The sequence below is a fragment of the Cupriavidus phytorum genome (assembly GCF_003254285.1).
GTDB classification, from domain to species: domain Bacteria; phylum Pseudomonadota; class Gammaproteobacteria; order Burkholderiales; family Burkholderiaceae; genus Cupriavidus; species Cupriavidus phytorum.
In genome coordinates this window covers 843,892-899,911 of the sequence record NZ_QKZN01000001.1, presented here as the reverse complement: position 1 = coordinate 899,911, position 56,020 = coordinate 843,892, and the positions used below count along the sequence as shown (strand labels likewise).

Below are 56,020 nucleotides of genomic sequence, written 5' to 3'. Positions count from 1 at the left end.
GCATGGGGTTATGCCGTGCATCGCGGCCTCGGCACCACCGGCGTGGTCGGCACGCTGCGCAAGGGCCGCGGCAGCAAGGCGCTGGGCATCCGCGCCGACATGGATGCGCTGCCGATCCAGGAACAGACCGGACTGGACTATGCCAGCACCATCGCGGGCAAGATGCATGCATGCGGCCATGACGGCCACACCGCGATCCTGCTGTGTGCCGCGCGCTATCTGGCCGAGTCGGTCGATTTCAACGGCACGCTGAACCTGATCTTCCAGCCGGCCGAAGAAAACGAAGGCGGCGCGCTGCGCATGCTCGAGGACGGGCTGTTCGAGCGCTTCCCGTGCGACGAGGTGTACGCGCTGCACAACTCGCCGGGAATGCCGGTGGGACAGATCGGCGTCATCACCGGCCCCGCCATGGCCTCGTTCGACCGGGCCACGGTGACGCTGCGCGGACGCGGCGCGCACGGCGCCATGCCGCACCATGGCATCGACGTGATGCAGGGCGCGGCCAGCATGGTGCTGGGGCTGCAATCGATCGTCAGCCGCGAGATCGACGCGCTCAAGTCGGCGGTCATCACCGTGGGGGCCCTGCAGGCCGGCAGCACCTACAACGTGGTGCCCGACACCGCCACCCTCAAGATCGGCGTGCGCACGCTCGACCCGCGCGTGCGCACGCTGGTCGAAGAGCGCATCCAGGCCTTCGTCACGGCCCAGGCGCAGAGCTTCCGCCTGGAGGCCGAGGTGGTCTACGAGCGCAAGTATCCGGTGCTGGTCAACCACGCCGCGCAGACCGAATTCGCGCGCCAGGCCGCGCTCCGGCTAGTAGGCGCCGACAACGTGGTCGAGCGCCCGCCGGTGATGGGCAGCGAAGACTTCGCCTACATGCTCGAGCATCGCCCCGGCGCCTATATCCGGCTGGGCAACGGCCTGGGCGAAGACGGCGGCTGCATGGTGCACAACCCGCTGTACGACTTCAACGACAAGGCCCTGCCGATCGGCGCCGCATTCTGGGCGCACCTGGCGCAAAGCTATCTGGCCTGAACAAGAAACCGAGGAGACAACCCCCATGGCTACCCTGAACCGCCGTCGCTTCCTGCAACACGCCGGCCTTGCCGCCGGCGCATCCGTACTGTCCGGCCTGCCGGCATTTGCCGCGGAGACCTTTCCCGCCAAGGCCCTGTCGCTGGTGGTGCCCTACCCCGCCGGCGGCGCCAGCGATGCGTCGGCGCGCATCTTCGGCGAATCGATCAGCAAGAGCGTGCGCCAGCAGGTGGTGGTGGAGAACTACGGCGGCGGCACCGGCCTGATCGGCGCCAACAAGGTGCTGGCCGCGCCGGCCGACGGCTACACCTTCTTCCATGGCTCGATCAACGAGGTCTTCCTGGCGCCGCTGCTGAACCCCGCGGCACGCTACAAGCCGCAGGACTTCTTGCTGGCCGCGCCGATCAGCGACGCCAATATCGTGCTGATGGTCCGCAATGGCATCGCCGCGGACAGCCTGGACAAGTTCATCGAGTTCGCGCGCCAGGGCAAGGGCAAGTCGCTGACCTACGCCACCGTCGGCATCGACTCGATCTATCACCTGATGGGCGATGCGCTGGCCGCGCGCCTGGGCGTGCCGTTCCTGCACGTGCCCTACAAGGGCGGCGCCCCGGCGCTGCAGGGTCTTGCCGGCGGCGAGGTCGACTTCGCCATCCTGCCCTACCAGTCCAGCTTCGACAGCATGCAGCAGCAGGGCCGGCTGAAGATCCTGACCAGCTTCTCGCGCGCCTTGCCGCCCGCGCTCAAGTCGGTACCGCTGATTTCGCAGAGCAAGCTGGTGCCGGACTTCGAATACACCATCGGCGGCGGCTATTTCGTCAGGCAGGGCACGCCGGCAGAGCGCGTGGCGGTGCTGCGCAAGGCCATCGGCGAAGCGCTGGCCAAGCCGGAGATCCGCGCCAAATTGGAGGCCGAGGGCCGCACCGTGCTGCAGCCGATCGACAGCCAGGAACAGGCCAACCGGATGTTCGAGCAGTACCTGGCGCGCGTCAACAAGCTGATCCAGGGCGTCGGCCGCAAGACCAACGCCGCCTGAGGCGCAGCCGGGCGCGGCGGCCAGGCATCAGGGCGTGCCGCCCGAGGCATCGATCCGGTAGACCCGCCCGCTGTTCGCTGACGTGCCCGGATCGGCCATCACATAGAGCGCCTGCGCGCCGTCCACGCCGAACGAGAACACGCTGCCCGGTACCGTGACGTTCCAGTCGACTGGCTCGCTGGCAACGCCATCGCGATACACGAAGCTCTGCAGCTTGCCCGTGCACAGATCGGAGTAGAAATAGCGTCCACGCAGCGCCGGGCTGGCACTGCCGCGATACACGTAGCCGCCGACGATGGCACAGCCGCCTGCCTCGTGGCCGTACTCGAACACCGGCATGGTCAGTCCGCTCTTGTCGCAGGTGGCGGCGCCCACGCACGCGGTGCCCTCGGTCAGGTTCCAGCCGTAGTTCAGGCCCGCGCTGGTGGACGGTGCCACGTCGACTTCCTCGCGCTGCTCCTGGCCGACATCGGCGATATACAACGACCCGGCGTCGAACGAGAACCGCCACGGGTTGCGCAGCCCGAGCGCCCAGATCTCGCCGCGGCTGCCGGACTGGCCGAGCAACGGGTTGCCGGCCGGCACGCCGTAGCCCGCCGCGCCGCTGACATCGATGCGCAGCATCTTGCCGAGCAACGTCGCCGCGTTCTGCGCGTTGCCCGCCGGATCGCCGCCACCGCCGCCGTCGCCTGTGCCGATATAGAGCATGCGGTCGGGGCCGAAGGCGAGCTGGCCGCCGTTATGGTTGGAGAAGGTGGGGTGTGGAATCGACAACAGCACCGTGCCTGTGGCGTCGGCAAGGTCCGGATTGGTGGCCGAGACCTGGTAGCGCGCGATGGTGATGGCGCCAGCGGTGTCGGTGTAATAGACGTAGAAGCGGCCGTTGCTCGCATAGTCCGGGTCGAACGCCATCGACAGCAGTCCGCGCTCGCCGTCGGTGGTGGTCAGCGCGGCGATATCGAGAAACGGCGTGGCCAGCAGCGCGCCATCGCGCACGACGCGGATACGGCCGGCGCGCTCCACCACGAACAGGCGCGCATCGCCGGCGGGCGCGGTCAGGAAAATCGGCGCGGAGAATTCGCCGGGCACCTGCGCCAAAGACAACTGCATCGATTCCGGCGCACCGTAGGCCACGCTGGCGGTCGCACCCGCGCCTGCGGCCACTGCGACCGCCTGTGAAGGCAGCTGCGGCTTGCGCAACGCATTGCCCGTCAGCACGCTGTCCGCGGTGACGGTGTAACTGCCTGGCGCCAGGTTCGATAGCGTGGTCGACTGGACCACGGCCTGGCGGAACTGGCCCGGCCCCGCTACCGTGATGGCCGCCGGGGTCCCCGACGGCAGGCCCGAGATCGCAATCGTCAGTGAGCCGTTGCCCCCCGCGCCACCGCCGCCGCCTCCTCCACCGCCGGCATCACCCGCACCGCCGCTTTCGCCTCCGCCACCACCGCCTCCGCAGGCTGCAAGGCCCACACAGCACGCGATGGTGAAGCGGCGAAGTGCATGGCGAAGTGCATGGTGAAGTGCGTCCGGCATGGCGGGCTCCTGTGACGGCCGCGGCACCGCCTGGCATGCGGGAGCCGCTTCGCGGCTGCGCATGCGTTGCGCCGGCGGGTCCGGCGGCGGGGGCGCCTTGCCCTTGTAAAATATGTCATGCGCGCGGCATCGGCCAACCACTGCGGCTCCGCTCGAAAGCGCGCATTCCGGACAACCAGCGATGCCAGCCAAGCCGCCCCCGCCTGACCAAACCCTGCGCCCCCAACCCGCCACGCTTGAATCCCTGCTGACCGAGGTCCGGGCCTGCCGCGCCTGCGCACAGCACTTGCCGCTGGGCCCGCGACCGGTGGTGCGCGCCGGCGCCGGCGCGCGCATCCTGATCGTCGGCCAGGCACCGGGTACGCGCGTGCACGAGACCGGCATTCCATGGAACGACGCCAGCGGCGAGAGGCTGCGACAGTGGCTCGGCGTCGACGACGCCACCTTCTGCGATGCCTCGCAATTCGCCATCATCCCGATGGGCTTGTGCTATCCGGGCCGCGGCAAGGGTGGCGACAACCCGCCGCGCCCCGAATGCGCGCCCCTGTGGATGGACCGCCTGCTGGCGCAACTGCCGTCGATCGCGCTGACCCTGCTGGTCGGCCAGTACGCGCAGCGGCATTTCCTCGGGTCGCGCCGCAAGCCCACACTGACCGAAACCGTCAGGGCATGGCAGGACTACGCACCTGGCTTCATACCGCTGCCGCATCCGTCGCCGCGCAACCAGCCGTGGTTCAAGCAGCATCCATGGTTCGAGGCGGAGGTGCTGCCGATGCTGCGGGAGCGGGTCGCGCGGATACTGCCGCATGGGAAGGCATCCGGCTGAACGCGCAGCGCCGTAGACAGGCTCAATGCGTACACAGCACCGCCGCCATCTCCTTCGCCGCACCCTGCAGCGTCGGCACCGCCTGCAGCAACGCTTCGAGCGAGGCCCGCGCCGTCGGCGCATGACAGGCGATCGCCGCCACCACCCGGGCCGATCCGGCGCGGTCCGGTTCGCGTACCGGCACCGCCACCGCGCACATGCCGCGCACGAATTCCTCGTGGTCGACGCCGATGCCGCGCGCGGCCAGGCGGTCCAGTTCGGCGTTGAGTACCGGCAGGTCGGACAGCGTGCGCGGCGTGTGCACGGAGAGGTCGAGGTGCCGCAGTGTCTGCTGGCGTTCGAGCCGGTTCATCGCTGACAGGAACAGCTTGCCGCTGGCGGTGCAATGCAGCGGCACATGGATGCCGGGCGACAGCTGCAGCCGCAGCGGCTCGTGGGTTTCCACGCGCTCGACGTACAGCACGCGGTCGCCGTCGAGCGCGGTCAGGTTGCAGGTTTCGCCCAGCCGCGCCACCAGCCGGGCCAGGATGCCGCGGCATTCGCGCAGCAGCGGCGGGCTGCGCAGCGTCTGCAGCGACAACGCCGCCGCGGCCGGCCCGGGCACATAGCCGCGCTCGGCCGGCATGCGCACCACGAAGCCGCTGCGCTCCATCGCCGCCAGCAGGCGCATCAGCGTCGCCTTGGGCACATGCAGGCGCTGCGACAGCTGCGACAGCGTCTGTGGCTGCTGCGCCCGCGCCAGGCTGGACAGCACCGCCAGCACGCGCAGGCTGCGGGCATCCTCCTCCGGCACCCCGTCCTCTGTTGCAGTGCGATTCTGAAACGGCATTGTCAGGTTCTGTTTCACAACCGGCGTCTCCTCGCGATTGGGCTTTCCATTCCGACATTGGAAAATAAAATCCGGAACAGAACGTTTCAGATTATAAATCCAGGCCGTGGGCTGCGCGCCCGCCGGCCAGAAAACAGGAGACAGCGACGATGTCGCAAACCGTTGACTACATCGTGGTGGGCGCGGGCTCAGCCGGGTGCGTGCTGGCCAACCGGCTCAGCGAAGACGGCCGCTATTCGGTCTGCCTGCTCGAGGCGGGCCCGCCCGACCGCTACCCGTGGATCCATATCCCGATCGGCTACGGCAAGACCATGTTCCACAAGCAGGTGAACTGGGGCTTCTATACCGATCCCGATCCCAACATGCTGAACCGCCGCATCTACTGGCCGCGCGGGCGCACGCTGGGCGGCAGCAGCGCCATCAACGGCCTGATCTACGTGCGCGGCCAGCGCGAGGACTATGACCACTGGGCCGCGCTGGGCAATCCGGGCTGGGGCTGGGACGACTGCCTGCCCTACTTCCGCAAGCTCGAGAACAATGACCTCGGCGCCGGGCCGACGCGCGGCACCGAAGGCCCCCTCAATGCCACCTCGATCGACCGGCGCCACCCGCTGGTCGATGCTTTCATCGCCGCCGGCCAGGCGCTGGGTCTGCCGCGCCAGACCGACTTCAACGGCGGCGACCAGGAGGGCGTGGGCTACTACCAGCTGACCACGCGCAACGGCTGGCGCTGTTCCACCGCGGTGGCCTACCTGCGCCCGGCGCGCGGGCGCGCCAACCTGCGCGTCGAGACCGACGCGCACACCACCGGCCTGCTGTTCGAAGGCAAGCGCGCCGTGGGCGTGCGCTACACCCGGCATGGCCAGCCCTATATCCTGCGGGCGCGGCGCGAGGTGATCCTGTGCGCCGGCGCGCTGCAGTCGCCGCAGCTGCTGCAGCTGTCCGGCATCGGCCCGGCGCCGCTGCTGCAAGAGCTGGGCGTGCCGGTGGTGCATGCGTTGCCGGGCGTCGGCGAAAACCTGCAGGACCACCTGCAGATCCGGCTGATCTACGAGGTGGCCAAACCCATCACCACCAACGACCAGCTGCGCACGCTTGCCGGCAAGGCGCGCATGGGCCTGGAATGGCTGCTGCTGCGCAAGGGCCCGCTGGCGATCGGCATCAACCAGGGCGCGATGTTCTGCCGCGCCCTGCCGCACGAAAGCGCCACGCCGGACACGCAATTCCATTTCTCGACGCTGTCGGCCGACATGGCCGGCGGCACGGTCCATCCGTTCTCGGGCTGCACCTATTCCGTGTGCCAGCTGCGCCCGGCGTCGCGCGGCACCGTGCGGATCCGCTCGACCGACCCGTTCGAGCCGCCGTCGATGCAGCCCAACTACCTGTCGGCCGAACTGGACCGGCGCTGCACCGTCGCTGCAGTGCGCTACGCCCGGCGCGTGGCGCAGACCGAGCCGATGCGCGGCCTGATGAAGCGCGAATTCCGGCCCGGCGACGCCGTGCGCAGCGACGACGAGATCCTGCACTTCTGCCGCGAGTACGGCGCCACCATCTTCCATCCGTCGGGCACGGCCAAGATGGGACCGGCCGCCGATCCGCTGGCGGTGGTCGATGCGCGCCTGCGCGTGCACGGCGTTGGCGGGCTGCGCGTGGTGGACTGCTCGGTGATGCCCACGCTGGTATCCGGCAACACCAACGTGCCGGTGGTGATGATGGCCGAGCGCGCGGCAGACCTGATTCGTGAAGACGCGCGGCGCGAGATCCACCACGCCGACGTGGTCGCACCGATGGCCGCCGCGGCCTGAAGCAACCTGAAGCGGCAAACCGGCGGGGCCGGGCATCGATAACCACCAGGCCAGGCCCCGCAGCGCATCGGCGTCCATAACCACCCTTCCAGAGGACGCCGCCCACCACCAGAGGAGACAAGCATGACTAGCCCCAACGAACAGGCGATCCGCAAGGTCGCGCTGGCGTCCGTGATCGGCGCCACCATCGAGTGGTATGACTTCTTCCTGTACGGCGTGGTCGCCGGCCTGGTCTTCAACAAGCTGTACTTCCCCGGCGATGACCCGCTGGTGGCCACCATGCTGGCCTACACCACCTTCGCCGTCGGCTTTGTCACGCGGCCGCTCGGCGGCGTCATCTTCGGGCACTTCGGCGACAAGGTCGGGCGCAAGAGCATGCTGGTGATGACGCTGATGATCATGGGCGTCTCCACCTTCCTGATCGGGCTGGTGCCGACCTACGACAGCATCGGCATCCTGGCGCCGGTGCTGTTGCTGCTGCTGCGCGTGCTCCAGGGCATCGGCCTGGGCGGCGAATGGGGCGGCGCGGTGCTGATGGCTTACGAGTACGCGCCGGCGCACCGCAAGGGCTTCTACGCGTCGCTGCCGCAGATCGGGCTGGCAATCGGGCTGTGCCTCGCGTCGGGCGTGGTGGCGCTGCTGTCGCTGACCCTGACGGACGCGCAGTTCCTGTCCTGGGGCTGGCGCGTGGCGTTCCTCATCTCGGCGGCCATGGTGTTCGTCGGCATGTATATCCGGCTCAACGTCAAGGAAACGCCGGAATTCGCCGTGATCAAGCAGCGCAATGCCGAAACGCAGATTCCCTTTGTCGACATGATGCGGCGCTATCCCGGCAATATCGTCAAGGGCATGGGCGCGCGCTATATCGACGGGGTCTTCTTCAACATCTTCGGCGTGTTCTCGATCACCTACCTGACCCAGACCGTCAATATCAGCCGCACGCAGGCGCTGGTGGGCGTGATGGCGGCGGCGATCGCGATGTGCTTCTTCATCCCGTTCTTCGGCCACCTGTCCGACCGCATCGGCCGCACGCGGGTGTATTTCTGGGGTTCGCTGATCACGGCGCTGTCGGCCTTCCCCGCGTTCTGGCTGATGCTGAACAGCGGCGGCAACACCATGCTGCTGTGGCTGTCGATCGTGGTGCCGTTCGGCATTCTCTACGCCGCGGTGTACGGGCCGGAGGCGGCGCTGTTCTGCGAGCTGTTCGATGCCCGGGTGCGCTATACCGGGATCTCCTTCGTCTACCAGTTCTCGGGCATCTTCGCTTCCGGCATCACGCCCATCATCGCCACGGCGCTGCTCAAGTCGGGTGGCGGCCAACCTTGGCAGATCTGCGCCTACGTGGCGTTCGCGGGACTGGTGTCGGCGCTGTCGGTGGCGCTGATCGGACGGGGCGCGGGCGCCGGGGCGCCGCGCGAAAGCGGCGTGCCGCTGCGCGGCCCGGCGCGCTGAGCGCAAGGGTCGAGGCCGTCGTTGCGGCAGGCCGGCAATGTCTTAGAATGGCACCACGCTAATGACAGGGACATTGCATGCAACCTTCGGACGGCACCGGCACCACCGCCGCCCCGCTCCTGCCCAAGGTGGTGCGCCAGCGGCTGCACGACACCGTGGTCGACCACCTGCGCAACTTCATCGTCGAAGGGGTGCTGGCGCCCGGCATGAAGCTGAACGAGCGCGAACTGTGCGAAACGCTGGGGATCTCGCGCACGCCGCTGCGCGAGGCGCTCAAGGTGCTTGCCGCCGAGGGGCTGATCGAGATCTCGCCCAATCGCGGCGCCAGCGTCTCGCGCATGAGCGAGGCCGAGGCGTGGGAGGCCTTCGAGCTGATGAGCGGCCTGGAGGCCTTTGCCGGCGAGCTGGCGTGCGAGCGCATCACGGCGCCGGAACTGGCCGAGATCAAGGCGCTGCATTACGCCATGCTGGCCTGCCATGCCCGCAACGACCTGCCCGGCTACTACAGCCGCAACCAGGAAATCCACGACCGCATCGCCGCGGCGGCGCGCAACCAGACCCTGCTGCAGACCTACCTGACGCTGAACCGGCGCCTCAAGGCGATGCGCTTCCGCTCCAACCACCAGACCGACAAGTGGGACCGCGCGGTGCACGACCACGAAGAAATGATCCGCGCGCTGGAAGCCCGCGACGGCAAGCGGCTGGCGTCGATCCTGCGCCAGCACCTGCTGGAGAAACGCGCCGCGGTGATGCAGATCCACCCGGATCCGGCCAGCGCGCCTGCCGTGCCCAACGCCTGAGCGCGGCGCCCCGTCAGCGCCGCGTAGCCAGGATGCGGTAGCCGCGACTGCAATGCTCCTGCGCCGCGGCGCGGGCTTCATCCGGATCGTCGAACAGGCCGGCCTGGGCAATTCCCGGCACCAGCACGGCCTCGCCGGATTCCGCGCCGAGGAAGCGCCCGTCGCGCGACTGGACGATATACAGCACGTCCGCCCCAATCTCTCCCACCGGCTGGCGCCAGCCGGCAGACTGGCCCAGGCGCCGCTGTCCGGGCATGCTGCCGCCGCCGGTTTGTTGCTGCCCGTCGTCCGTGCCGCCCGCGCGGCGCGCCACCTGCAGGTTGTTGCGCACCTCATTGACGCCCAGCACGTCTTCGGCCAGCTCTTCAATGCGGTACTTGATGCCGCGCTCGGCCACGGTGCCGGTCAGCGTGACGATGCCCGAGCCGACGTCGACGGTCACGTCCGAGACGTCGTCGTCGGCATGCGCCAGCCGTTCGCACAGGTCGTCGCGGATGCGCGTGTCGGTGCGCTGGTAGTTCTTGGGCAGCCGGCGCGATGCCGTCCGCGCCGGGATGCCGGGACGGTACTGGTCTTCCGGACCCTCGCCGTCTTCCGTGCCATAGCGCGCCTGCCCGTAGCCAAAGCCCGCGCCGCCCGGATTGCCGCTGCGCCAGTGGTGTGCCTGGCGGGTATCGCCCGGCTCGCCATAGCCGCGGTTACGCCACGTTTCCCTGATTTCCGACGGTGGATAGTCTTTCATGGATTGCCTCCGATCTGAACGCGCGTGTTGCGCCATAGCTGGCGCCGTGTCTGCTATCGATAGCATCATCCATGCCTCGCGACCGGTCACCGCGGCGCGCAGCGGCTCGCGCTCCCCGGACCGCCCCGCCGGCGCGCACCGCGCAAGCGCGGCAATGATCGAAGTTTTTACACGGTGGCGTCGTGCCCGGGCCGGTCGAGGTAGCCGCCGACGATGCGCACCAGCAGCGGCAGCTTGCCGGTAAAGAAGTGATCCGCGCCCGGCACCACCACCACCGGCAGCGCCTGGGGCCGGGCCCAGTCGAACAGCGCGGCCAGTTGCGCGCGCTCGTCGCGCTCGCCATGGACCACCAGGCAATCGGCCGGCACGGCCGGGGTGTCATAGCTGCGATGCCCTTTCACCACGCCGTAGGGGGTGCCCGTCAGCACCAGATGGCGGATCGGCACGGACTGCGCCGCGAGGGCTGCGGCCACATGGGTCATGACGAAGGCACCGAAGGAAAATCCGGCCAGTGCCAGCGGCAGGCCGGGATGCGCCGCGCGCAGGTGGGCCACCACCGCCAGCATGTCCTGCGCCTCGCCGCGGCCCTGGTCATGGGCGCCGCCGGAGCCCTCCACGCCGCGGAAATTCGGCCGCACGGTCAGGTAGCCGCGCGCCACCAGCGCCTTGGCCAGCTGGTGCGGCACCTTGTGCGTGGCCGAGCCCCCCAGCAAGGGGTGCGGGTGGCCCACCACGGCAATGCCGCGCGGATCGCCTTGCGGCCGGTCGACCAGCATTTCAATTGGCCCGGCGTCGCCGTCGAGCCTGGTCTTGTCGGTGCCTGACGCAAGCGCCATGCGTTCTCCAGAAGAGGTTGAGTGACTGGGGCAATGCGGGCCGCGCGGGCCCCGAAGCCCGTGATAGTACTGCGATGGCGGCGAGGGTGCCGGCGGCGGCCGCGCCGACGGCGCGCATAGGGATGCGTATCAATTTGTCACAGTGTGCCCGATGCGCCGCAGCATCCGGCGGTGTGGCGGATGCGCTTTTCTATAATTTCGCGAATCGCGGCTGGGCTGGTTCCGTCGGTCCTGCCGCCCGCGGCCAAGCGCTGCGATGCCCCTGCGTGGCCGCATCGCGCCTTGCCACACCATGCGCCGAGAGGATCGCCAGCGAGCAGCGGTCCCCTCGCCTGATCATCGCCGGCGTCCCGGCCGTTTCCGCATCCGACGAGATTCCGCCATGAGCAACGTTTCACGGCTCGCACTGGGCCTTGCGCTCGCAGCGCTATGCCACCTGATGCCAGCCATCCTGCCCGCCGCGATCGCGGCGCCGGCATCCGAGGCTGCCTCCGCCACCGAGGCACAGCAGCCGCCCGCCCTGACCCACGCCGAAGCCAGCGCCGAACTCAAGCGCCTGCAGACCGAGCAGGACCGCATCAAGCAGCAGGCCTCCGATCCCGACGGCACCACCAAGCTGGACGAGCTAGACCACGAACTGCACAAGCTCGATGCCGATGTCGACAAGCTGTCCGCCGCGCTGACGCCGCAGCGCGCCCAGCTGCAGGCTCAACTCGACGTGCTCGGTCCACCGCCGTCGGACGGCATCACCAAGGAGGCCCCGGCGGTGGTGCGGCAGCGCGCCGAACTGAACGCGCGGCGCCTGCAGCTCGATGCGCAGCTCAAGCAGGCGGCCGAGAGCAAGGAGAACATCGCCAACCTGAGCGGCCAGATTGCCCGGCTGCAGCGCAGCCAGATGAAAGACCAGCTGGCGCTGCGCTCGGACAGCATCCTGAACCCGCAGTTCTGGAAGCCGATGGTCAGCCCCGCCGCCGAGGACCGCGCGCGCATGGCCGCATTCCTGGACCAGGTGGTGCCGATGGTGCAGCTGGCCTGGCAGCCGTCGCAGCGCGCCGCCACCATCGCGCTGCTGCTGCTCGCGCTGGGCGTGTGGCTGCTGGGCAAGCGCCTGGCCGAACGCGCGCTGGCCTGGTTCTGCCTGAACAAGCTGCCGCCGACCCGGCTGCGGCGCAGCGCGCTGGCGCTGGCCACCACCATCGCGACGGTGGCCACCACGGGGCTGGCGGTGCAGATCGTCTATAACGCCTTCACCCGCAACTATGAACTGCCGCCGGACCTGATGACGCTGTACGGCGGGCTGGTCAAGCTGACCCTGACCAGCGCCCTGATCGCGGGCCTCGGGCGCGCGCTGCTGTGCACGCGCCACCCGTCCTGGCGCCTGCCGGCGCTGGCCGATCCCGTGGCGCGGGCGATGAAGCCATTCCCCGCGGTGCTGGCCGGGCTGTTGCTGCTGGCCGGCACGCTGGAACAGCTCAACCGCATTGCCGATACCAGCGTGCAGGTCACGCTGCTGGGGCGCGGGCTGGTCTCGCTGGTGGTGGTGCTGACCATCGGCGCGGCGCTGCTGCGCGCCAACCGCGTGCGCAACGAGCTGGCCGCCGCCGGCGAGCAGCCGGAGGCGCGCGCCACGCTGGCGGGCATGATCCACGCCGGCGTCACGCTGATCGTGATCGTGTCGATGGTGGCGCTGCTGGCGGGCTACATCAGCTTTGCGCGCTTCCTGACCTATGAGCTGGTCTGGTTCGACATCGTGCTGTGCAGCCTGTACCTGCTGACCCAGGTCACGCGCGACCTGTTCGAAAGCCTGTTCTCGACCCAGCACGCCAGCGGCCAGGTGATCAAGCAGCTGTTCGGCGTCGACGATGCGCGCCTGGAGCAGGCCGCCACCATCCTGTCCGGCATCGGCGCCAGCCTGTTGCTGCTGCTGGCGGTGGTGGCGCTGCTGACCGGCGGCTTCGGCACCACCCCCGCGGACCTGGTCAACAGCCTGGTCACCGTGCTGGGCGGCGAAAAGCTGCGCAGCCTGAACATCATGCCCGAGCGCATCCTCAATGCGCTGGTCGCGCTGGGCGTGGGCATCTGGCTGCTGCGCACGGTGCGGCGCTGGCTCGATGGAGAGTTGCTGCCGAAGCTGTGCATGGAGCCCGGGCTGCGCGCGTCGCTGATCACGCTGTTCAGCAATGTCGGCTACGTGCTGCTGGTGCTGCTGACGCTGTCGCTGCTGGGCGTGCGCTGGGACAACCTGGCGTGGATCGTCAGCGCGCTGTCGGTCGGCATCGGCTTCGGCCTGCAGGAGATCGTGAAGAACTTCGTCTCGGGACTGATCCTGCTGACCGAGCGTCCGGTCAAGGTGGGCGACATGGTCAGCATCGCCGGCGTCGAAGGCGACATCCGCCGCATCAACGTGCGCGCCACCGAGATCCAGCTGGGCGACCGCTCCACCGTGATCGTGCCCAACTCGCAGCTGATTTCGCAGAACCTGCGCAACGTCACCATGAGCAACAGCACCCAGGGGGTGGCCTCGCTGCAGCTCACCTTCCCGCTGAACACCGACCCCGAGCAGCTGCGCGACCTGCTGCTCGACGTCTACCGCGAGAACGAAAGCATCCTCGACGTGCCCGCCCCGTCGGTGATGTTCAGCCAGCTCGCGCCCAACGGCATCACGCTGTCGGTGACCGGCTATGTCGGCAGCCCCCGCATCGCCGCGAATACGCGCAGCGACCTGCTGTTCGAGATCCTCAAGCGGCTGCGCGCCGCCGGCATCTCGCTGTCGGTGCCGCAGTCGCTGCGGCTGGAAAACATGCCGCCGTTCGGGCCGGAACCGGAGCGCGCGCTGGCGGCCGGCTGATGGCTGGCGGCAGCGCCGCCCGCCCCGCATCGGGGCAACAACACGGCCGCCCTCGCGGTGGCGTTTTCCACCGCCGCGCCGCCAGCCAGCGGCGAATCAGGCGCACGCGGTGCGGCGGTGCCGCGCTGGATATTCTCATAGAAAGATTTTTCGTTTTGATATATTCTCCGAACGAGAATATCCAGGACGCCCCCTCTTGCGCCGCCGCGACCACCGATGGAACTGGCTGAACTCGAAATCTTCCGCGCCGTAGCCACCGAACAGAGCATCACCCGTGCCGCGCGGCTGCTGGACCGGGTACAGTCCAATGTCACCACGCGCGTCAAGCAACTGGAAGAAGCGCTCGGCGTGGCGCTGTTCCAGCGCGACAGCAAGCGCATGCTGCTGACGCCCGAAGGGCACCGGCTGCTCGCCTATGCCAACCAGATGCTGGCGCTGGCCGAAGAAGCGCGGCAGTCGGTGCAGGGGGCGGCGCCGTCGGGCCGACTGCGCATCGGCACCATGGAAAGCGCCGCTGCCAACCGCCTGCCGATGCCGCTGGCGCGCTTCCACGCGGCCTGGCCCGGCGTGGACATCGAGATCCGCACCGGCACCACGCGCGCGCTGGTCGATGCCGTGCTCGACCACCGGCTCGATTGCGCCGTGGTCGCGCATCCCGGCGAAGGGCCGGCGCGCGCGGCCGACCTGGACGAACTCGCCCCCGGCCTGGAAGGCACCTACCTGTTCACCGAACACCTGCAGCTGGTGCTGCCCGGCAGCCATCCCAAGGCGCGCGGGCCGCAGGACGTCGCGTTGCGCCGCCTGGCCGCCTTCCCCAAGGGCTGCACCTACCGCCAGTGCGCCGAAGCCTGGCTGGCGCAGGGCAGCGACGACATGCGCCAGCGCCTCGCCATCACAGAGATGCCGTCGTACCACGCCATGCTGGCCTGCGTCAGCGCCGGCACCGCGATGGCGATCCTGCCCCGCTCGCTGCTGGCGCTGCACCGCGACGCGGTCGACGTGCAGACCGTGCCGGTGCGCGCGGTGCACACCTATCTCGTCAAGCGTGCCGGCTATGCCACGCACGCCTGCGACGCCTTCGTGCGCGAACTGCGCGACGGCTGAACCTGCCGTTCCCCTCGCCGCACCATCGCCATCGACCCTGCCAAGGAGCGCAAATTGACCCAATCCACTTCCACCACTGATCGCCTGCCCTTGTTGCGCCGGCTCGGCATCCGCACCCCGATCATCCAGGCACCCATGGCCGGTGTCAGCACGCCCGCGCTCGCCGCGGCCGTCACCAACGCCGGCGGACTGGGCTCGCTCGGCGTGGGCGCCATGGATGCCGAGGCCGCGCGCAAGGCCATCCGCGAGACCCGCGCGCTCACCAGCGGCCCGTTCAACGTCAACGTGTTCTGCCATGCGCCGGCCGTTGCCGATGCCGCGCGCGAGCAGGCCTGGCTGGCCTACCTCGCGCCGCGCTTTGCCGAGTTCGGCGCGACTCCGCCGGCGGCGCTGCGCGAGATTTATCGCAGCTACGTCACCGACGAAGCCATGCACGCGATGCTGCTGGAAGAACGCCCCGCCGTGGTCAGCTTCCATTTCGGGCTGCCCGATGCGGGCCGGATCCGCGCGCTGCGCGACGCCGGCATCGTGCTGCTGGCCAGCGCCACCTCGCTCGACGAGGCGCGCGCGATCGAGGCGGCCGGCCTCGATGCGATCGTCGCGCAGGGCATCGAGGCCGGTGGCCATCGCGGCGTATTCGACCCGTCCGCCGTCGACGAGGGCCTGGGCACCTTCGCGCTGGTGCGCGTGCTGGCGACGCGGACCCGCCTGCCGGTGATCGCCGCGGGCGGCATCATGGACGGTGCCGGCATTGCCGCGGCGCTGGCGCTCGGCGCGCAGGCCGCGCAGCTCGGCACCGCCTTTATCGCCTGCCCCGAGACCGTGGCCGACGGCCCTTACCGCGAGGCGCTGCTGCAGGCGCACAAGCCGACCGTGCTGACGCGGGCCATTTCCGGCCGCCACGCGCGCGGCCTGGCCAACCGCTTCACCGAGCTGGGCGCCGCAGCCGACGCGCCCGCCACGCCCGACTACCCAACTGCCTACGACGCCGGCAAGGCCTTGCACGCCGCCGCCAAGGCGCGCGGCAGCGCCGACTTTGCCGCGCAGTGGGCCGGCCAGGCGGTGCCGCTGGCCCGGGCACTGCCGGCGGCGGAGCTGGTCGCGGCACTGGCCGGCGAGCTTGCCGCCAGCGCGCGCGGGCTGGCCGCGCTGGCCGAAACGCTCGGGTAAGCGGTTTCGGACACGGCCGTTTTACCGCGTCTTACACCGCATTAAAAAAGCCAGGTCTTAAAAGCTGCGGTTACAAAGCTAACAAGTCAGCCCGGGGCCGGAAACACCTTGATCGCCGCTTTGCGTCCATCATTCAGGAACACAAGCTGTGCATGACAAGGAGTCCGAAATGCGCCCCTCCACCCGCATCGTCGCCGCGGCGGTCCTGGCCGCGACCCTGGTAGCCGCCGGTTCCGCCTCCGCGCGCGGCCGGCACCATCATCATGGCGGCTCCAACGCCGGCGCGGTGCTGGCGGTCGGCGCACTGGCGGGCCTGGCGCTGGGCGCCATGCTGGCCTCGGGACCGGTGGTGGCGGCACCGGTCGCGCCGCCGCCCGTCACCTACGCCCCCGCGCCGGTCTCGTACGCGGCGCCGGCGGTGCCGCCGGGCTATTGCTACCGCGACTACGACCGCGCCTACGTGCCGTGCGGCCCGCAGCCTTCCGGCTACTACCGCGAGGCGCCGTACTACGGCTACTGAGACCTGCCGCCATGCCGGTCGACCGCGACTATTTCGCCGGCCTGTACGGCCGCAACGAGGATCCCTGGGGCATTGGCACGCGCTGGTACGAAGCGCGCAAGCGCGCCCTGCTGCTGGCCACGCTGCCGCGCGAGCGCTTCGCCCACGCATTCGAGCCGGGCTGCGGTGGCGGCCACCTGAGCGTGGCGCTGGCGCCGCGCTGCGATGCGCTGGTGGCAATGGAACTGGCCGAGAGCGCCGCCGAACAGGCGCGGCAACGGCTGGCGCCGTTCCCGCACGCACGCGTGCTGACCGGCGAACTGCCGCAGCAGTGGCCGGAGGGCAGCTTCGACCTGATGGTGTTTTCCGAACTGGGCTACTACTTTCCCAAGCCAGACTGGCACGAAGTCGCCGCCATGGCCGCAAGCGCGCTGGCTGACGACGGCGTCATCGTCGCCTGCCATTTCCGGCATCCGTTCGCGGAGCAGCAGATCACCGCGCAGGCGGTGCATGAAGCGATCGGCGCGCAGCGCGGGCTGTATCGGCATATCCGGCATGAGGAGCCGGATTTTGTGCTGGAACTTTGGACAAGGCAGCTGGAGATGCGGCTGGCGTAGATCCACCACGGAAAAGAAAAACGCCCCATGCAAGCAGCGACTTGCATGGGGCGTCGTCGTTGGAGCAATTGCCAGGCACACCGGTCCTTGATCGACCGCTTGCGTACTCCCTCTCCCGCAGGCGGGAGAGGGGAGCAAACAAGCGGTCGATTCAGATCAGCGAGCTCGTCTTACACCGGCACGTCCCTGGTCGGATCCGGCTTGCGGTCATCGAACCAGCGATACAGCGTCGGCACCATCACCAGCGTCAGCAGCGTCGACGTAATCAGCCCGCCGATCACCACCACCGCCAGCGGCCGCTGGACCTCGGAACCCGGGCCGGTCGAGAATAGGAACGGCACCAGGCCCAGCATGGCGATGGTCGCGGTCATCATCACCGGGCGGAAACGCTGGGTCGCGCCCTGCACCACCGCTTCATCGAGCGACAGGCCCGAGTCGCGCAGCGTGCGGATGTACGACACCAGCACCACCCCGTTCAGCACTGCCATGCCCCACAGCGCGATAAAGCCCACCGACGCCGGCACCGACAGGTATTCGCCGGTGACGAACAGCCCGATGATGCCGCCGATCGATGCGAACGGCAGCACCGTGATGATCAGCGTGGCGAAGCGCAGCGAGTTGAACAGCAGGAACAGCAGGAAGAAGATCGCGGCGATGGTGACCGGCACGATGATCTTCAGGTGGCCCATGGCGCGTTCCATGTTCTGGAACTGGCCGCCCCACTCGAGGTAATAGCCTTCGGGCAGCTTCACCTTGGCGCCGGCCGCCTGCTGCAGCTCGGCGACGAAGCCTCCCAGGTCGCGGTCCTTCACGTTGATCATCACCACCACGCGGCGCTTGGCCATTTCGCGGCTGATCTGCGCGGGACCGTCGTTGACGTCGATGCGGGCGACGCTCTGCAGCGGCACCTGCATGCCGTCGGGCGTGTTCACCAGCAGCTGGCGGATCGCCTGCACGTTGTTGCGGAACTCCTCCGGCAGGCGCACCGCCGCGGCAAAGCGGCGCTCGCCCTCGAAGATGTCGGTGGCGCGCTTGCCGCCGATGGCGATCTCGATCACGTCATGGATGTCCGACACGTTCAGGCCGTAGCGCGCGATCGCCTGGCGGTCGATCTCGATCGACAGGTACTGCTGGCCCGACACGCGCTCGATGCGGATATCCTGCGAGCCCTGGATGCCGCCGGCGACGCGGGCGATCTCGCCCGCCAGCTCGCGCAGCTTGTCGAGGTCATCGCCGAACACCTTCACCGCCACGTCGGAACGCACGCCGCTGACCATTTCGTCGACGCGGTCCGAGATCGGCTGCGCCATCACGATCTGCACGCCCGGAATGACCTTGAGCTTTTCGCGGATGGCGTTGGCGATATCGTCCTGGGTCCAGCCGTCGGGCCACTCGTCGCGGTCCTTCAGGCTGGCGATCGGGGTCGATTCGTTCTGGCCCTGCGGGTCGGCAGGGCTTTCGCCGCGGCCCACGCCCGACACCACCGACTTCACGCCCGGCACGCCCAGCACCAGCTTGTTGGCTTCCTTCTCCAGCTTGATCGACTCTTCCAGCGAGATGTTGGGCACGCGGTCGATCGCGGGCACGATCGAGCCTTCCTTCATCTCGGGGATGAACGAGGTGCCCAGCAGCGGCACGATCAGCAGCGTGGCGACGAAGGCGGCAACGGCGCTGAGCACGGTCTTGCGGCTGTTGCCCAGCGCCCAGTGCAGCAGGCGCAGGTAGTGGCGCTTCATGAAGGCGATCAGGAAGGTGTCATGCTCGGCACCGCCCTTGAGCAGGTACGAAGACAGCACCGGCGACAGCGTCAGCGACAGGAACAGCGAGATCGCCAGCGCAATCGAGATGGTGAACGCCAGCGGCGCGAACATCTTGCCTTCCATGCCCGACAGCGTCATCAGCGGCAGGAACACCAGGATGATGATGCCGACGCCGACGATCACCGGCGTGGCCACTTCCTGCACCGCCTTGACCAGGATCTCGGTCTTGGTCAGTCCGGGCTCCTTGTGGCCGAGCCGCTCGAACGCGTTTTCGACCACCACCACCGAGCCGTCGACCATCAGGCCGATGGCGATCGCCAGCCCCCCCAGTGACATCAGGTTGGCCGACAGCCCCGCCTCGTTCATCACCATGAAGGTCAGCAATGGCGTCAGCACCAGCGTGGCCAGCACGATGATCGACGAACGCACGTCGCCGAGGAACAGGAACAGCACGATCACCACCAGCACCACGCCTTCGAGCAGCACCTTGGTCACGGTCCACAGCGCCGCGTCGACCAGTTCGCTGCGGTCGTAGTACGGCACGATCTGCAGCTTGCCCGGCAGCATGCCGCGCTCGTTGATCTCGGCCACGCGGGCCTTGACGCGGCTGACCACTTCCTTGGCATTGCCGCCGCGCATCATCATGACGATGCCGCCGACCGCCTCGGTCTGGCCGTTCTTGACCAGCGCGCCCTGGCGCACCTCATGGCCGATGGTGACGTTGGCGACGTCGCGCAGGTAGACCGGCGTACCGTTGACTTCCTTCAGCACGATGCTGCCGAGGTCCTCGACGCCCTTGGCCAGGCCGACGCCGCGGATCAGGTACTGCTCGGCGTAGTGCGGCAGCACGCCGCCGCCCGAGTTGGCGTTGTTGCGCGCCAGCGCCTCGTAGACCTGCTGGATCGACACGCCGTAATGGCGCATGCGCTCCGGGTTGACCAGCGCCTGGTACTGGCGCACGTAGCCGCCCTGCGAGTTGATCTCGGCCACGCCGGGAATCGAGCGCAGCAGCGGACGCACCACCCAGTCCTGGGCGATGCGGCGCTCGGCCAGCTCTTCCTGGGTCAGTTCGCGGTTGCCGTCGTCGGCGCGGTCCAGCGTGTACTGGTAGACCTCGCCCAGGCCGGTCGAGACCGGCCCCAGCACGGGCGTGACGCCCTCGGGCATGCGCCCGCCCACTTCGATCAGGCGCTCCATCACCAGCTGGCGCGCGAAGTACACGTCGGTGGCATCGGTGAACACCAGCGTGATCAGCGACAGGCCCGCCTTGTTCAGCGAGCGCATCTCTTCCAGCCCGGGCAGGCCGGTCATGGCCATTTCCACCGGCACGGTGACAAAGCGCTCCACTTCCTCGGGCGAACGGCCCGCGGCTTCGGTGGCGATCTGCACCTGCACGTTGGTCACATCGGGGAACGCATCCACCGACAGCTTGGTAGCAGCGCGCAGGCCGAAGAAGAACAGCACCACGGCAAGGACGCACACCACCAGCCGCTGCTTGATGGCGGCTTCGACTAGGGATTTCATCATGGCCGGTTACCCTTGTTCGAGGCGCTTGCGCTCGTTGTCCAGGTGGAAGGCGCCTTCGACCACGATGCGGTCGCCAGCCTTCACGCCGTTCTGGACCACGCGCATGCCGTCGCTCTCGGCGCCCAGCTTGACGCGGGTCAGGCGGTACTTGTTGCCCGGCATCTCGACATAGACCAGCTCGTCGTTGCCATCACGCACCACCGCCGAGGCCGGAATCACCAGCTGGTCGACCGGCTTACCGGCAATCAGCATGCTCGCCAGCATGGCGGGCTTGAGCCGGCCCTCGCGGTTCTCCAGCTCGGTGCGGACCAGCACCGTGCGCGACTGCGGATTGACCGTGCGGCCCACGTAGATCAGCTTGCCGGTAATGGTCTGGCGCCCGGCGCCGTTAGCCAGCGACGGCACCTCGATCTCGACGCTCTGGCCTTCGGCCACCTGCGCGGCCTGCTGCTCGGGCACCTCGGCCACCACCCATACGCGCGACAGGTCGGCCACGGTGTAGAGCGCGTCGGCGGGCTGCACCACCTGGCCCTGCGCCACGTTGCGCTCGACCACGGTGCCGCTGATGCTGGAATACACCGGCGAGTGCGAGTTGATGCTGCCGCTCTTGGCCAGTTGCGCGATCGAGCTCGCCGACATGCCCAGCACGCGCAGCTGGTCGCGGTAGGCGCGCATCTCGGCCGAGGCGATCGCCAGTTCGCTCTCGCGGCGCTGCAGTTCGCCGCGGCCGATCACGTCGGCGGCAAACAGCTGGCGCGCGCGCTCGGCGTTGCGGCCCTGCAGCTCGGTCTGGGCCTCGCTCTTCAGGAACGCCATCTGCGCCGCGCCCAGCTCGCTGCTGTGCAGGCGCGCCAGCACCTGGCCGGCCTTCACTTCCTGGCCCAGCGTGGCATAGAGGTCGGTGACGCGGCCGGTCACGCTGGCGCCGATGCGCGACACGCGCTGTTCGTCGAAGTCGATGCGGCCGGCCACGCGCAGCATCTCGCTGAACGGGGACGTGGCCACCGGGGCCACCTTCAGGCCCTTCTGCAGGTTGCCCTCGGGCTGGATCACGCCGGGCGGCAGCTTGGGCGCCTCGGCCACCGGCTCAGGTTTGTCGGAACAGGCCGCAAGGCTGAACGTCAGGACGGCGGCGGCTGTCAGCGAAAGCAGGAAATTGGGACGCATGGTTATTTCTGTTCGATGTTGGACGTCGGCTGCAGGCCCGGCGCGGCGGTGGCGCCGGGGGCGGTCGACATAAGCTTTTCGATCTGGATCGCGGCCAGCTGCAGGTCGTACTGCGCGGCGATCAGCTCATTGCGCGCGCCACGCAGCACACGCTGGGCATCGAGGTAGTCCAGGATGCCGCGCTCGCCGAAGCGGTAGGCGGCCTCGGCCACGCCCAGCGCCGACTCGGCCTCGCGCACGATGCCGGACTCCAGCGCCGTCACCTGGGCCTGGTTGATCTCGTACTGGCGGTAGGCCGCTTCCAGTTCCTGCGTCAGCTCGAACTCGCGCATCTCCAGCGCGCTGCGCGCCTGCGTGGCCTGCGCGGTGGCTTCGCCCACCGGGCCGCGGCGGCGGTCCCACAGCGGGATGGTCAGGATCAGGCCGATCTGCGAGACGTTGTTGTCGGGCTGGCGGTCGGTGCTGGCGCGCAGCGCCACTTCCGGCCAGCGCAGCGACTTCTGGTAATCGACGCCCAGCTGCGCGCGCTCCAGCTCCATGCGGCGCTGGACCAGTTCGGCGTTGCTGGCGGTCATGGTGTCGCGCAGCGCCGGCAGCGGCGGCACGTCGGGCGCCTGGCCCAGCGTGCCCGCCAGCGAAAACTGCCCGGGCATGGCGCCGCCCACCTGCTGGCGCAGCGCGGCCTTGGCCTGGTTGACGCGCAGCTCGGCGGTCTGCTGGCTCTTCTGCGACGCCAGCAGTTCGGTTTCGGCCTTGATCAGCTCGTAGCGCGGGGCCTCGCCCACCTCCACGCGCAGGCGCGCGCGCGAGTGGATCTGTCGCATCATCGCCAGGTCTTCCTCGGCGGCGTGCAGTTCGCTCTCGCGGCGCAGCACGTCATAGTAGGCGGTCTTCACGCGCGCGGCCAGGTCGGCGCGGAAGCCCTGCCGCAGCGCCTGCGATGATTCCAGCCCGCGCGTCGCCATGGCCTCGCGCAGGCTGCGCTGGTGCGGGTAATCGAACTTCTGCACCACCGCATAGCTGGGCGCATTGCCGCTGGCGACGCCCGGCTGCTTGCCGGACATGCGGCCATACATCACCTCGACCTGCGGATTCGGATAGGCGCGAGCGCTGCTGATGGCGGCGCTGGCCGCATCGACGTTGGCTTCGGCGGCGGCCACGCCCTTGTTGGTGGACTGGGCCAGGTCGAGCAGCTGGGGCAGCGAGTAAGCGGGTCCGGCGGCAGCGGCAGCGGCCGGGGCGGTCTTCGGTACGGCGGCGGCCGCCAGGATGGCGGCGCCCGGCAGCGGCGCGGCAGCCGGCTTGGACAGCGGTGCGCGGGCCGCGGGCGCGGCACCGGCCAGGTCTGTCTCCTTCGCGGAGGTCCCGCCTTGGGCGCCGGCCTGGGCCGGGGCCGCGGCAAGCGCCATCAGCGAAAGCGACGCGATCAGGGTCAGCTTGGTTGTTGTCATGAGTCGGGAAAGCAAGCGATACGTCTGCCTCTCGCCACGCTGCCGCCCGCCCCGGGTGACGCCGTCACGGGGACGCAATCACGGCAGGACGCACAACGGCGGCGGCATGCCCGCGCGGTCAGGCGGCAGGCAGGCTGGCGATATCAGGCAAAGGGGCGCGGCCCGCGGGCGGGCGGCTGCATGCGGCAGCGCGCACGGTGCGGGCGCAGGAAAGCGGTCAGGCCAGAACTATGGGCGGCCGGAAAAAGGCCGAAGGCGGCGGGTCGGCGCGGCCAGGCGGGCGCTGGGCCACGTCGCCGCTGGGCAACAGCAGCTTCACCGGCGGCAAGGCAAACAGCGCGCTGGATTCTTCGATCTCGTCGAGCAGGTCTAGCGGATCGAGCAGGTCGGCCGACCAGATATTGCAGTACCCGGGGGGCGGGTCATCGCAGATATCGTCGTCGTGCAGCCCGTCATCGCCGGGCACCACGATGCGGCCCAGATCGTCGACAGGCTGGGCTGCCGCCATGTCGATCAGGTCCACCCCTGCCTGCTGCGGCCCCGGCAACGCCGCGCGCGCGTCCGCCGCTGCTCCAAAGGAGAGCAGCGACAGGCACATGGCAGTCAGCAGCAGGAACAACAGTCGCATTGGGTCGGGGGCATTGGCGGCATCGCCTGGGCCCAGGGTGTTGCGGTGGCCGCCAGGGATGCTGCAGGACAGCATTGTAACTGAACGATTACGATTGACAGGGAATCGTTACGTTCGTTCCCTTGCTGTAGAGAGATCGCGCGCCTTTCACGTCTTTCAGACTCCTCCCCTTCCCCGCCATTGCCCGTCTCCGTAGGCTTCTTTCACCTTTCGCCCAAGCGGCGCAGGTTATCGTCTGCAATTTCGTAATACAGAAACGAGTGACAAATGAGCGCTATAATTGCGTATTACCCATTGTCGGAGCCACTCATGCAAGGCACGACCCTGTCATTCCGCGCAGGCGAAGAACTGGCCGAGCAAACCCGCGCGCTGGCGACTGCGGCAGGCCAGAAGACGTCGGACTACATCCGCGACGCCGTCCGCGAGAAAAACGAGCGCGAGATGGCCAATCGTATCGCGATGCTGTCGCGCAAGTTAGGGGCGAAGCACCTGGCTGCCAACGAAGAGATGGACAGCACCGCCGGAGACGGCCTTGCTTAAGCTGAGGCGGGGACAGGTCTGGGAGGTCGATTTCAATCCCCAGACCCACCGGGAAGAGCCGGCCAAGCGCAACCGGCCGGCGCTGGTGCTGCAGACCGATCTGCTCAACGATGCCGGTCATCCGACTACGATCGTCGTGCCCGGGACATCTCAGACCGAGTCCGAGGATTGCTTTCCGCTGCGCGTGGCGCTGGGGAAGCTGCCGGGGCTGGCCCATGAAACGGACCTGTTGATCGACCAGGTCCGCGCGATATCCAATCGCCGTTTCATGGGCAGCCGCCCGGTGGCGACGTTGGCGCCCAATCACCTGCGCAAGGTGGAAGAGGCCATGCGCCTGCTGCTGCGGCTGTAGGTGTTGCCGCGACGCAGACGCCCTACACCACCCTGAACCCATGCGTCCCGTCGCGCTCCAGTTGCGCGATCAGGCCGAACTCCCAGTCCAGGTAGCCCTGCATCGCCTCGCGCGGGTTGTCGGTGCCTTCATAGGGACGGCGATAGCGGTCGGTGCGGTCCGAGGCCAGGCGCGTCTCGCCGCTCTCCAGCGGCAGCCCCGCGGTGATCCAGGCCTGGGTGCCGCCTTCCAGCACGAATACCTCCGCTTCGGTCAGGCGCCGCAGGTCGGCGGCGGCAAAGCGCGCCAGCAGGCTGCTGCCGCAGGTAAGCACGTAGCGCTGCCGCCGCGGGATGCGGGCCAGCGCGTCGGCCAGCTGGGCGCGAATGACAAAATACGCGCCCGGGATATGGCGCCTGACGTAGTTGGCGCTGGTGGTGAAGTCCAGCACGGCGGTGCTGCCATCGCCGGCATCCAGCCATGCAGCCAGCTGCGCCGTGCCGACGCTGGCGACGGGCGTCGGCGTTGGCACCGGCGCGGCCACCGCGCCGGTTTCGCTGCGCTCGGACGCGGCCACCGGTTCCACCACCCACACCTCCCAGCCCATCTGCGCCAGCCAGGAGCCCGTCATGCTGGCACGCACGTCATCGTCGTCGGCCAGCACGATACGCGCGCCGCGCACCGGCGCGCTGTGGTCGGTTTCCTGCACCAGCTGCCCGCCCGGGGCATTGACAAAGCCCGGCAGGTGGCCGTCGGCAAATTCCTCGGGCGTGCGCACATCGAAGCGGTACACCGTACGGCCAGGCGACTGCAGCGTGTCCAACTGCGCCAGCGCGATGCGCCGCACGCCGGCCCGGTCGGCGATCGCGCGCGCGCCGCGGCGGGCGCTGTCGCGGTTGGCGTCGCTGACCGCGGCCGGGGCGCGGCGGCTGGCGCCATGGTCCAGCTGCTGGCCGGCCAGGGTCCAGCCGATGGTGCCGTTGCGCAGCGCCGCCACCGGGTTCGGGATCCCCGCGTTCACCAGTGATTGCGTGCCGATGATGCTGCGCGTGCGGCCCGCGCAGTTGACGATCACGCGCGTGCGCGGATCGGGCGCCAGCTCGCGCACGCGCAGCACCAGCTCGGCGCCCGGCACGCTGGTGGCGGTGGGGATGCTCATGGTCTGGTACTCGTCGAAGCGGCGCGCGTCGACGATCACCACATCGGCCCGGCTGTCAATCAGTGCCTGCACTTCCTCGGCCGCCAGCGACGGCGTATGGCGCGCGGCTTCAACCACTTCGCCGAACGACTTGCTCGGCACGTTGACATCGCGGAACACCTCGCCGCCGCCATCGATCCACGCGCGCAGCCCGCCTTCGAGCCGATGCACGCGGGTATAGCCCAGGCCTTGCAGCACCGCCGCCGCGCGTGGCGCGAGGTCGGCGCCGGCATGCTCGCCGTAGACCACGATCAGCGTATCGCGGCGCGGAATGCGCGCCCACGCGTCCAGTTCCAGCCGCGACAGCGGAAAGTTGGCGGCCCACAGCGGGTGCTCTTGCGCGAAGGGATCTTCCTCGCGCACATCGATCAGCGCGATCTCGTCGCGGTTGCGCAAGGCGTTGCGCACGGCTTCGGGAGAAACCGTCGGAAAGGCCGGCGTAGCGGAAACGTTGGTCATGACTGGGAAAGTTCGCGGGAGCGGTCCCACGGGTTGGGCAGGGTCTGGTTGGAATAGCCCGAGACAAAGGGCTTGCGGGTGCCGTCCTCGGCGTAGACCGAGCGGCGCACCGCGCCGATATTGGCGCCGTAGACATGGATGCTGACCGAGACGCGGTCGTCGTAGACGTTGTTGACGCGATGGATATCGCCCACGGCCGGCGACACGGCTTCGACCTGCCCTGGCAGCAAGCGCACGTTCGCACCACTGGCGACGGGGCGCCCGCCGGCGTCGAGCGCAAAGGCCTGCGCATCTTCCGCGCCGCGCAGCATGCCGATCAGGCCCCACACGGTGTGGTCGTGGATCGGCGTGCGCTGGCCCGGTCCCCAGACAAAGCTGACGATGGAGAAGCGCTCGGCGGAATCGCAATGCAGCAGGTGCTGCTGGTAGTACTCGGGGTGCGGCTGGGCCCACGCCTCGGGCAGCCAGTCATCGCGCGCAACCAGCGTCGCCAGCAACGCCCCGCCTTCGCGCAGGATGCGGGTCTCGTCGGGTTGCTGGTCGAGCAGCGCGGCCAGCCCGGTGATGAAATCGCGCAGCGGCGCCAGCGCGTTGGGATCGGGGGAACTGCCCATGGGAATGCTCCGGAGTGTCTCGTTGTGGTTGCCGGCCGCCGGGGCCGGCCGCGCGGCCCTCTGCGGGGCGCTGGCCCCGCAAACATAGCATGGCGGGCGCGGCGGCGCTTACACGCCCAGCTGCGCGCGTCCGGCGGCGAGCAGGATCGAATCGTTCTGCGGCGTATGGATGCGGCTGCACAGCACGTCGCGATAGTGGCGCTCGAGCGGGTGGTTGCGGCTCAGCCCGTGGTTGCCCGACAGCTGCAGCGCCAATTCCGCCGCGCGGATGGCGTTGCCGGTCACGGTGAACTTCAGCAGGCCGCTGTCGGCGCTTGCCGGCGGATCGCCCGCGTCGGTGCGCGCCGCGGCGTCGTCGAGCAGCACCTGGTTGACGCGCAGCAGCGCGGCGATCTCGCCGACGGCCTCCTGCACGCGCGGCAGCGTTGCGAGCGGCGCGCCCAGGCTGCCGGGCGCGCGCTCGCGCACGAAGTCGTTGAGCCAGGCCGACGCCGCGCGCGCCACCGCGTCATAGAGGCTGCCCAGCAGCACCACCATCCACGCCTGCTGGTCGGCATTGGCGTCAGCATCCGCCTGGCTGGCACCAGCCGGCGCCCACGCCGAGGGCGCACGGATATCGACGGCGTGGTCCGGCGGGATCCAGACATTGTCGAGCACGGTCTCGTGGCTGCCCGAGGCACGCAGGCCAAGGTGGTTCCAGTTCTCCACGATGCGCACGCCGGCGATACCCGACGCAGGACCCGGCACCAGGAACACGCCCACGCGCGGCTGCGGCTCGTCGGTGCGCGCCCACACCGCGAGCCAGCGCAAGGCGGGGATGCCGGTGCTGTACAGCTTGCGGCCACTGACGCGCCAGCCGTCGGCCACCCGCGTCGCCACCGTGGCCGGCAGGCCGCCGCGGGCGGGCGAGCCGAGCTGCGGTTCCACCCGCAGCGAATTGATCAGCGCGCCCTCCTGCACCGCGCTGGCGAAGACCTGCTCGCGCAGCGCCGCCGGCCAGTGCGAATCGGCGCGCGCAATGGCGCGATGCTGCAGGTAGGTCATGGTCAGCACCAGCGCGGTCGCGGCGTCGCCGCCGGCCAGCGCGGCCACGATGCGGCGCGCCTGCGCCAGCCCCGCGCCGCCGCCGCCGTGCGCGCGCGGCACTACCTGCGCGATCAGGCCATGGGCGTGCAGCTGCGCGAAGTTGTCGTGCGGGAAGCTGGCGGCGGCATCGTGCGCGCCGGCATCGCCGGCAAAGCGCGCGGACAGCGCCGACAGCACTTCGCCAAGGCGCGCATCGCTGGCAGGCAGCCGGCGCTGGGCAGACGTCAGGGACATGAAGCAAGACTCCGGGAATGAATGAGCGCGCGGCGCGCACCGAATGCCGCCTAGCGTAGCGCCGGCGGCGCCCGGCGAAAACGATGCTTATTGAATATGGAGCGTCGTTTTTATTCGTTAGCGCAGGCGCGCCGCTGTCGTACTTTCTGCCTCAGTCCCAATCCACCGACACCGACTTCCAGGAGAACGCATATGAGCGTCGATTTCATCGGCATGATCCAGAGCCAGAAGCAGTCCGAGATCCATCCCCCGTCAGATCCTGTGATCGATCGCGACTACGTGCGCGCATTTGCCCAGGCGCATGAGCAGGCCGGCTTCGACCGCATCCTGGTGCCCCACCACTCCACCGGTCCGTCGGCGACCCTGACCATTGCCTACGCCGCCAGCGTGACCGAGCGCATCCACTTCATGCTGGCGCACCGTCCCGGCTTTACCGCGCCGACGCTGGCGGCGCGCCAGATCGCCACGCTCGACCAGTTCAGCGGCGGCCGCCTGGGCGTGCATGTCATCTCCGGCGGCTCGGACAGCGAGCAGCAGCGCGACGGCGACTTCCTCGACCATGACCAGCGCTATGCGCGCACCGACGAGTACCTGCACATCCTGCGCCGCATCTGGACCGAGACCACGCCGTTCGACCACGAAGGCCAGTTCTACCGCTTTACCCAGGGCTTCTCCGAGGTCAAGCCCGCGCAGCAGCCGCATGTGCCGATCTATTTCGGCGGCGCCTCGCCCGCCGCGCTGGCGGTTGCGGGCAAGCATGCCGACGTCTACGCGCTGTGGGGCGAGTCGCTCGACCAGGTGCGCGAGCTGACTACGCGCGTGCGCGCCGAAGCCGCGCGCCACGGCCGCACGGTGCGCTTCTCGGTATCGTTCCGCCCGATCCTGGCCGACACCGAAGACCAGGCCTGGGCGCGTGCCGACCGCATCCTCGAACGCACCCGCGCGCTGCGCGTGCAGGCCGGCTACAGCCGCGGCGGCCCGCAGCAGAGCGAAGGGGCACGCCGGCTGCTGGCGGCGGCCGAGCAGGGCGACCGCGTCGACCAGCGCCTGTGGACCGCGATCGCGCGCGAGACCGGCGGACGCTCCAACTCCACCGCGCTGGTCGGCACGCCCGAGCAGGTTGCGCAGGCGCTGCTGGCGTACTACGAACTCGGCGTCACCACCTTCCTGATCCGCGGTTTCGACCCGCTGGAAGACGCCATCGACTACGGCCGCGAGCTGATCCCGCGCGTGCGCGCCCTGGTGGCGCAGCACGACGCCGCGGCAGCCACGCAGCGCCAGGCCGCCTGAGCGAAGCCGACCCATCACACCACGACGACGGGAATCCCACATGAGCCAGAACCACAGCAACCATGCCGATCCGCGCCGACGCCGCGTGCTGCGCCTTGCCGGCGCCGCCGCCGTGGCCGCGCCCGCGCTGATCCTCGGCCGGCAGGCCTGGTCGGCGCCGCGCAAGCTGACCTTTGCCTGGAACCAGAATTCCTTTTGCCTGACGCCGGTGGTGGTGGCGCAGGAGAAAGGCTTCTTCGAGAAGAACGGCCTGCAGGTCGACCTGATCAACTACAGCGGCTCGACCGACCAGCTGCTGGAATCGATCGCCACCGGCAAGGCCGATGCCGCGGTGGGCATGATCCACCGCTGGCTCAAGCCGCTCGAAGCCGGCTTCGACGTCAAGATCATCGGCAGTTCGCACGGCGGCTGCGTGCGGCTGGTGGGATCGAAGGCCGCGGGCGTCACCACGCTGCAGCAACTGAAGGGCAAGACCGTCGGCGTCAGCGACCTGGCGGCGCCCGGCAAGCACTTCTTCACCATCCTGCTGGCCAAGCATGGCATCGACCCCGACAAGGACGTGACGTGGCGCCAGTACCCTGCCGACCTGCTCGGCGTGGCGGTCGACAAGGGCGAGATCCAGGCCATTGCCGACGGCGACCCCAATCTCTACCTGCTGGAAAAGCGCACCAACGGCGCCTACGTGGAGCTGGCCACCAACCTCACCGGCGAGTACGCGCGCAAGGTCTGCTGCGTGGTCGGCGCGCGCGGCGAACTGGTGCGCAACGACCGCCCCGCGGCGACGTCGTTGGCGCGCGCCATCGTGCAGGCCACCGACTATGTCAACGAGAATCCCAACGAGGCCGCGAAGGTGTTCGCCAGGTACTCGCCCAAGATCAATCCGGAGGACCTGCGCAAGCTCTACGCCACGCTGACCTATACCCACCACCCGACCGGTGTCGACCTGCGCGACGAGATCGCGTTCTACGCCGACGATTTCCGCCGCATCGGCGTGCTGAAGAAGTCCACCGATGCCAAACGCCTGGCGCAGCATGTCTACGCCAATGTGCTGGGGTAATGCCATGACCACAAGCCAAAGCGCGCTCGATCCCGGTCTCGGGCGCCAGCCCTCCGCTGCGCCCGCACCGCACGCACCGTACGCAACCGCAGCCGCATCCAGCCACGCCGGCCGGATCTGGGCTACCGGCATTTTCGCCGCACTGGCGTGGGCAGCGTTTGGTGCGCTGACATGGCAATGGCCCAACCAGGCAGGGGGCTTCAGCGACTGGGCCTATACCGCGGAGCTTGGCATCGCGGCGCTGGTGGGCGCGGCCGTGCTCGCCGTGGTGGCGCTGGCGGGTCAGCGGGCCCGGACCGCGCAGCGTCCGCTGGCGGCGTTGCGCGCCGCCGGCCCGTGGCTGGTGGCGCTGCCCGTCGCGCTGTCGGCCTGGGAAATCCTGACCGCCAAGACCGCGATCCTGCCGACGCCCTTCTTCGCGCCGCCGCAAGCGCTGATCGAGGTGTATGCGGACGACTGGCCACGGCTGGGCGAGAGTGCGCTGAACACGCTGAAGCTACTCGGGCTGGGCGTCGCGTATGGCGGTCTGGCGGGCTTCCTGGTGGGCGTGTCGATCGGCTGGTCGCGGCGCATCGGCTACTGGGTGCATCCGGTGCTGCGCGTGCTGGGGCCGTTGCCGTCGACCGCGCTGCTGCCGCTGACCTTCTACTTCTTCCCGTCGAGCTATGCCGCGGCGGTGTTCCTGATTGCGCTGGCCACGGCGTTCCCGGTGGCGGTGCTGACGTGGTCGGGTGTGGCCGGCGTCAGCAAGAGCTATTACGACGTCGCGCGCACGCTGGGCGCATCGGGCTGGTTCCTGGTGCTGCGCGTGGCCATCCCTGCGGCGCTGCCGCAGGTGTTCGTCGGCCTGTTCATGGGGCTCGGCGCTTCGTTCTCGGTACTGGTCACGGCGGAGATGATGGGCGTGAAGTCGGGCCTGGGCTGGTATCTGACCTGGGCCCAGGGCTGGGCCTCGTACGTCAACATGTATGCGGCGCTGATCGTGATGGCGCTGCTGTTCTCGGGCGTGATCACGCTGCTGTTCGCCGCGCGCGACCGCGTGTTGTCGTGGCAGAAGGGGACGGTGAAATGGTGAGCGTGGTCGAGCGGTTGAAGGCAGCGGGTTCTTTCCCGCGCGCGAAGCAGGCTTCCCTTTCCCGCCACGCGCAGAGCGAAGACGCGGGAACGCCGACCGGCGCCCGTATCGATATCCGGCAGGTCAGCCACTGGTTCGGCCAGGGCAACGAGCGCCTGCAGGTCCTCGACGACGTCGATCTCGACGTCGCGCCGGGCGAATTCGTTGCCCTGCTCGGCCCCAGCGGCTGCGGCAAGTCCACGTTGCTGCGGCTGGTCGCGGGCCTGGAGCAGCCCACGTCGGGAGACATCCTGCAGGACGGCGTGCCGATTACCGAGCCGGACCCGTCGCGCATCGTGGTGTTCCAGGACCCGACGCTCTACCCGTGGCGGCGTGTCTGGGACAACGTCGCGCTCGGGCTGCAGGCGCAGGGCGTCCTCGCGCAGCAGCGCCATCGCGTCGACGACGCGTTGCGCCGGGTCGGACTGGAATCGTTCGCGCGCGCCTTCCCGCATCAGCTGTCCGGCGGCATGGCGCAGCGCGTGGCGCTGGCGCGCGCGCTGGTCAACGAGCCGCGGCTGCTGGTGCTTGACGAACCGCTCGGCAAGCTGGATTCGCTGACGCGGCTGGCGATGCAGAGCGACCTGGTCGAGCTGTGGCAGCGCTCGCGCTTCTCGGCGCTGCTGGTCACGCACGACGTGGAAGAGGCGCTGTTCCTGGCGCAGCGCGTCATCGTGTTCAGCCAGCGCCCAGCGCGCATCGCGGCCGAGATCCGCGTCGACCTGCCCTATCCCCGCCATCGCGGCGATCCGCGCCTGACCGCGTTGCGCCATGAGGCGCTGCGCCACCTGGGACTCGACGCCAGCTGGTAATGATGGGCATGGCGCCGTACTTCCCCGCGCGGGCCGCGCGATGAGCGGCCCGCCGCCGCAGGCCTGGCTGAATGCGTTGCTGGTGCTGGTGGAGGCGCTGCAGCGCGGCCTGCTGTCGCTCTTGCATGTGCTGGGCCTGACTGGAGACAGCCACGGCCAGCCCGCCTGGCCATGGGCACGGCGCGTGGCCGGCGAAACCCTTCTGATCGATCTCGGCCTGGCACGCCAGCTCGGCCTGACCCTGTGCGCCGTTGCCGTCGCGGTGCTGGCCGTGGCGTTGGCCCTGGCCTGGCGCCGCCGTCGCGGCGTGCTGCTGGCTGTCGGCGCGCTGGCGCTGGTGGCAGCGCCATGGCCCACTGCATCGCTGCTGTTCGTGCCGGCCGCGCCCACCAGCTTCCACGCCAGCCCGACGCGCTTTTCCGTCGACACCATTGCCCTGGGCGCGCGCGTCTATGCGCAGCATTGCGCCGGCTGCCACGGCACGGACGGGCGCGGCGAAGGGCCGCTCGCCGCCGGCCTGGCGGTGTGGCCGCCCACGCTGGCCAGCCCGCTGCTGGCGCGGCGAGCCGACGGCGAGCTGTTCTGGCATGTGCTGGCCGGCATGCGCGACCGGCTCGGGCAACCCACTATGCCGGCCTTCCGCGACCAGCTTGGCGATGCCGAGGCCTGGGCCGTGATCGACTATATGAAGGCGCTGTCGGCTAGCAGCGGCAGCGCAGGTAACTGGCCGGTGCCGCTGCAACTGCCCGAGCTTGCGGTCCGTTGCGGCGACGCCGCGCCGGTGGCCCTGTCCGCATGGCGCGGCGGGCAGCGCGTGCGGCTGGTGGCGGTCGACGGCGCCTCTACTCTGCCCTTCGACGATCCCCGCTTCCTGACCGTGCTGGTCACGCCCGACGGCCGCCCGCCGGCGCAGGTGCCGCGCTTCCGCGCGGGCTGCACCGCAGCCTCGGCGCATGCCTGGCAAGCGGTCGCGGCGATCTCCGGCCAGGCGCCGGCACGGCTGGCCGGCACGCAGTTGCTGGCCGACCGCGACGGCTGGCTGCGCGCCCAAGGCACGCCTGGCCGGCCGTGGTCCGACGCGGACCTGGTCTGCGTGTCGGGTCCTGACGCCGCCACGCCACGTACGCCCTCCCCGGTGGCCGACGGCCTGACCGCGCTGTTGCTGCGCATGGACGCCGAGCCGGTGCGCTTCGTCAAGGGCGGCTTCATTCACTGAGCTGCCGTCACCGGGCCGCACCGTTCGCGTGCGGTCCACCTCATCGACCTCCCTTTTTTACTGCCGCCGCTGGGGATTTTTTGCGGCCTGCGGTAGATCCGCTGGCGACGACTGCCGCATCTCAGACCTAAAAATGCCTTATGGAGCACTCAATTTCACTTGTTGTCTCGATTTTTAATCAATTTCATTCCGTAAACCAAAACTTTCTATTGACCAACGGAAATCTTCCGCCTACATTTCCCCCAACAAGCAATTTTCCGGAACGCCTTGTTCCACTTTATAACACCCTCATCAGGAGACAACGCCATGCGCGACCTCGAAACCACCTCGAATCCCGCCGTTTCCGGTGGCTCGGCCGCCGCGAAGGACAGCCAGGTTCCCGCCGGCCCGCAGACCATGACCCCGTCCGAAGCCTTCGTCGAAACGCTGGCCGCGAACGGCGTGACCGACATGTTCGGCATCATGGGCTCGGCCTTCATGGACGCGATGGACATCTTCGCGCCGGCCGGCATCCGCCTGATCCCGGTGGTGCACGAGCAAGGCGCCGGCCACATGGCCGACGGCTACGCCCGCGTGTCGGGCCGCCACGGCGTGGTGATCGGCCAGAACGGCCCCGGCATCTCCAACTGCGTGACCTCGATCGCCGCCGCCTACTGGGCCCACAGCCCGGTGGTGATCGTCACCCCCGAGGCCGGCACCATGGGCATCGGCCTGGGTGGCTTCCAGGAAGCCAACCAGCTGCCGATGTTCCAGGAGTTCACCAAGTACCAGGGGCACGTCACCAACCCGGCGCGCATGGCCGAGTTCACCGCGCGCTGCTTCGACCGCGCCAAGGCCGAAATGGGCCCGACCCAGCTGAACATCCCGCGCGACCACTTCTACGGCAAGATCACCGCAGAGATTCCGAAGCCGCAGCACCTCGACCGCGGCCCCGGCGGCGAGCAGAGCCTGAACGAAGCGGCCGAACTGCTGGCCAACGCCAAGTTCCCGGTGATCATCTCCGGCGGCGGCGTGGTAATGGCCGATGCCATCGAGGAATGCAAGGCGCTGGCCGAGCGCCTCGGTGCACCGGTGGTCAACAGCTACCTGCACAACGACTCGTTCCCGGCCAGCCACCCGCTGTGGTGCGGCCCGCTGGGCTACCAGGGCTCGAAGGCGGCGATGAAGCTGATCTCGCGCGCCGACGTGGTGGTGGCGCTGGGCTCGCGCCTGGGGCCGTTCGGCACCCTGCCGCAGCACGGCATGGACTACTGGCCCAAGACCGCCAAGATCATCCAGATCGACGCCGACCACAAGATGCTCGGCCTGGTGAAGAAGATCTCGGTCGGCATCTGCGGCGACGCCAAGGCCGCCGCGGTCGCGCTGACCCAGCGCCTGGCCGGCCGCACGCTGGCCTGCGATGCCACCCGCGACGGCCGCGCCACCGAAATCGCCAACGAGAAGGCGGCGTGGGAGAAGGAGCTGGACGACTGGACGCACGAGCGCGACCCGTACAGCCTCGACATGATCGAAGAGCAGAAGAACGAGCGCACGCCCACCGGCGGCCACTACCTGCATCCGCGCCAGGTGCTGCGCGAGCTGGAAAAGGCCATGCCGGAAGACGTGATGGTGTCGACCGACATCGGCAACATCAACTCGGTGGCCAACAGCTACCTGCGCTTCGAGAAGCCGCGCAGCTTCTTCGCGGCGATGAGCTGGGGCAACTGCGGCTACGCCTTCCCCACCATCATCGGCGCCAAGGTCGCGGCACCGCATCGCCCGGCCGTGTCGTACGCCGGTGACGGCGCCTGGGGCATGAGCCTGATGGAAACCATGACCTGCGTGCGCCACAACATCCCGGTGACCGCGGTGGTGTTCCACAACCGCCAGTGGGGCGCGGAGAAGAAGAACCAGGTGGACTTCTACAACCGCCGCTTCGTCGCGGGCGAGCTCGACAACCAGAGCTTCGCCGGCATCGCCAAGGCGATGGGCGCAGAAGGCATCGTGGTCGACCGCCTGGAAGACGTGGGCCCGGCACTGAAGCGCGCCATCGACCTGCAGATGAACCACGGCAAGACCACCATCATCGAGATCATGTGCACGCGCGAACTGGGCGACCCGTTCCGCCGCGATGCGCTGGCCAAGCCGGTGCGCTACCTGGACAAGTACAAGGATTACGTCTGAGTCCGAGCTTGCACAGGCGCATCGCTTGCGATGAGCGTATCCCCTCTCCCGCAAGCGGGAGAGGGGAGAACACCAAGGGCATAGCGTCGGACGCTGGCCCTTTTTTCAGTTTCACCGAGCCAACCATGAAACCCATCCTCCGCATCATCGACCGCGCCCGCGCCGCGCCTCGCCGCATCGTGCTGTGCGAGGCTGACGACCCGCGCATCCTGCAGGCCGCGCAACGCGCCACGCAGGAAGGCATCGCGCGCATCGTGCTGGTTGGTGACCCGCGCCAGATCAACGCCGCCGCGGCCATCCACGGCATCGCCCTCGACGGCATGACGCTGGTCGATCCCGCCACCTCGGCGCTGACGCCCTCCTTCGCCCAGCAGCTTTTCGCGCTGCGCCAGAAAAAGGGCATGACGCTCGACCAAGCCAAGCGCGCCGTGCTGGATCCGCTGTGCTTTGCCAACCTGATGGTGCGGCTGGGCCATGCCGACGGCTCGGTCGCGGGCGCTGCCCACACCACCGCCGACGTGGTGCGCAACGCGATTCAGCTGATCGGGCTGGCGCCGGGCTTCCGGCTGGTGTCGAGCTTCTTCCTGATGATGCTGTGCGAGCCGTTCCACACGCTCAAGGGCGGGCTGATCTTCTCTGACTGCGGACTGGTGGTCGATCCGGATGCCGAGGCCCTGGCCGATATCGCCATGGCCGCCGCGGACAGCGCGCGCGCGCTGCTGAACGACGAGCCGCGCGTGGCGATGCTGTCGTTCTCGACCAGCGGCAGCGCACACCATGCCGCGGTCGACAAGGTGGTGGCCGCGACCGAGCGCGTACGCGCGCAGCGCCCCGGCCTGGCCATCGACGGCGACGTGCAGCTCGATGCCGCCATCGTCGCCGAGATCGCCGCGCGCAAGGTCGCGCATTCGCAGGTGAACGGCCACGCCAACGTGCTGGTGTTCCCCAGCCTGGAGGCCGGCAATATCGGCTACAAGCTGGCCGAGCGCGTCGGCGGCGCCAAGGCCATCGGCCCGATGCTGCAGGGACTGAACAAGCCGGCCAACGACCTCTCGCGCGGCTGCAGCGCCGACGACGTGTTCCATGTGGTCGCCGTCACCGTGGTCCAGGCGCAAGCCAGCGCGGACCAGGCCACCAAAGGCGAGCAGGCGGCATGAAAGCGGAATTGTTGTTGCCGCTGCTGGGCCTGCAAGCCCTGCTCGGTGCCGGTACCTATTTCCAGACGGTGACCGGCTTTGGCCTCGGCATGATCGTGATGGGTGCCACCAGCGGGCTGGGGCTGGCGCCGGTAGCTACCGTCGCCGCCGTGGTCAGCCTGGTGACGCTGGCCAACAGCGCCTGCGCGCTGCCGGGCAAGTTCCAGCATATCGACTGGCGCGCCGTGGGCGCGGCGGCGATCGGCATCCTGCCTTCGGTGCTGGTCGGCGTGCTGGTGCTGGAATACCTGAGCAGCACCGCCGCCACGCTGCTGCAGCTGCTGCTGGGCGCGGTGATCCTGTACGGCGGCCTCAGCGCCGCCTTCAAACCCGAGCCGCTGCCGCAACGTTCCGGCGACGGCAGCTTCTTCATGAGCGGCGTGTTCGGCGGCTTGCTGAGCGGCATGTTCGGCGTCTCCGGGCCGCCGCTGATCTTCCAGTTCTACCGGCAGCCGATGAAGCCGGTGGAGATCCGCTGCGCGCTGATCCTGGTATTCACCGTGACCTCGTCCGTGCGCACGTTGTTCTCGGCCTGGCAAGGTCAACTCGACGCCGCGATCTGGCTGCAGGCCGCGGTCGGGGTGCCGGTGGTGGTGATCGCCACGCTGCTCGGCCGGCGCTTTCCGCCGCCGTTCTCGCCGACCACGACACGGCGGGTCGCGTTCGGGGTGCTGATCGGGATCGGGGTCAGTTTGATGCTGCCGGCGATTTCGGCGTGGTTGCGCTGAGTGAAGCCATCCTCGCTCCGGCCTGCGCCTTCGGTCAGGACCGCTTGGATGCCAGCATTGTCATGATTTCCGCCCGGAACGCATGCATGCGTGGATAGACGCGCTTGGGATCCATGCTGTCGCCGTGCACTGGCTGGCGGTCGCCAAACGCCATGTGCGCGAGCAGCCGGCCAAAGACATTGGCATCGTCGAGCACGGCAACAAGTTGCCTCGTCACGGCCTCGTCGCCGCAAACCAGTGCGGCGACATCGCGGGCGAGAAGCGCTGCGGCCGCGAGGTCGAGGTCGAAGTCATATTGCTCCAGCAGGTCAGCTTCCTGCTCGTATAGCCGGTCCTGGTTGCCGGCTGCTTCATAGCTGCATAACAAGGTCAACAAATCGGTGGCGTCGCGTCTGTCGTCGCAATGGCGGTCGTGCCATGCAAGAAGCTTGAGCATTGCCAGCCCGGGCAGCGAGGCGAACGCGACAATCAGCCCGTCATCGACAATGATGCGAATAGCCGCATCGAAGGCTTGGCGAAAGCCTGCGACGTTCATCACCGTATCCATGGCGGGCGGCCAGGCGATGCTCGCAGCGGGCCTTTCGATGGCTCCGAACGGAATGATATCGAGCACCATCACACGTTCACTGCCGCGGTGGTAAGTGAGTTTGTGGGCGTTCTTGTCGACCGGCCGGAACCGGCCGGTTGCGACCAGTCGTTGTCGCAGCGCTTCGTGTTCGGCCCAGTCAGCAATGCAGATCCCGATGTCGATATCGTAAGTGCGACGGGCCGGCCGGTTGCCGAAGAGATTCTCGAGGATTACCTGCCTGGCTGTCGCACCGCCAACGAAGTAGGCGATGCCAAGCTGCCTGGCGACAGCGTCCAGGTCGCTCAGCAGGGCCTTGCTTTCGGCGTCGATGGGCCGCGCCGCGGGAACTTCATGGATGATAGGCAAGGTACTTTGATCTAATCTGCCGCGCGGCCTCGACATTGCGCGATTCTCCGGTATCGAGCAGGTCGGCGTACACGAGCACCGGATGCGCAACACTGGGCGCCACGACCGTCGCCGACGTAAGCCCCGCTGGCCAGAAGCGATGCACGATCTCCACCTCGCCCGCAGGGTCTGCCTTCAGCCTCGCGTCGAGGATGAGTTCGCGAGGCGTCGCCGAACCCGCGTACAGCGTGATGCGTTCGGCCCGCAGATTATGCGCAAGCTTCTCTGCGGCCGCCTCACCTCCAAGGACGGCGTCGTATCGTTGAAGGTCGATGCGCTGCCACCACTCCGGCCGCGTCGCGGTAAATCGCTTGCTCGCCAGTTTCGGCCGGAGCCGCAACGGATAAAGCGTCGCCCATTCGTCCACGACACGCGCCCAGTCACTGAAGCGGCGCTTGCCATCATCGCCTACCCCTGCCAGGCCGCGTTGGAGCAGGTCGTCCAATGCAAGATTGACCGTGCTCAGCGCAACGCCGGCCGCGTTGGCAATCGATCGGTACGGAGCGTTCAGCAGACCCGGGTCCGCAATCAGCGCGAACAGGACTTCCAGTTGCTTGGGACTCGCAGTCCGTGCGCGTCGCGCCGGCACGCTGCCGGCCGGCGCGCGGCGACCCACCACATATATCAATGCGTCCGGAAAACGCAGCGAAACGTTGCCCGCGGTATCGATGAAGGCGATGTCATGGCTGCGCAGGCGCTCGGCCATATCGGCTGACACGTATGACGTGACAAGCAGCATCTTTTGTCCGAGCCGACGCTGCATTTCCGCGATCGGGGACACGGCGGAGAAGCGATCCACCGCGCGCCGCACCGTCACGGGCAAGGTGCAGATGCGGCCGTCACCCAGATCGAAGCGCATCGCGCCGTCCGGCTGTAAATCGGAACGTGACGATGCTGGCACGGCCGCGCCCAGGCCGGTCGCATTATGGAAGGCGCTGGCGGCAGCGTGGAGCAGGAATTCGTTGTCTACAGGCGTTTTACGCATCACATAAGATGTGTTCGAGTTTTATGCGTTGTACGCGTAACGCGTACGTTTGCAAAACATCATACAACGCCTGTCGCGTGCGTACGAATATTCAGCGCTGTACGCGGAACGCGTACATGGCCACCCGGCACTTCAGCGTGCCGCCTCCGTCAATGCCGCCATGAACGCCTGCCGCATCGGCGTGTGCTCGGCGTTGCGATGTCGAAGCACCCCTACCGTTCCCTCGCGGCGATAAGGCAGCGGCAACGGCACCACCTGGCGGCCCAGCGCGTGGAAATACGCGGTCATCCGGCCGGACATCACCGCCAGCAATTCGCCTTGGCTCAGCGTTTACGAAGGCGCGGACTGGGGCGAGCTGTACGACCTGGACCACGATCCGACGGAATTCGCGCAATCTCTGGCACGAACCTGCGCTGGCGGATGTGCGCCAGCAACTGCTGCATGAGCTGGTGCAGACGATGATCGCGCATAGCGACGCCAGCCCCAACCCGACCGCGCTGGCCTGAGGCCAGCGACTGCAGCAGAGCCGTCCACAGCGGCTGCCATACCGATAACGATTCGACGGAGACAAAGCATGACCCGCCTCACCCCCTTCCTGTCCGCCATCGCATTGCTGGCCGCCGTGCCTGCGCACGCGCAGGACGCGTACCCGTCGCGCCCGGTACGCCTGATCGTCAACTTCCCGGCCGGGGGCCCGCTCGATACCGTGGCCCGGCTCGTCGCCGAGCGCGCCGGGCGCGACCTCAGGCAGCCGGTGGTGGTCGAGAACCGCGCCGGCGCCGGCGGCAACGTCGGCGCGGAAGCCGCCGCGCGCGCCGCGCCCGATCGCTATACGCTGCTGATGTCGACCGACACGCTGGTGACGGTCAACCCGTTCGCCTACCGCAAGATGGCATTCGACCCGGTGCGCGACCTGCAGCCGATCGGGCTGGCCGGCACCTTCAACCAGGTGCTGGTGACGCATCCGGACCTGAAGGCCGGCAACCTGAACCAGTTCCTGGCGCTGGCCCGGAGCAAGGACCTGTCCTATGCGTCGGCGGGCATCGCGTCGCCCGGCCATATCGCCTTCGAGATGCTCAAGGTGCGCACCCGCATCCCCGCCACCCACGTGCCTTACAAGGGCAATGCGCCGGCGCTGAGCGACGTGCTGGCGGGCCAGGTCCCGGCCGGCTTCCTGGCCACGCCCACGGCGGTGCAGTACATCCGCAGCGGCAAGCTGGTGCCGCTGGCGGTTTCCGGCAACAAGCGCGATCCGCTGCTGCCGGACGTGCCCACCGTGGCCGAAGCCGGCGTCGCGGGCTTTGACGCCGAGTTTGCTTTCGTGATGCTGGCGCCCGCGGGCATGCCCGCCCCGATCCGCGCGCGCTGGGAGCAAGAACTCAAATCCATCTTCGCCGATGCCGGGTTCCAGCGCACGCTGGCAGCGCAGGGCGTGCGGCCGCAGGCCAGCGACGGCGCCCAGGCGGCACAGTGGCTGGGCGCGGGCAGCAAGCGTTGGGGAGAGCTGATCCGCAAGCTGGCGATCTCGCTGGATTGAGGCCGCCAGCACCTGCCCTGGCGCGCGGCTGCGCTCAGGCCACCGTCCCAGCCGGCCGCGCCAGCGGCGCCGCGTCTTCCTTGCCGCCACTGCCGCCAGCCTGCTCCAGGTCCATGCCGGTGGTTTCGGGTAGCAGCGCGGCGGCCACCACCACCATCGCATAGCCGACCCCCGCGACAATCGCGATCGCGGTCGGCAGCGAGGTGTGCTCCGAGCTGAGCCATCCCACCGACAGCGGAAACAGCGAGCCGATCACGCGGCCGGCATTGTACGAAACGCCATACCCCGTCGCGCGGATATCGTTGGGATAGGACTCGGCGATGGTTGCGCCGATCCCGGCAAACACGCCCTGCATCAGCACGCCGAGCGGGAAGCCGAGGAACAGCATGGAAGTGTTGGACACCGGGATCACCATGTAGACCAGCGCGGCGATGAACGCCCCCGCGGCGAAGACGATGTAGGTCAGCCGGCGGCCCCAGCGGTCGGTGGCATAGGCGCCCGCCACGTAGCCGGCCAGTGAGCCGATGATGGTGACCGTCAGGTAGGAACTGGTGCCGAACACCGACAGGCCGCGCTCGGTCTTGAGGAAGGTCGGCAGCCACGTGGCGATGGCGTAGTAAGCGCCCAGCATGCCGCCTGACAGCAGGCTGCACAGCAGGGTCTTGGCCAGCAGCGGGCCGCGGAAGAGCCGGCCCAGCCCGGCCAGCGCCGAGCCGTGGTTGCCGGCAGCGCGGCTCTTCAGGAAGATCTCGGGCTCTTCGAGGTTGCGGCGCAGGTAGATCACCACCAGCGCCGGCAGGATGCCGAGGAAGAAGCAGACGCGCCATGCCGTCTCGGCCGGCAGCACGCTGAACGTGATCGCATACACGATCGCCGCCGCGCCCCAGCCGAAGGAATAGCTGCTGGCGGTAAAGCCCGAATATTTGCCGCGGTGCGCGGGGTTGCGGATCATCTCGGTCACCAGCACCATGCACAGCGACGATTCGCCGCCGAACCCCAGCCCCTGGATCATGCGGAATACCATCAGTTGCTCCGGCGACTGTGCCAGCCCGCACAGGAAGCACGCGCCCGCGAACACGATGATGGTCCAGCGCAGCACGCGCACGCGGCCGTAGCGATCGGCCAGGATGCCGGCCCCGATGGCCCCGACCAGCGACGACACCAGCGTCCAGGTGACGATCGCCCCGGCGGTCGATTTGCTCATGCCCCACTGCCCCAGCAGCGTGGAGATGAGGAAGGAATAGATCATGAAGTCGAACACGTCGACGGCATGCCCCAGGAACGCGCCATAGAATCCCTTGCGCTCCATGCGCGACAAATCACGGAACCAATCGAACATGATCCCCTCCCCTGTGGTGTGTGATGTGTTGTGGTTGGTTGTGGTCAGTTGCAGTGCGCCGCGGACTGCGGCGGCTTCGGCGTCCGATATGCATAGCCCGCTTCCTCCAGCAGGCAGGCAAAACGCAAGGCGGTGAAATCCTGGTAGCGGCCGGCGACGATCTGCACGCCAACCGGCAGCCCGCCGGCACCAGGGCCGATCGGCGCCACGGCGGAAGGCAGGCCGCACAGCCCCGAATGGCCGGCCCAGAACAACTGCGTGGTCATCGGCTGCGGGCGGCCGTTGACGGTGAGCATGCGCTGCCACGGTTCGCCGGCCTCGTCGAGCGCAAACGCCGTAGTGGCGGCGGCCGGACACAGCAGCACGTCGTAGCGGGTGAAGAAGCTGCGCCAGGCGGCGGCGAAGCGTTCGCGCGCCACCTGCAGGCGCAGCCAGTCGCGGTGGCGCAGCGTCGCGCCGGTGTACTGCAGGGTCGCGTAGTCGTGATCGCCGGCGGTGGCGGTGGCGCTGCGGGCCAGCGCATCGGCGAAGGCCGCGTCATCCATGTGCACCGAGGTGGTGGCACGCAGCAGCGTCACGTAGGCATGCCACAACTCGCCGGCGTCGAAGTCCGGCCGTTCATGCCAGCCGACGTGGGCACCTTGCTCCGCCAGCCACTGGCCCAGCTGCTCGATCTGCGCGGCGACCTCGCCGTCCGCTTCGGCCTGGGCATGGGTCGGCAGCACAGCGATGCGGAAGTCGGCGAGCCGGCGGTGCGGGCATTCCGGCCACTGCAGGCGATATGGCAGCGCGTCGTCACCGTGCGGGCCCGCGATGACGCGCAATACCGGTTCCAGGTCGCGCGCGCTACGAGCCAGCGGGCCGGCGACATTGATGTCCTGCTCGCCGAAGCGCGCGGCACCGGTGCCGTGGCCGGCCAGCGGCACCAGCCCGTGGCTCGGCTTGAGCGAGAAAATGCCGCAGTAGTGCGCGGGATTGCGCAGCGACGAACCGATATCGGAACCCACGTCGAAGAACGACAGGCCGGCGCAGACCGCCGCGGCGCTGCCGCCCGACGACCCGCCCGGCGTGCGCGTCGGATCGTGCGGGTTGCGCGTGGTGCCGTAGATCGCGTTGTAGCTCTGCCAATCGCGCAGGCCGAGCGGGACGTTGGTCTTGCCGAGCAGGATCGCGCCGGCGTCGCGCAGCCGCTGCACCACCACCGCGTCGCGCTCCGCCACGTGCCCGCGCAGGGCCGGATTGCCGCAGGTGGTCGGCCAGCCGGCGACGTCGAACGACTCCTTGACCGAGAACGGCACGCCGTCGAGCACGCCGCGTGCCTGGCCGGCACGGCGGCGCCGGTCACTGTCGCGCGCCGCCGCGCGGGCCGCATCGAAATCCGACAGCACCAGCGCGTTGATGATGCCGTGCCATTGCCGCTGGGCCGCCTCGCAGGCATTCACTAGCTGCTCCGACGACACCGTGCCATCGGCAAGCCGCTGCGCCACCTCCCATAGCGGCGGAAAGCCGCCAGTCGTCCAGTCCGGCAGGTTCACATCGGCTCCTTGTCGTTATCCGCGCCGTTTCGGCGCGGTGGGGGCGTATGAGGGCTCACGGTATCTCGGCTGCGTTGGTATACTATATTCCGTATCTCGCGCAGCGCAAGGGAAAAGCATGCGCGCGAGGTCGCGAGCGAGCTTTGCGAAGGTATTGGATGACAGGGAAGGATGGCCCGCAGGACGCGTGCCAGGAGGGAGGCGGGAACAGCCAGGCGACGCGGCGGAGGCTCCGCCGCGCGTTATTCAGTGGGGATCAGCAATGGCCGCGGCGCGGCGCGCGGCCGCCCAGTGCAAGGAAAAAGCGGCCGATATCGCGTAGCCGCAGCGGCAACAGCGGGGTGGCATGGCGCACCGCGTCGCGCGCGGCAAAGTGGCCCAGCAATTGCTGGCCGACGGGTTGCGAAAGGTAGCGTTGTTCGGACGACTGCATGGCAAATCTCGTGATCTTGAGTGACTACAGTATACACTCAATTGGTGCAGTGCGTCATACCAGGGCACGTCATGCCACATGCAGGCCTGGGATGCGGCCGGACGGCAAGCCATCGACGGGACGGCCGAGAGAAGGCCGCCGAGGCGCTCAGGCTGCCTGCGCCGCGCTGCCCTGCCCGTCCACCGGCAGATCAGCGGCCTTGGCCGCGCTGTAAACGTGGCGCGCGGCCAGAAGTGCCGCGAGGTCGGCGTCGCCGGCGATCACCGCCTGCAGGATCTGCGCGTGCTCGTCCCAGTTCTGGCGCGCGCGCACCACGTTGGCGGGGCCGAACAGCACCGCGGTGCGCTCGCGCAGCGAACGCATCATTTCCTGCAGCACGCTGTTGGCCGCGATGGTGCCGAGCACTTCGTGGAAGCGCGTATTGAGCGCCAGCAGCTCATCCGCGCGACCCTGCGCCGCGGCCTCCATGCCCTGCCGCAACACGGTTTCCAGCTCCGCCACCAGCGCCGGGTCGCGCCGCTGCGCGGCGAGCTTGGCGTTGAGGCCCTCCAGTGTGGCGCGCACTTCGACCATCTCGCGCGCAATCACCGGTGACAGGCTGGCCACGGTCGCGCCGCGGCGGGGCTCGATCACCACCAGCCCTTCACTGGCGAGCGCGCGCAGCGCCTCGCGCACCGGGATGCGCGATACGCCCAGTTCCGCCGAGAGCTTGTTCTCCACCAGCCGTTCCCCCGGGGCGTATTTGCCGTTCAGGATGCCTTCGCGCAGCTTGTCGGTGACAAGGGCGAACAGCGGCGAGTGGCTGGCACCGAGGCTCAGCGGCTCGGCGGGCGCGGCAGGAGACGGAGTGAGGGACATGGGTCGGCAGAGGCGTAAGCGGAAAGGCTGGCGTCATTGTATACCAGCCATTTATGCATACCGCCATGTCTTAACAAGGGTGCTGGAACGTGAAGCTGTCGGCGTACAGGTGGTCGGGACTCGCCCCATGCTCGATAAAGGCGGAACGCGCGTCGCGGATCATGTCGGGCGAGCCGCACAGGTAGATCGCGTATTCGCTCAGGTCGCCAAGGTCGGCCAGCGCCGCGTCATGCACATAGCCGCGCCGGCCCCGCCAGTCCGCGCCGGCGCGTGACAGCACCGGCGCATAGCGGAAGTCGTAGAGCCGTTCGCCCCAGCCCGGAATCTCGCGGTGCAGGTACAGGTCCTGCGCCTGCCGCATGCCCCAGTACAACGACACCGGCGGGCAGTCGGGATCGTCCATCAGCGATTCCAGGATCGCCTTGATCGGCGCCAGGCCGGTGCCGGTGGCAACCATCAGCAGCGGCCGGTAGTCGCTGGCGCGGTAGAAGAAGCTGCCCAGCGGCAACTCGACCTCGATCGCATCGCCGGCACGCATGCGCGGCAGGATGCCATCGGTGAAGGCGCCGCCGGGAATGCGCCGCACGTGCAGGTCGATGCGCCCATCGCGCGGCACCGACGCCATCGAGAAGCTGCGGGCGAGCCCGTCGCCGCTCAGCAGCTTCAAATACTGGCCGGGCCGGTAGTCCAGCGCACCCGCGTCGGGCACCTCCAGCTCGACGTGCATGACGTCGGCCGACAGCGGGCGCAGCGCCCGCACCACCGCGCGATGCCGCGCCGGTTCGGCGCAGGCCTCCTCGTCGCGCGCCGTGCTGATGACAAGGTCGGCCTGCGGCTGCGCCTGGCACGCCAGCGCGAAACCCGCCGCGGCCTCGTCGGGGGCGAGGCCGAACGGTTCCTCGTCGTAGCGCACCTGTCCGTCGAGCAGGCGGATGCGGCAGGTGCCGCAGCCGCCCAGCTGGCAGTCGTGGCGCAAGGCAACGCCGGCGCGCTGCGCCGCCTGCAGCAGCGTCTCGCCGCGCTCGACCAAGAAGACCTGCTCCGTTTCGGCAACCTGGATGCGGTACGACATGGAAGCTCCCGGCAAGCGTGCTTACTTCTTGATATCGGCCTGCACCAGCACCCGCAGCTCCTGCGGCGCCAGCAGTTCGGCCAGCGCCTGCAGCGCGGCCAGGCCGGCCTGGGTGTCCTGCTCGCCGTTGCCGCCGGACAGGCCGATGCCGCCGATCACTTCGTCGTTGACGACGATCGGGAAGCCGCCGACAAAGGCGGCGAACTTGCCCTCGAAGCTCCACTGGATGCCGAAGGCCTCGTTGCCCGGTAGCGCCGGCCCGTTCGGCGGCGTGGTGAACAGGTGCGTCGAGCGCTTGTGGCCCGCGGCGGTGAACGCCTTGTTCCACGCGATCTGCGGACCGGTGATGCGGGCGCCGTCCATGCGCTCGAGCGCGAGCGGATAGCCGCCCTCGTCGACCACGCAGATCGACTCCAGCACGCCGATCTCTTCCGAGCGCCGGATCGCGGCCGCAACCATATGGCGCGCTTCGCGCAGTTCCAGCTTGATGGCATTCTTCATGACGATGACTCCTTGCTGCGGGACGCAGCTCATGCGCCCCGGTAGACGGTCTTGACCTGCGTATAGAACTCCAGCCCGGTGCGGCCCGATTCGCGGAAGGTCGAGGTGCTCGACCGCTTCAGCCCGCCGAACGGCGCGTTGACCAGGTTGCCGGTGGTGGTGCGGTTGATCTTGACCGTGCCCGCCTCGATGTCGTTGGCGAAGTGGTGGATGTAGCGCGGGTTGCTGGTGACGATGGCCGCGGCCAGGCCGTATTCGGTATCGTTGGCCTTGGCAATGGCGTCGGCATAGTCGGTGAAGCCCAGGATGGCGATCACCGGCCCGAAGATCTCCTCGCGCGCGATCCGCATCTGCGGGGTCACGTCGGCGAACACAGTCGGCGCGACGTAGTAGCCCTTGTCGTAATCGCCGCCGGTCAGCCGCGCACCGCCGCACAGCAGCGTCGCCTCGGCCTTGCCGACGTCGAGGTAGCGCAGCACCGTCTCCAGCTGCCGGGCCGATGCCAGCGGCCCCAGGTCCATGCCCGGCGTCATGCCGCTGCCGACCTTCAGCGTGGCAACCCTGGCCAGCAGGCGCTCGGTATAGGCCGCCTTGACCGCCTCGGCCACCAGCACGCGGCTGGTGCCGGTGCACGCCTGTCCCGACAGCGAGAACCCGCCCTTGATGGTCAGGTCCACCGCGCGGTCGAGATCGGCATCTTCCATCACGATCAGCGGGTTCTTGCCGCCCAGTTCCATCTGCGTGCGTGTGGTGAGCGGCACCGCCCGGTGGATCTGCTCGCCCGCGCGCGACGAGCCCGTGAACGAGATCGCGCGCACCGCCGGCGCCTCGGTGATGGCGGCGCCGATCTCGCCGGCGCTGCCGGTGATGAAGTTCAGCACGCCCTTGGGCAGCCCGGCCTTGACCAGCGCCTCGGCCAGCCGGTAGCCCGACAGCGGCGCCTCGGACGACGGCTTGAACACCACCGTGTTACCGGTCACCAGCGCCGGCGCGATCTTGCGCGCGGGGATCGATATCGGGAAATTCCACGGCGCGATCACCGTGACCACGCCCAGCGGCTCGCGCTGGCTGTAGACGAGCTGGTCGGGGTCGTCGTTGGGATACACCTCGCCGGTGAAGGTCTGCCCTTCCACGGCATAGAAGCGCAGCGTCTGGGCCGAGCGCAGCACCTCGTCGCGCGCCAGCGCCAGCGCCTTGCCTTCCTCGCGCGTCAGCTCGGCGGCGATGCTGTCGGCATTGGCTTCGAGGTGGTCGGCGGCGCGGTTGAGCATGGCGGCGCGCTTGCCGACCGGCGTCTTCTTCCAGCCGGCAAAGGCTGCGGCCGCAGCGGCCACGGCGGCCTGCGCGTCCACCGCGGACGACGCCTGGAAGCGGCCCACCAGGTCTGCGGTGTCGGCCGGGTTGACGTTGTCGAAGGTGCGGCCCGACTGGCAGGCCGTCCATTCGCCGTCGATATGGTTGAGGAACACAGTCATCGTCGATCCCGTTGCGTGGCGCCGCTCAGGCCGCCATGTCCAGTTCCGGCAGCGGCAGCTCCTGCTCGACGTAGTCGTGGTAGAGCGCGGTCGTGTACAGCAGGCGCATCTGCGCGCCGATTTCGCAGATCTTCAGGCAGCGCTGCTGCAGTTCCGGCGTATTGGCGTGCTCCAGCACGATCTGGTAGCCGCGCTCGCCGTGGATCTCGTCCGAGACGATATGCAGGTCGAAGAATTCGACCTCTTCGTCGGTGAACTGGTACTTGTCGCGCAGCGTCGGCGTCTGCTTGCGGTAGATCGACGGCACCTGCGATTCCAGTCCCACCACCAGGCCGGCCACGGCCACGATCGGGTCCTCGCGCATCGCCACCGCGTAGCACCAGCTCTGCAGGCCGCGCGTGGTGGGCGACATATTGTCCGGGTCGATCACGCGCTCGCGCGTGGTGCCGCAGGCTTCGGCAAAACGGATCAGCAGGTCGGTATGGCGGTCGCCGCCGATCTCTTCCTCATACATGTTGGCCAGCAGGAAGTCCTTGGCCTCGGTATAGCGGTCCGGCGTGCGCGCATAGATGTAGCCGAGGTAATCCGCGAACGGCCCGACGTAGTGGTAGTGGTTCTCGGCCCAGCGCGCGAGATGGGCGCGGGTCAGCTTGCCGCTGGCCCAGGCCACGCTGAACGGCGCCTGGTTGGCGCTCTTGCCTTTGATCGCTTGTTCGAGGGCGGCACGGAATGCTTCGCGGTTCATCAGTTCGGCCATGACGGGCTCCTGGTTGTCGGTGTGGGGCGATGCGATGGGTAGGGATGCCGGAAAAGCTGGTTTCGGTGTGTCCCGGCATGTTTGTATACTATATACAGTCGATCGGCGACGACAAGGGCTCTGTTGACTCATCCACATCAGTGTTTACCCGAGACGTCCGAGGCGGCGAGCGTCAGCCAGCACGGCGATTCGCCCCGCCCGCGATACGCGACCACGCGTATCCCGCCAGGGCGACGTCTTCCAACCCCACGCCGACCGACTTGTAGATCACGATGTCGTCATCGCGCTGTCGCGGCGACACCTTGCCGAGCACCACGTCGGCCAGTTCGACGATCTTTTCCGGCGGCAGTGCGCCGGGACCGGCCAGCACGATATCGCCCGCCTCGCGGGTCGATTGCGGCCGCCATTCCACCACCACGGCGGCGGCGCGGCGCAGCGCGGTGTCGTCCAGTTCGCGCGTGTGCGGCAGGCTCGAGCCGATCGCGGCGACGAAGGCGCCGGGCCGGATCGCCGCACCGGAGAACAGCGGCGCGGTCGCGCGCGAGGCGGTGACGATGATGTCGGCCTCGGCCACCGCGGCGTCGGGTTCGGCCAGCGCCACCGGGATGCCGCACTGCGCCGACAACCGCTCCGGCATGCCGGCGTCGGCATGCGGATCGGACACCAGGATGCGCTCCAGCCCGAGCGTGGCGCTGAGCTGGCGCGCGTGCTGCGCGCCCTGCGTGCCGGCACCGAACAGGGCCAGCGTGCGCGCACCGGCGCGGGCCAGCCGCTGCGCCGCCAGCGTGGTGCAGGCGGCCGTGCGCAGCCGCGTGATGGCGCCGGCGTCGAACGAAGCCAGCGGGCGGCCGTCTTCGGTAGAGAAGATCAGGATGACGAAGGAGAACTGGCCGTTGATGGTGGTGTAGACCTTGGCCCCGGCCACGCCCTGCTGCGGGATCACCGCGCCCAGCGTCGACAGCTTGACCGCGCCTGCCTCGGTGCGGATCCGCGCCTGCATCGCGGCATCGCCGCGGCCGAAGCTGGAAAAGGCCGTCGCCATGACGTCGAGGGCCGCTTCCGGCGTGACATGGGCATCGATCATGGCATCAGTGATGTGCTGCATGGAAACTCCGCTGGTGGGTTAGTTGCAAAGCGAGAAAATCCGTGTGGGCACGCCGTCTCAGGCAAACGCCGCGCGGCCGAGCACGCCCAGCGCGCCGGCCGCGCACAGGCCCAGCAGCAAGCGGCGCACGGCCTGGGCAGAAACGCGGCCGCGCAGCCGGTTCGACAGCGCAAACCCGGCCAGCAGGAACGGCGCGAGTGCCAGTGCCAGTAACAGTTGCGGCATGCCGAAGCGCCCGGCCAGCGTCAGCATGGCCAGCGACAGCACGGCGCCGCCCGACAGGATGGTGCCCATGGTTGCGCGCATCGGCGCAGGCGCCATGTGCTGCATGACCAGTGCGAACGGCGGCGCGCCGGCCGAAGTGATGGTCCCCATGAAGCCGGACAGCGTGCCGGCGATCACTACGTTGCGCGCCCCCGGCAGCAGCCGCCAGCCAAGCAGGCTCAGCGCCACCGCGGCCAGGATAGACAGCGAGAACAGCACCGCCAGCGGCCCCGGCGCCAGCCAGGCGATGGTCAGCACCGCCGCCGCGCCGCCGACTGCCCGCCCCACCAGGGCAAAGCCCGCCACCGGCCAGACGATGGCTTCGCGCTCGCGCAGCGCGCCCATCAGCGACAGGCAGCAACCCATCGCCAGCAGCGGCCCCGGCACCAGTTCCGGAAAAAAGATCGCGCCCAGCGGCGCGCACAGCATGGCAAAGCCGATCCCGCCCACGCCCTGCAGGCATGCGCCGGCCAGGATGAGCGCGCCCATCCACAGGTACTCCGGAGCGGAAAGGCCTGGAGGCAGCAGCGTCAGGAAGGCGGCGGGCATGGCATCGGTCATGGGCAGGGGAACAGCATGGTCCGGTTTTTAGAGAGGTTGTCGGTATACAGTCTACATACCGCCACGATCACCGGCAACGTATGGATGGACCGATGCACCATCGTACAGCACTGGATAACCCTGAAAATCCCTATAAATGTGCGCCTCACAGGCACATTGCACCGGCCTGAAATCCGCGTAAGTCCGGATGAAAAATCGCTTGGCGCGCAACAACTCTGGAATATAGTATACCGACACGGACCAACGCAGTCCGATGGAACCGCCCCCAAACCCCTCCGCCCCCAGGGAGTCTTCATGTCACAACAAGTCGTGATCGGTGCCGCGCACTGGATCTATCTGTCAGGGGTAGCAGTCATCGTGCTGACGATGATCCTGCGTGCCAATGTCGTCGTCCCCTCGATCGTCGGCACCGCCCTGGTCGTGTTCGCGCTGACCGGCAGCCCGGTGTCGGCACTGGCCGGGGTGTTCTCGGCCAGCCTGGTCGCCGCGCGCGAGCTGTTCAATATCTTCCTGGTGATCGCGTTCATGACGGCGCTGCTCAACGCGCTCAAGACGCTGCGCTCGGACATCCGCATGGTCGAGCCTTTCCGCGTGGTGATGAAGAACGGGCATTCGGCGTTCTTTATCCTGGCCGGCATCACCTACCTGATCTCGCTGTTCTTCTGGCCGACGCCGGCGGTGCCGCTGGTGTCGGCCATCCTGCTGCCGGCGGCGATCGCGGCCGGGCTGCCGCCGCTGGCGGGCGCGATGGCGATTGCCATCGCCGGGCAAGGCATGGCGCTGTCGTCGGACTATGTGATCGGCGTCGCGCCCGGCATCAGCGCCAAGGCCGCCGGCGCGGCGGTCAGCGCCGCGGTGGTGGCCGACCGCGCGCTGGCGCTGTCGCTGATCACCGGCGGCATCGCGCTGTGCCTGGCCTACCTGTCGATGCGCAAGCACATCGTGCCGGCGTGCGGCACGCTGCTCGACCGCTGGCAGGCGCGCGCCGGCGGCAGCGCCGAAGCCATCGATGGCGGCATCACCTTCGACAAGGCCGAGATCGCCAGGGGCACCGCCCACGCCGAACCGCTCGCCACCGACAGCAATATCGAAGCCAGCCTGTCGATGGTCGCGCGGCGGCGGGTGAAGTGGTCCAAATGCTTTGCCATCGTGACGCCGCTGGCCTTTCTAGCGGTGGTCGCAGTGATGGTGCTGCCCAAGCTTGGCGCCGGCGTGCAGGACCTGAAGGGCGGCGAAGCGGCCGCGCTGGTGGGCGGGGTCGCGGCGGTGCTGATGATGCTGGCGACGCTGGCCGCCGAAGGCCCGCGGCGCATGCTGGATGTCTGCCCGGAGCACATCACCGACGGCTTCGTCTTTGCCTTCAAGGCCATGGGGTCGGTGCTGCCGATCGCGGGCTTCTTCTTCGTCGGCGCCGGCGAGACCGCGGCGCACATCCTCGGCCTGCCGCCGGGCAAGGCGCCCAGCCTGCTGTTCGAGCTGATCCAGGCCTACCAGCACCTGATCCCCGACAACCACATGCTGGTCGCCTTCGGCGTGCTGCTGGTCGGCATGATCACCGGCATCGACGGCTCCGGCTTCGCCGGCCTGCCGCTGACCGGCACGCTGGCCGGCGCACTGGGCCCGGTGGTCGGCTTCGACCCCGCCACGCTGGCGGCGGTCGGCCAGATGGGCGCGGTCTGGACCGGCGGCGGCACGCTGGTGGCGTGGTCGTCGCTGATCGCGGTGGCCGGCTTTGCCCGCGTGCCGGTGCTGGAAGCGGTGCGCGCGCTGCTGATCCCGGTGCTGATCGGGCTGGCCTGCTCCACCGTGGCGGCGATGGTGCTGTGGTCGTAGGCGCGACGCAGCACCGCGACGAATTTACTGACCTGTTTCGCGACCTTTGCCCAGACCAACGATGCCAAAAGTCATCCTGCACAAGTTCGGCCAGACCTTTACCGACGAGGTCGGCCCCAACACCAACCTGGTTGTCCGCGCCGGGATCCGGCAGTTCCCCTACCCCAACTTGCGCTACGAATGCGGCATGGGCAAATGCTCGAAGTGCGCGTGCCGCGTGATCGCGGGCGCCGAGCACCTGCCGCCGCCCAACTGGAAGGAAAAGAAGCAGCTTGGCGAACGGCTCGAACAGGGCTACCGGCTGGCCTGCCAGTTGTGGATCGAGCATGACATCGAACTGGCCCAGGACGATGTGCCGGCCGCGGCGGCGCTGGCCGGGGCAAGCGCGGGGGCCTGACATGTTCGTGCTGCTGACCAGCCGTCCCGGCCAGTTCCGTACCGAGCCCACCGACGGCATGACCGCCGTCGAGGCCTACGACTACGTCTTCTACGGCAAGCCTGCCGCGCGCTTCGTCATTGCCGAGCTGGTCGCCGATACCAGGGTCCGCATACGGGAGGAAACGCCGCCCGGCATCGTCAACCTGGTCTCGACCCGTTTCCTCGACAAGTACGCCACGCTCGAAGCCGCCCGCGACGCGCTGCGCCAGCTGGCCAGCTTCGGCAGCATGGATATCGCCCTCGTAGCCGTGCCGGTTGCCGGGGACGGCCGCTCCTGAAGCCTTTCGCCTGCCCGCCAGGCATCTATCGCCATGATCCAGATCACCTTCCTGACCAACCACGGCAAGACCGTCACGGCACCGGCCAACAGCAACCTGCTGCGCGTGTCGCTGCGCGAACAGGGCGGCATCCCGTTCAAATGCGGCGGCGGCCTGTGCGGCACCTGCAAATGCCGCATCGAGCAGGGCCGCGAGCATACCGATGCGGTCAAGCCGAAGGAGCGGAAGCTGCTGACGGAAGCGGAGCTGGCCGATGGTTTCCGGCTGGCATGCCAGACCTTCATGGCCGGCGATGTCGCGGTCTCGTGGCAGCCGAAGGCGATGGCCGGGCGGCCGCAGCCGGCCGCCGCCAGCGACGAATAAGCGGGCGCCGCCGCTAGCGCCGCCTGGCCCCCACCAGCCCCGCGACCTCGTCCAGCATCGCCATATCGACCGGCTGCGACAGGTCCAGCGCGAGCGTGTGGCGGTAATACGGGCTCAGGTCCAGGCCGACCCCCAGCCCCCGTATTTCCACATCCCGCAGCGCCTCATGCCGCGCCACCACGGCCTTCAGGTGGTTGTCGAGGTAGCAGGCGTCGTTGGCCTGGCCGGTCGCGGTATCCATCGGGCTGCCGTCGGACACCACCACCAGGATGCGGCGCGCCTTGCCGCTGGCATGCAGGCGCGCGCAGGCCCACTCGACCGCCTCGCCGTCGACGCCTTCGCGGAACAGGTCGGCCTTCAGCAATGCCGTGATCCCGGTGCGGGCGCGGCGCCAGCTGCGCTGCGCGTCCTTGAACACCATGTGGCAGGTTTCGTTGAGCCGGCCCGGGTGCTGCGGGCGGCCGCGCGCGAGCCAGTCGCTGCGCGCCCGCCCGCCGTTCCACGCGTTGGTGGTAAAGCCCAGCACCTCGGTGGCGACGCCGGCCTGGTCCAGCGCGCGGGTGAGCAGGTCGACCAGCAGGGTCAGCGGCTCGGCCTGCGCCTTCATCGAGCCGGAGCAGTCGATCAGGAAGCCGACCACGCAATCGGCATGGGCCTTGTGCGCTTCCTGGCGGAACAGCCGGCGCTCGGCGGGCGAACTGACCAGCTGCGCCAGGCGGCGGCCGTCGATGCGGCCGCTTTCCTCGCCGAACGACCAGCCGTCCACGCGCGGCTGCGACAGCGCGGCGCGCAGCCGGCGCGCGAGACGGGCGATATTCACGCCCGCGCGCGCGATGCGTGCGTCCAGCCGCGTGCGGTACTCTTCCAGCAAGGCACGGCGCACCAGCGTGGCGGCGTGCACTTCGCGGTCGTAGCGGGTGGTATAGACGCGGTAGCCGTCGGTGGCATCGGCCAGCACGCGGCTATGGCCGCTGTCGGCCAGGGCGAAGTCCTCCGCGGGCGGTTCGTCGAAGTCGAGCCACAGCGCAAACCCGGCGCGCGCGGCGGAGGCGGCATGGTCGTCGTCTTCGCCGGCCCCGGGCGCTTCGGTGCGGATCATCTGCGCCACCGCACGCGCCAGCGCCAGCGCGTGGACGGCGTACGCGGCCTGGTCGTGGCGTTGCGCACGCAGCCCCGCCAGCTGCGTGCCCAGCATCGGCACGATGGCCGCACGCGTAGCCTCGATCAGGTCTTCCGTCTCTTCCAGTACCGGCTCGCCGCTCAGGCGCGACCACGCCACCTGCGCCACGGTGTAGAGCAGGATGCCGAGATGCCCGTCGGTCAGCCCCGAACGATGGAAGGCGCGCGACCACGCCAGGAAGCGATGGCGCAGGTTGGCCTCCACCCCGGCCATGCCGCGCGGCAGGCGGGTCTCGCAGCGCAGCTGCTCGAGCAGCTCGAACACCAGGCGCTCGACCGCATCGGCCGGGCACAGCCGCCGATGCAGCGCGGCGTCGGAATGCGCCTGGCGCAGCGCGGCGCCATCGGCGGCGCCGCGCAGGCACGCGGCGGTGTCGGTGTCCGGATCGGTGCGCAGGTGCGGCGCATGCTGCGGCACCGGGCGCAGCGCGCGCCACAGCTGGCCGTCGCGGAAATGCAGCGCGGCATCGCCGGTGAGCGCGCGCACGGCCGCGCCGGACAGCTCATCCTGCCGCTGGCGCCGGCGCAAGCGCTGGGCGAGCGCCGCCGCATTCATTGCACCGGCTCCGATGCCGTACTGACGCCGGCGGCCTCGCCCGGCAGATGGCCGAAGCAACGCTGGTAGTACTCCGCCACCACCGGGCGCTCGGCCTCGTCGCATTTGTTCAGGAAGGTCAACCGGAACGCGAGCGCGGGGTCGCGGAAGATCTGGCAGTTCTCGGCCCAGCTGATCACAGTGCGCGGCGACATCAGCGCCGACACATCGCCCGCGGCAAAGCCGCGCCGGGTCAGGCCGGCCAGCGCCACCATGGCATCGACCAGCGCGCGCCC

Annotated in this window: 52 protein-coding genes (2 of these 52 running past the window's edge); 26 read left to right on the top strand and 26 right to left on the bottom strand. The window is 68.9% G+C overall.

From position 1 onward, the window contains the following. A protein-coding gene (locus tag C7416_RS03870; protein WP_111517191.1) for a M20 aminoacylase family protein crosses the window boundary here: on the top strand, window positions 1–1,035 show its 3' portion. The gene continues 147 nt to the left of window position 1, outside the view; only the last 1,035 of its 1,182 coding nucleotides appear in the window; its start codon lies beyond the left edge, outside the window; it ends in the stop codon at window positions 1,033–1,035. A gap of 25 nt (window positions 1,036–1,060) precedes the next feature. Continuing rightward, window positions 1,061–2,071 (top strand): tripartite tricarboxylate transporter substrate binding protein, encoded by a 1,011-nt coding sequence (locus C7416_RS03865; RefSeq protein ID WP_111517190.1) that lies wholly within the window; start codon window positions 1,061–1,063, stop codon window positions 2,069–2,071. 27 nt (window positions 2,072–2,098) lie between these two features. Here C7416_RS03865 and C7416_RS03860 read toward each other — a convergent pair whose 3' ends face one another. Continuing rightward, complete coding sequence (locus C7416_RS03860; protein WP_111517189.1) at window positions 2,099–3,604, bottom strand: PQQ-dependent sugar dehydrogenase; 1,506 nt, start codon at window positions 3,602–3,604, stop codon at window positions 2,099–2,101. 181 nt (window positions 3,605–3,785) lie between these two features. Between C7416_RS03860 and C7416_RS03855 the strand changes: the two genes are divergently transcribed. After that, entirely contained in the window at window positions 3,786–4,430 is a 645-nt protein-coding gene (locus tag C7416_RS03855; RefSeq protein ID WP_111517188.1) for a uracil-DNA glycosylase family protein, read from the top strand. Between the two features lie 22 nt (window positions 4,431–4,452). On the opposite strand, the gene C7416_RS03850 is transcribed toward C7416_RS03855, so the two are convergent. Continuing rightward, window positions 4,453–5,277, bottom strand: coding sequence for an IclR family transcriptional regulator (locus tag C7416_RS03850; RefSeq protein WP_111517187.1), 825 nt, complete (start codon window positions 5,275–5,277; stop codon window positions 4,453–4,455). Between the two features lie 131 nt (window positions 5,278–5,408). Here C7416_RS03850 and C7416_RS03845 point away from each other — a divergent pair, with 131 nt between their 5' ends. From C7416_RS03845 to C7416_RS03835, 3 genes are all read left to right on the top strand, one after another. After that, a complete protein-coding gene (locus tag C7416_RS03845) occupies window positions 5,409–7,064 on the top strand; it encodes a GMC family oxidoreductase (protein ID WP_111517186.1) in 1,656 nt (551 codons plus the stop codon). Window positions 7,065–7,187: 123 nt separating this feature from the next. Further along, window positions 7,188–8,516, top strand: a complete 1,329-nt coding sequence (locus tag C7416_RS03840) for an MFS transporter (protein ID WP_111517185.1) — start codon at window positions 7,188–7,190, stop codon at window positions 8,514–8,516. 77 nt (window positions 8,517–8,593) lie between these two features. Beyond that, on the top strand, window positions 8,594–9,316 hold the full coding sequence (locus C7416_RS03835) for a GntR family transcriptional regulator (protein WP_111517184.1): 723 nt from the start codon (window positions 8,594–8,596) through the stop codon (window positions 9,314–9,316). A gap of 13 nt (window positions 9,317–9,329) precedes the next feature. Here C7416_RS03835 and C7416_RS03830 read toward each other — a convergent pair whose 3' ends face one another. Further along, window positions 9,330–10,058: a BON domain-containing protein gene (locus tag C7416_RS03830; RefSeq protein ID WP_111517183.1), complete on the bottom strand. Its 729-nt coding sequence runs from the start codon at window positions 10,056–10,058 to the stop codon at window positions 9,330–9,332. Window positions 10,059–10,225: 167 nt separating this feature from the next. Next, on the bottom strand, window positions 10,226–10,894 hold the full coding sequence (locus tag C7416_RS03825; RefSeq protein ID WP_111517182.1) for an alpha/beta hydrolase: 669 nt from the start codon (window positions 10,892–10,894) through the stop codon (window positions 10,226–10,228). A 382-nt stretch (window positions 10,895–11,276) separates the two neighbouring features. On the opposite strand from C7416_RS03825, the gene C7416_RS03820 reads away from it, so the two are divergent. The 5 genes from C7416_RS03820 to C7416_RS03800 all read left to right on the top strand — a co-directional run bounded on the left by C7416_RS03820 (window position 11,277) and on the right by C7416_RS03800 (window position 17,132). Beyond that, window positions 11,277–13,742, top strand: a complete 2,466-nt coding sequence (locus C7416_RS03820; RefSeq protein WP_111517181.1) for a DUF3772 domain-containing protein — start codon at window positions 11,277–11,279, stop codon at window positions 13,740–13,742. Between the two features lie 216 nt (window positions 13,743–13,958). Then, entirely contained in the window at window positions 13,959–14,846 is an 888-nt protein-coding gene (locus tag C7416_RS03815; RefSeq protein WP_111517180.1) for a LysR family transcriptional regulator, read from the top strand. A gap of 54 nt (window positions 14,847–14,900) precedes the next feature. Further along, window positions 14,901–16,016 carry an NAD(P)H-dependent flavin oxidoreductase gene (locus tag C7416_RS03810; protein WP_111517179.1) on the top strand — a complete coding sequence of 372 codons (1,116 nt, stop codon included), beginning with the start codon at window positions 14,901–14,903 and terminating at the stop codon, window positions 16,014–16,016. 169 nt (window positions 16,017–16,185) lie between these two features. Then, window positions 16,186–16,536, top strand: a complete 351-nt coding sequence (locus C7416_RS03805) for a hypothetical protein (protein ID WP_062804128.1) — start codon at window positions 16,186–16,188, stop codon at window positions 16,534–16,536. Between the two features lie 11 nt (window positions 16,537–16,547). Then, the gene (locus C7416_RS03800; RefSeq protein ID WP_111517178.1) at window positions 16,548–17,132 is read left to right on the top strand and encodes an SAM-dependent methyltransferase; all 585 of its coding nucleotides are present in this window, start codon (window positions 16,548–16,550) and stop codon (window positions 17,130–17,132) included. Window positions 17,133–17,302: 170 nt separating this feature from the next. On the opposite strand, the gene C7416_RS03795 is transcribed toward C7416_RS03800, so the two are convergent. The 4 genes from C7416_RS03795 to C7416_RS03780 all read right to left on the bottom strand — a co-directional run bounded on the left by C7416_RS03795 (window position 17,303) and on the right by C7416_RS03780 (window position 23,665). Then, entirely contained in the window at window positions 17,303–20,419 is a 3,117-nt protein-coding gene (locus C7416_RS03795; protein ID WP_111517177.1) for an efflux RND transporter permease subunit, read from the bottom strand. A gap of 6 nt (window positions 20,420–20,425) precedes the next feature. Further along, window positions 20,426–21,586: an efflux RND transporter periplasmic adaptor subunit gene (locus C7416_RS03790; protein WP_111517176.1), complete on the bottom strand. Its 1,161-nt coding sequence runs from the start codon at window positions 21,584–21,586 to the stop codon at window positions 20,426–20,428. 2 nt (window positions 21,587–21,588) lie between these two features. After that, the gene (locus C7416_RS03785; protein WP_111517175.1) at window positions 21,589–23,037 is read right to left on the bottom strand and encodes a TolC family protein; all 1,449 of its coding nucleotides are present in this window, start codon (window positions 23,035–23,037) and stop codon (window positions 21,589–21,591) included. A gap of 217 nt (window positions 23,038–23,254) precedes the next feature. Beyond that, a complete protein-coding gene (locus C7416_RS03780; RefSeq protein WP_111517494.1) occupies window positions 23,255–23,665 on the bottom strand; it encodes a cobalt-zinc-cadmium resistance protein in 411 nt (136 codons plus the stop codon). A 309-nt stretch (window positions 23,666–23,974) separates the two neighbouring features. Between C7416_RS03780 and C7416_RS03775 the strand changes: the two genes are divergently transcribed. Both C7416_RS03775 and C7416_RS03770 read left to right on the top strand, forming a co-directional pair. Next, window positions 23,975–24,205 (top strand): antitoxin of toxin-antitoxin stability system, encoded by a 231-nt coding sequence (locus tag C7416_RS03775; RefSeq protein ID WP_111517174.1) that lies wholly within the window; start codon window positions 23,975–23,977, stop codon window positions 24,203–24,205. Continuing rightward, on the top strand, window positions 24,198–24,557 hold the full coding sequence (locus tag C7416_RS03770; RefSeq protein WP_111517173.1) for a type II toxin-antitoxin system PemK/MazF family toxin: 360 nt from the start codon (window positions 24,198–24,200) through the stop codon (window positions 24,555–24,557). The genes C7416_RS03775 and C7416_RS03770 overlap by 8 nt, the downstream gene beginning before the upstream one ends. A 22-nt stretch (window positions 24,558–24,579) precedes the next feature. On the opposite strand, the gene C7416_RS03765 is transcribed toward C7416_RS03770, so the two are convergent. The 3 genes from C7416_RS03765 to C7416_RS03755 form a co-directional block, all read right to left on the bottom strand. Next, window positions 24,580–26,193, bottom strand: a complete 1,614-nt coding sequence (locus tag C7416_RS03765; protein WP_111517172.1) for a rhodanese-related sulfurtransferase — start codon at window positions 26,191–26,193, stop codon at window positions 24,580–24,582. Further along, window positions 26,190–26,807 (bottom strand): cysteine dioxygenase family protein, encoded by a 618-nt coding sequence (locus C7416_RS03760; protein ID WP_111517171.1) that lies wholly within the window; start codon window positions 26,805–26,807, stop codon window positions 26,190–26,192. Before C7416_RS03760 ends, C7416_RS03765 begins: the two co-directional genes overlap by 4 nt. 108 nt (window positions 26,808–26,915) lie before the next feature. Beyond that, window positions 26,916–28,127, bottom strand: a complete 1,212-nt coding sequence (locus tag C7416_RS03755) for an acyl-CoA dehydrogenase family protein (protein ID WP_111517170.1) — start codon at window positions 28,125–28,127, stop codon at window positions 26,916–26,918. Between the two features lie 192 nt (window positions 28,128–28,319). On the opposite strand from C7416_RS03755, the gene C7416_RS03750 reads away from it, so the two are divergent. From C7416_RS03750 to C7416_RS03715, 8 genes are all read left to right on the top strand, one after another. Continuing rightward, the gene (locus C7416_RS03750) at window positions 28,320–29,417 is read left to right on the top strand and encodes an LLM class flavin-dependent oxidoreductase (protein ID WP_111517169.1); all 1,098 of its coding nucleotides are present in this window, start codon (window positions 28,320–28,322) and stop codon (window positions 29,415–29,417) included. 40 nt (window positions 29,418–29,457) lie between these two features. Further along, complete coding sequence (locus tag C7416_RS03745; protein ID WP_111517168.1) at window positions 29,458–30,474, top strand: ABC transporter substrate-binding protein; 1,017 nt, start codon at window positions 29,458–29,460, stop codon at window positions 30,472–30,474. Window positions 30,475–30,478: 4 nt separating this feature from the next. Continuing rightward, window positions 30,479–31,549, top strand: coding sequence for an ABC transporter permease (locus C7416_RS03740; RefSeq protein WP_111517167.1), 1,071 nt, complete (start codon window positions 30,479–30,481; stop codon window positions 31,547–31,549). Next, entirely contained in the window at window positions 31,543–32,400 is an 858-nt protein-coding gene (locus C7416_RS03735) for an ABC transporter ATP-binding protein (RefSeq protein WP_181461150.1), read from the top strand. The genes C7416_RS03740 and C7416_RS03735 overlap by 7 nt, the downstream gene beginning before the upstream one ends. 40 nt (window positions 32,401–32,440) lie before the next feature. Further along, a complete protein-coding gene (locus C7416_RS03730; protein ID WP_111517166.1) occupies window positions 32,441–33,616 on the top strand; it encodes a c-type cytochrome in 1,176 nt (391 codons plus the stop codon). Window positions 33,617–34,012: 396 nt separating this feature from the next. Next, window positions 34,013–35,779, top strand: a complete 1,767-nt coding sequence (gene xsc, locus C7416_RS03725; RefSeq protein WP_111517492.1) for a sulfoacetaldehyde acetyltransferase — start codon at window positions 34,013–34,015, stop codon at window positions 35,777–35,779. A gap of 125 nt (window positions 35,780–35,904) precedes the next feature. Beyond that, window positions 35,905–36,936, top strand: coding sequence for a phosphate acetyltransferase (pta, locus tag C7416_RS03720; protein ID WP_111517165.1), 1,032 nt, complete (start codon window positions 35,905–35,907; stop codon window positions 36,934–36,936). After that, window positions 36,933–37,703: a sulfite exporter TauE/SafE family protein gene (locus tag C7416_RS03715; RefSeq protein ID WP_111517164.1), complete on the top strand. Its 771-nt coding sequence runs from the start codon at window positions 36,933–36,935 to the stop codon at window positions 37,701–37,703. Before pta ends, C7416_RS03715 begins: the two co-directional genes overlap by 4 nt. Window positions 37,704–37,737: 34 nt before the next feature. On the opposite strand, the gene C7416_RS03710 is transcribed toward C7416_RS03715, so the two are convergent. The 3 genes from C7416_RS03710 to C7416_RS03700 form a co-directional block, all read right to left on the bottom strand. After that, complete coding sequence (locus C7416_RS03710; protein WP_181461141.1) at window positions 37,738–38,637, bottom strand: nucleotidyl transferase AbiEii/AbiGii toxin family protein; 900 nt, start codon at window positions 38,635–38,637, stop codon at window positions 37,738–37,740. Next, a complete protein-coding gene (locus C7416_RS03705) occupies window positions 38,621–39,661 on the bottom strand; it encodes a type IV toxin-antitoxin system AbiEi family antitoxin (RefSeq protein ID WP_111517162.1) in 1,041 nt (346 codons plus the stop codon). Before C7416_RS03705 ends, C7416_RS03710 begins: the two co-directional genes overlap by 17 nt. A gap of 132 nt (window positions 39,662–39,793) precedes the next feature. Continuing rightward, window positions 39,794–39,973 carry a hypothetical protein gene (locus C7416_RS03700; protein ID WP_111517161.1) on the bottom strand — a complete coding sequence of 60 codons (180 nt, stop codon included), beginning with the start codon at window positions 39,971–39,973 and terminating at the stop codon, window positions 39,794–39,796. A gap of 262 nt (window positions 39,974–40,235) precedes the next feature. On the opposite strand from C7416_RS03700, the gene C7416_RS03695 reads away from it, so the two are divergent. Next, window positions 40,236–41,198, top strand: a complete 963-nt coding sequence (locus C7416_RS03695; protein ID WP_111517160.1) for a Bug family tripartite tricarboxylate transporter substrate binding protein — start codon at window positions 40,236–40,238, stop codon at window positions 41,196–41,198. Between the two features lie 34 nt (window positions 41,199–41,232). Here C7416_RS03695 and C7416_RS03690 read toward each other — a convergent pair whose 3' ends face one another. The 10 genes from C7416_RS03690 to C7416_RS03650 form a co-directional block, all read right to left on the bottom strand. Further along, window positions 41,233–42,537 carry an MFS transporter gene (locus tag C7416_RS03690; RefSeq protein ID WP_111517159.1) on the bottom strand — a complete coding sequence of 435 codons (1,305 nt, stop codon included), beginning with the start codon at window positions 42,535–42,537 and terminating at the stop codon, window positions 41,233–41,235. Between the two features lie 44 nt (window positions 42,538–42,581). Next, on the bottom strand, window positions 42,582–44,072 hold the full coding sequence (locus C7416_RS03685; RefSeq protein ID WP_111517158.1) for an amidase: 1,491 nt from the start codon (window positions 44,070–44,072) through the stop codon (window positions 42,582–42,584). A 256-nt stretch (window positions 44,073–44,328) separates the two neighbouring features. Further along, entirely contained in the window at window positions 44,329–44,505 is a 177-nt protein-coding gene (locus tag C7416_RS29075; RefSeq protein ID WP_181461140.1) for a hypothetical protein, read from the bottom strand. A gap of 147 nt (window positions 44,506–44,652) precedes the next feature. Next, complete coding sequence (locus C7416_RS03680; RefSeq protein ID WP_111517157.1) at window positions 44,653–45,363, bottom strand: GntR family transcriptional regulator; 711 nt, start codon at window positions 45,361–45,363, stop codon at window positions 44,653–44,655. A gap of 70 nt (window positions 45,364–45,433) precedes the next feature. Continuing rightward, window positions 45,434–46,435 (bottom strand): 2Fe-2S iron-sulfur cluster-binding protein, encoded by a 1,002-nt coding sequence (locus tag C7416_RS03675; RefSeq protein ID WP_111517156.1) that lies wholly within the window; start codon window positions 46,433–46,435, stop codon window positions 45,434–45,436. A 21-nt stretch (window positions 46,436–46,456) separates the two neighbouring features. After that, the gene (locus C7416_RS03670; protein ID WP_111517155.1) at window positions 46,457–46,936 is read right to left on the bottom strand and encodes a GlcG/HbpS family heme-binding protein; all 480 of its coding nucleotides are present in this window, start codon (window positions 46,934–46,936) and stop codon (window positions 46,457–46,459) included. A gap of 29 nt (window positions 46,937–46,965) precedes the next feature. After that, on the bottom strand, window positions 46,966–48,411 hold the full coding sequence (locus C7416_RS03665; RefSeq protein ID WP_111517154.1) for an aldehyde dehydrogenase family protein: 1,446 nt from the start codon (window positions 48,409–48,411) through the stop codon (window positions 46,966–46,968). Window positions 48,412–48,436: 25 nt separating this feature from the next. Further along, window positions 48,437–49,168 (bottom strand): iron-containing redox enzyme family protein, encoded by a 732-nt coding sequence (locus tag C7416_RS03660; RefSeq protein ID WP_092310146.1) that lies wholly within the window; start codon window positions 49,166–49,168, stop codon window positions 48,437–48,439. 172 nt (window positions 49,169–49,340) lie between these two features. Next, the gene (locus C7416_RS03655; RefSeq protein WP_111517153.1) at window positions 49,341–50,273 is read right to left on the bottom strand and encodes an ornithine cyclodeaminase family protein; all 933 of its coding nucleotides are present in this window, start codon (window positions 50,271–50,273) and stop codon (window positions 49,341–49,343) included. A 57-nt stretch (window positions 50,274–50,330) separates the two neighbouring features. Then, complete coding sequence (locus C7416_RS03650; protein ID WP_111517491.1) at window positions 50,331–51,026, bottom strand: sulfite exporter TauE/SafE family protein; 696 nt, start codon at window positions 51,024–51,026, stop codon at window positions 50,331–50,333. A 366-nt stretch (window positions 51,027–51,392) separates the two neighbouring features. Here C7416_RS03650 and C7416_RS03645 point away from each other — a divergent pair, with 366 nt between their 5' ends. From C7416_RS03645 to C7416_RS03630, 4 genes are all read left to right on the top strand, one after another. Then, on the top strand, window positions 51,393–52,931 hold the full coding sequence (locus C7416_RS03645; protein WP_111517152.1) for a hypothetical protein: 1,539 nt from the start codon (window positions 51,393–51,395) through the stop codon (window positions 52,929–52,931). A 61-nt stretch (window positions 52,932–52,992) separates the two neighbouring features. Further along, window positions 52,993–53,328, top strand: a complete 336-nt coding sequence (locus C7416_RS03640) for a 2Fe-2S iron-sulfur cluster-binding protein (protein ID WP_111517151.1) — start codon at window positions 52,993–52,995, stop codon at window positions 53,326–53,328. Between the two features lies 1 nt (window position 53,329). Beyond that, on the top strand, window positions 53,330–53,647 hold the full coding sequence (locus tag C7416_RS03635) for a ferredoxin (protein WP_111517150.1): 318 nt from the start codon (window positions 53,330–53,332) through the stop codon (window positions 53,645–53,647). Between the two features lie 33 nt (window positions 53,648–53,680). Next, a complete protein-coding gene (locus C7416_RS03630) occupies window positions 53,681–54,010 on the top strand; it encodes a 2Fe-2S iron-sulfur cluster-binding protein (protein WP_111517149.1) in 330 nt (109 codons plus the stop codon). 13 nt (window positions 54,011–54,023) lie between these two features. Here C7416_RS03630 and C7416_RS03625 read toward each other — a convergent pair whose 3' ends face one another. Both C7416_RS03625 and C7416_RS03620 read right to left on the bottom strand, forming a co-directional pair. Further along, complete coding sequence (locus tag C7416_RS03625; protein WP_111517148.1) at window positions 54,024–55,745, bottom strand: cobaltochelatase CobT-related protein; 1,722 nt, start codon at window positions 55,743–55,745, stop codon at window positions 54,024–54,026. Further along, window positions 55,742–56,020 carry the end of an AAA family ATPase gene (locus C7416_RS03620; RefSeq protein ID WP_111517490.1) on the bottom strand. Its footprint extends 750 nt past the window's final position, so 279 of the gene's 1,029 nt are visible here — the last part of the coding sequence; its start codon lies off the right edge, out of view — the gene reads right to left on this strand; its stop codon occupies window positions 55,742–55,744. Before C7416_RS03620 ends, C7416_RS03625 begins: the two co-directional genes overlap by 4 nt.

Coding starts and splice junctions, on each gene's coding strand:
- C7416_RS03680 (WP_111517157.1), bottom strand. CDS start 45,363: ATGTCCCTCACTCCGTCTCCTGCCGCGCCCGCCGAGCCGCTGAGCCTC.
- C7416_RS03855 (WP_111517188.1), top strand. CDS start 3,786: ATGCCAGCCAAGCCGCCCCCGCCTGACCAAACCCTGCGCCCCCAACCC.
- C7416_RS03730 (WP_111517166.1), top strand. CDS start 32,441: ATGAGCGGCCCGCCGCCGCAGGCCTGGCTGAATGCGTTGCTGGTGCTG.
- C7416_RS03795 (WP_111517177.1), bottom strand. CDS start 20,419: ATGATGAAATCCCTAGTCGAAGCCGCCATCAAGCAGCGGCTGGTGGTG.
- C7416_RS03740 (WP_111517167.1), top strand. CDS start 30,479: ATGACCACAAGCCAAAGCGCGCTCGATCCCGGTCTCGGGCGCCAGCCC.
- C7416_RS03665 (WP_111517154.1), bottom strand. CDS start 48,411: ATGACTGTGTTCCTCAACCATATCGACGGCGAATGGACGGCCTGCCAG.
- C7416_RS03675 (WP_111517156.1), bottom strand. CDS start 46,435: ATGTCGTACCGCATCCAGGTTGCCGAAACGGAGCAGGTCTTCTTGGTC.
- C7416_RS03845 (WP_111517186.1), top strand. CDS start 5,409: ATGTCGCAAACCGTTGACTACATCGTGGTGGGCGCGGGCTCAGCCGGG.
- C7416_RS29075 (WP_181461140.1), bottom strand. CDS start 44,505: ATGCAGTCGTCCGAACAACGCTACCTTTCGCAACCCGTCGGCCAGCAA.
- C7416_RS03650 (WP_111517491.1), bottom strand. CDS start 51,026: ATGGGCGCGCTCATCCTGGCCGGCGCATGCCTGCAGGGCGTGGGCGGG.
- C7416_RS03745 (WP_111517168.1), top strand. CDS start 29,458: ATGAGCCAGAACCACAGCAACCATGCCGATCCGCGCCGACGCCGCGTG.
- C7416_RS03715 (WP_111517164.1), top strand. CDS start 36,933: ATGAAAGCGGAATTGTTGTTGCCGCTGCTGGGCCTGCAAGCCCTGCTC.
- C7416_RS03825 (WP_111517182.1), bottom strand. CDS start 10,894: ATGGCGCTTGCGTCAGGCACCGACAAGACCAGGCTCGACGGCGACGCC.
- C7416_RS03635 (WP_111517150.1), top strand. CDS start 53,330: ATGTTCGTGCTGCTGACCAGCCGTCCCGGCCAGTTCCGTACCGAGCCC.
- C7416_RS03780 (WP_111517494.1), bottom strand. CDS start 23,665: ATGCGACTGTTGTTCCTGCTGCTGACTGCCATGTGCCTGTCGCTGCTC.
- C7416_RS03760 (WP_111517171.1), bottom strand. CDS start 26,807: ATGGGCAGTTCCCCCGATCCCAACGCGCTGGCGCCGCTGCGCGATTTC.
- xsc (WP_111517492.1), top strand. CDS start 34,013: ATGACCCCGTCCGAAGCCTTCGTCGAAACGCTGGCCGCGAACGGCGTG.
- C7416_RS03670 (WP_111517155.1), bottom strand. CDS start 46,936: ATGAAGAATGCCATCAAGCTGGAACTGCGCGAAGCGCGCCATATGGTT.
- C7416_RS03645 (WP_111517152.1), top strand. CDS start 51,393: ATGTCACAACAAGTCGTGATCGGTGCCGCGCACTGGATCTATCTGTCA.
- C7416_RS03750 (WP_111517169.1), top strand. CDS start 28,320: ATGAGCGTCGATTTCATCGGCATGATCCAGAGCCAGAAGCAGTCCGAG.
- C7416_RS03755 (WP_111517170.1), bottom strand. CDS start 28,127: ATGTCCCTGACGTCTGCCCAGCGCCGGCTGCCTGCCAGCGATGCGCGC.
- C7416_RS03655 (WP_111517153.1), bottom strand. CDS start 50,273: ATGCAGCACATCACTGATGCCATGATCGATGCCCATGTCACGCCGGAA.
- C7416_RS03640 (WP_111517151.1), top strand. CDS start 52,993: ATGCCAAAAGTCATCCTGCACAAGTTCGGCCAGACCTTTACCGACGAG.
- pta (WP_111517165.1), top strand. CDS start 35,905: ATGAAACCCATCCTCCGCATCATCGACCGCGCCCGCGCCGCGCCTCGC.
- C7416_RS03820 (WP_111517181.1), top strand. CDS start 11,277: ATGAGCAACGTTTCACGGCTCGCACTGGGCCTTGCGCTCGCAGCGCTA.
- C7416_RS03660 (WP_092310146.1), bottom strand. CDS start 49,168: ATGGCCGAACTGATGAACCGCGAAGCATTCCGTGCCGCCCTCGAACAA.
- C7416_RS03815 (WP_111517180.1), top strand. CDS start 13,959: ATGGAACTGGCTGAACTCGAAATCTTCCGCGCCGTAGCCACCGAACAG.
- C7416_RS03690 (WP_111517159.1), bottom strand. CDS start 42,537: ATGTTCGATTGGTTCCGTGATTTGTCGCGCATGGAGCGCAAGGGATTC.
- C7416_RS03775 (WP_111517174.1), top strand. CDS start 23,975: ATGCAAGGCACGACCCTGTCATTCCGCGCAGGCGAAGAACTGGCCGAG.
- C7416_RS03830 (WP_111517183.1), bottom strand. CDS start 10,058: ATGAAAGACTATCCACCGTCGGAAATCAGGGAAACGTGGCGTAACCGC.
- C7416_RS03695 (WP_111517160.1), top strand. CDS start 40,236: ATGACCCGCCTCACCCCCTTCCTGTCCGCCATCGCATTGCTGGCCGCC.
- C7416_RS03800 (WP_111517178.1), top strand. CDS start 16,548: ATGCCGGTCGACCGCGACTATTTCGCCGGCCTGTACGGCCGCAACGAG.
- C7416_RS03630 (WP_111517149.1), top strand. CDS start 53,681: ATGATCCAGATCACCTTCCTGACCAACCACGGCAAGACCGTCACGGCA.
- C7416_RS03840 (WP_111517185.1), top strand. CDS start 7,188: ATGACTAGCCCCAACGAACAGGCGATCCGCAAGGTCGCGCTGGCGTCC.
- C7416_RS03860 (WP_111517189.1), bottom strand. CDS start 3,604: ATGCCGGACGCACTTCACCATGCACTTCGCCATGCACTTCGCCGCTTC.
- C7416_RS03805 (WP_062804128.1), top strand. CDS start 16,186: ATGCGCCCCTCCACCCGCATCGTCGCCGCGGCGGTCCTGGCCGCGACC.
- C7416_RS03835 (WP_111517184.1), top strand. CDS start 8,594: ATGCAACCTTCGGACGGCACCGGCACCACCGCCGCCCCGCTCCTGCCC.
- C7416_RS03865 (WP_111517190.1), top strand. CDS start 1,061: ATGGCTACCCTGAACCGCCGTCGCTTCCTGCAACACGCCGGCCTTGCC.
- C7416_RS03625 (WP_111517148.1), bottom strand. CDS start 55,745: ATGAATGCGGCGGCGCTCGCCCAGCGCTTGCGCCGGCGCCAGCGGCAG.
- C7416_RS03705 (WP_111517162.1), bottom strand. CDS start 39,661: ATGCGTAAAACGCCTGTAGACAACGAATTCCTGCTCCACGCTGCCGCC.
- C7416_RS03765 (WP_111517172.1), bottom strand. CDS start 26,193: ATGACCAACGTTTCCGCTACGCCGGCCTTTCCGACGGTTTCTCCCGAA.
- C7416_RS03785 (WP_111517175.1), bottom strand. CDS start 23,037: ATGACAACAACCAAGCTGACCCTGATCGCGTCGCTTTCGCTGATGGCG.
- C7416_RS03735 (WP_181461150.1), top strand. CDS start 31,543: ATGGTGAGCGTGGTCGAGCGGTTGAAGGCAGCGGGTTCTTTCCCGCGC.
- C7416_RS03790 (WP_111517176.1), bottom strand. CDS start 21,586: ATGCGTCCCAATTTCCTGCTTTCGCTGACAGCCGCCGCCGTCCTGACG.